Origin of the sequence: Mesonia ostreae, assembly GCF_031845265.1 — a bacterium.
Classification (GTDB): Bacteria; Bacteroidota; Bacteroidia; order Flavobacteriales; family Flavobacteriaceae; genus Mesonia; species Mesonia ostreae.
On the sequence record NZ_JAVRBG010000012.1, the window covers coordinates 1 to 57,671 of the forward strand.

Below are 57,671 nucleotides of genomic sequence, written 5' to 3' on the forward strand. Positions count from 1 at the left end.
TATTGAAAAACCATCCGTTTTTCAAACTTTTCCTGTACTACAACCCGAGGCAAGCCTCGGGGAATTCTTTAGATTAATTTGATTTTAAAAGAAGATTCAAAACAATACAATTGTTTAATTTCGTAAAACATTTGTGTAAGCGATAGCAGCGGTATCCTTTTTATGGTCTTTTCGCCATAAAAAGATTTAGCGAATAGCGCGACCCGCAGGGATACACCCAAAAAAAAGACATAAAAAAACTCCGAAGCTTTCACTTCGGAGTTTTATCTATTTATGCTTGTCCCGTTGGACCAAAATTTAATGGAATGGGAGGCTTATCATAATCTTTTATTTCGCCGTGAGCGCTTTCAAACCGTTGAATATTATCTCCTAAAGCTTTTAATAACCTCTTTGCGTGCTGTGGAGTTAAGATAATTCTAGACTTCACTTTGCTTTTTGGTGCTCCAGGCATAATGTTTACGAAATCAACTACAAACTCAGATGGGGAATGATTGATAATCGCCAAGTTACTATACGTCCCTTGTGCGGTTGCTTCATCCAACTCTATGTTGAGCTTATTCTTTTTATTCTTGGCTTCTTCGCTCATAACTTATTAATTATAGTTTACCTCTTGTTTCTTTTCCATCATTTCATTTAGCTCTTCTTTAGAACCTACGATAATATTATCGTACTCTCTAAGACCTGTTCCCGCTGGGATTCTATGTCCTACAATAACGTTCTCTTTTAATCCTTCTAAGTAATCTACTTTACCGCTTACCGCAGCTTCGTTTAATACCTTAGTCGTTTCTTGGAACGATGCTGCAGAGATAAATGATTTGGTCTGCAATGACGCTCTGGTGATTCCCTGTAATATAGGTGTCGCTGTTGCCGGTTGAATATCTTTAGCTGTTACTAAAGTTTTATCCTCTCTTCTTAAGATAGAATTCTCATCTCTTAATTCTCGAGCCGTAACAATTTGACCTGGTTTAAGGTTAGTACTGTCTCCTGCATCATCCACTACTTTCTTACCAAAAATGTTATCATTTTCTTCAATAAAATCAGATTTATGAATCAATTGATTTTCTAAGAAAATAGTATCACCCGGATCTTGAATTCTAACTTTACGCATCATTTGACGTACTACTACCTCAAAGTGCTTATCGTTAATCTTCACTCCTTGTAATCTATACACTTCTTGTACTTCATTCACTAAATACTGTTGTACAGCACTCGGTCCTTTAATGTTCAAGATGTCTTCTGGAGTAATAGAACCATCAGATAATGGCATTCCCGCTCTTACATAATCGTTTTCTTGTACTAGAATCTGGTTAGAAAGTTTTACTAAATACTTCTTCACCTCTCCTAGTTTAGACTCTACGATAATTTCACGGTTACCACGCTTAATTTTACCAAAAGAAATTACACCATCAATGGCACTTACTACCGCAGGGTTAGAAGGATTACGCGCTTCGAATAATTCGGTTACACGTGGAAGACCTCCTGTAATATCTCCAGCTTTAGATGATTTACGAGGTATTTTTACTAAAATTTTACCAATCTTAATTTTCTCATCATCATCTACCATCAGGTGAGCCCCTAGTGGTAAATTGTAAGAACGTATTACTTCATCTTTCTTACCTAAGATTAATAAAGTAGGTATTTTCTTTTTGTTTCTAGATTCAGAAATTACTTTCTCTTGGAAACCAGTTTGCTCATCGGTCTCTACTTGATACGTAACTCCTTGCTCAATATTTTCGAACTTAACTTTTCCTGCAAATTCAGAAATAATAACTCCGTTATATGGATCCCATTGGAAAGCTACATCTCCTTTTTTGATCTTATCTCCTGACTTAATTAACAATTGTGCCCCATAAGGAATCACGTTATTACTTAAAACAATTTTGGTTTTAGGATCTACAATCTTCAATTCTGAAGTTCTAGAGATAATAATTTCAGCAGGTTGTCCGTCTGTATTCTCGCCTTTCACAGTCTTAAGATCTTCAATCTCTGCAATACCGTCAAACTTGGCGATTATCTTATTTTCTTCTGAAATGTTTCCTGCAATACCTCCTACGTGGAAGGTTCTTAGGGTAAGTTGGGTTCCTGGCTCTCCAATAGATTGGGCAGCAACAACTCCAACAGATTCTCCCTTTTGAACCGTTTTTCCTGTAGCAAGGTTTCTACCGTAACATTTTACACAAATCCCTTTTTTGGCCTCACAAGTTAATGCAGATCTTACCTCTACACTATCTAAAGCTGAAGCTTGTACTTTTGCAGCGATATCTTCATCAATCTCTGTTCCTGCAACTGCATAAACTTCCTGCGTAATTGGATCTATAATGTCATTTAAAGAAGTTCTACCAATGATTCTTCCTGATAAAGTCTCAACAATTTCCTCATTTTTCTTTAATGCACTTACATCAATTCCTCTTAATGTACCACAATCTACTTCCCCAACAATAACATCTTGAGAAACATCTACCAAACGACGAGTTAAATAACCCGCATCGGCAGTTTTTAGTGCGGTATCGGCAAGTCCTTTACGAGCACCGTGAGTAGAGATAAAGTATTCAAGAATTGAAAGACCTTCTTTAAAGTTGGATAAAATAGGGTTTTCAATAATTTCACCACCACCTGAGTTAGATTTTTTAGGCTTAGCCATTAATCCACGCATACCGGTTAACTGGCGAATCTGTTCTTTAGATCCACGTGCTCCAGAATCTAACATCATATATACCGAGTTAAATCCTTGGTTATCTTCACGAATTCGCTTCATCGCTAATTCGGTTAGATTCGCATTGGTCGCAGTCCAGATATCAATTACCTGATTGTAACGTTCGTTATTGGTAATAAGTCCCATATTATAGTTGGACATAATTCCTTCAACTTGCTGGTTCGCATCGTCAATCATTTCTTGCTTTTCTTTAGGAATAATAATATCTCCTAAAGAGAAAGAAAGACCTCCTCTAAATGCAAACCCGTAACCTAAACCTTTAATCTTATCTAAGAATTCTGCCGTTTCAGGAACACTAGTTACCTTAAGAATATTACCAATAATATCTCTTAAAGACTTTTTGGTTAATACCTCGTTGATAAATCCTGCAACCTCTGGTACTTCTTCGTTAAATATAACCCGACCTACTGTGGTTTCAATGATTTGAAAGACAAGTTCTCCGGCTTCATTAAAATCTTTTGCACGTACCTTAATAGGACTGTTTAAGTCTACTTTCTTCTCGTTATAGGCGATAATCACCTCTTCTGCAGAGTAAAAAGTAAGTCCTTCTCCCTTCATCGTACGATCTGGAGCAGAAACTCTCTTCTTGGTCATATAATAAAGACCAAGTACCATATCCTGAGAAGGTACCGTTACCGGAGATCCATTAGCAGGGTTTAAAATGTTATGAGAAGCCAACATTAAAAGTTGAGCTTCTAGTATGGCTTCTGGTCCTAATGGTAAGTGAACCGCCATCTGGTCACCATCAAAATCGGCATTAAATGCCGTACACACTAAGGGGTGTAATTGAATTGCTTTTCCCTCAATTAATTTAGGTTGAAAAGCTTGGATTCCCAAACGGTGAAGCGTAGGAGCACGGTTTAGTAATACTGGATGTCCTTTAAGAACATTCTCCAAAATATCCCAAACTACAGGCTCTTTTTTGTCTATTATTTTCTTAGCAGATTTTACTGTTTTTACAATTCCTCTTTCAATCAGTTTTCTAATTACAAAAGGCTTGTAAAGTTCGGCTGCCATATCTTTTGGAAGACCACACTCAAACAATTTCATTTCTGGTCCTACAACAATTACAGAACGTGCTGAATAATCTACACGTTTCCCTAATAAGTTTTGACGAAAACGACCTTGCTTCCCTTTTAATGAATCTGATAAAGATTTTAAAGGACGGTTAGAATCTGTTTTTACTGCGGAAGACTTTCTGGTATTATCAAATAAAGAATCTACCGACTCTTGAAGCATACGTTTTTCGTTACGTAAAATCACTTCGGGAGCTTTAATCTCCATCAATCTTTTAAGACGGTTGTTACGAATAATCACCCTTCTGTAAAGATCATTTAAATCTGAAGTCGCAAAACGACCTCCGTCAAGCGGAACTAATGGACGCAATTCTGGTGGAATCACCGGAATCGCTTTCATAATCATCCACGCTGGTTTATTTTCTTTTCCTTTGTTAGCGTCACGGAAAGCTTCTACAACCTGTAAACGCTTTAAAGCTTCTGTTTTACGTTGTTTAGAAGTTTCGTTATTTGCCTTATGTCTTAATTCATAAGAAAGTTCATCTAAATCTATACGGTTAAGAATATCAATAAGACATTCTGCTCCCATTTTAGCAATAAACTTATTAGGATCTGAATCATCCAAATAAAGATTTTCCTGCGGAAGTGTATCTAAAATATTTAAATATTCTTCTTCCGTTAAGAAATCCATTTTATTTAACTCTTCCCCTTCTTCACTTTTAGCTATACCTGGCTGAATAACTACGTATCTCTCGTAGTAGATAATCATATCTAATTTCTTAGACGGTATTCCTAATAAGTAACCTATTTTGTTTGGTAAAGAGCGGAAATACCAAATATGAGCAACAGGCACCACCAAATTGATGTGTCCTACTCTATCTCTACGTACTTTCTTCTCTGTAACTTCTACCCCACAACGGTCACAAACGATTCCTTTGTAGCGAATTCTTTTATATTTACCACACGCACATTCGTAATCCTTAACAGGACCAAAAATACGCTCACAAAACAGTCCGTCACGTTCTGGTTTGTGGGTACGGTAATTAATAGTTTCTGGTTTTAGCACCTCACCTCTGGATTCTCCCAAAATCTTTTCTGGAGAAGCTAAACCTATAGAGATTTTATTAAATCTCTTTTGTTCTGTATTCTTATCGTTATGTCTTGCCATAATATATGGTACTAAAGAATTATTATAATTTTAGCCTTATAAGAGATACCCTCGCCGAGGCGAAGGCAATCCTTATTACTCTTCTAACTTAATATCCAATCCTAAACCTTTTAATTCGTGCATTAACACGTTAAAAGATTCTGGTAATCCTGGTTCTGGCATTGGTTCACCTTTTACGATCGCCTCGTAAGTTTTAGCTCTACCAATCACATCATCAGATTTTACGGTTAAGATTTCACGAAGGGTTGCAGAAGCACCGTATGCCTCTAAAGCCCAAACTTCCATCTCTCCAAAACGCTGACCTCCAAATTGCGCTTTACCACCTAATGGTTGTTGTGTAATTAAAGAGTAAGGTCCAATAGAACGTGCATGCATCTTATCCTCAATCATATGCCCTAATTTCAGCATATAAATGATACCTACGGTTGCTGGTTGATCAAAACGATCTCCCGTTCCTCCATCAAACAAGTAGGTATGTCCAAATCTTGGAATCCCTGCTTTATCGGTTAGATCGTTAATTTGATCAATGGTAGCTCCGTCAAAAATTGGGGTAGCATATTTTTGATTCAATTTCTCTCCTGCCCAACCTAATACAGTTTCATAAATCTGTCCAATATTCATACGAGAAGGCACCCCTAATGGGTTCAAAACGATGTCTACTGGTGTACCGTCATCTAAGAAAGGCATATCTTCTTGACGTACAATACGTGCAATAATACCTTTGTTACCGTGACGACCCGCCATTTTATCTCCTACTTTAAGTTTACGCTTCTTAGCGATGTAAACTTTAGCTAGTTTGATTATTCCAGACGGTAACTCATCTCCTACAGAAATCGTAAACTTCTCTCTTCTTAAGTTTCCTTGAAGATCGTTTTCTTTAATTTTGTAGTTGTGAACTAAATCGGCTACCAAAGAATTTACGTGATCATCAACAGTCCAACTTCCTTGAGTTAAGTGCGTATAATCATCTACAGAATTCAACATTTTAAGCGTATACTTTTTACCTTTTGGTAAAACATCTTCCCCTAAATCGTTCTTTACACCCTGTGCGGTTTTTCCGCCTACAATTACAAATAACTTATCGATTAATTCATTTTTAAGCGTTTCAAACTTAACTCTGTATTTATCTTCAAGTCTTGCAATGTCTTCCTTATCTTGAGCTCTCTTACGCTTATCTTTAACGGCTCTAGCAAATAACTTTTTGTTAATTACTACTCCGTTTAAAGAAGGTGAAGCTTTTAGCGAAGCATCCTTTACATCTCCTGCTTTGTCACCAAAAATGGCACGTAAAAGTTTTTCTTCTGGCGTTGGATCTGATTCTCCTTTTGGCGTAATTTTTCCAATAAGAATATCTCCTGGTTTCACCTCTGCCCCAATACGAATCATTCCGTGCTCATCAAGATCTCTTGTAGCGTCTTCTGATACGTTAGGAATATCATTGGTCAATTCTTCATTTCCTAGTTTGGTATCTCTAACTTCTAGAGAATACTCATCAATATGGATAGAAGTAAAGATATCTTCTCTTACTACTTTCTCTGAAATTACAATCGCATCCTCAAAGTTATACCCTTTCCAAGGCATAAAGGCTACTTTCATATTTCTACCTAAAGCTAGTTCTCCAGCTTCTGTAGCATATCCTTGACAAAGCACTTGTCCTCTAGCTACTCTATCACCAATGCGAACAATAGGTTTCAGGTTTACCGAAGTACCTTGGTTTGTTTTTCTAAATTTAATAAGATTGTACGTCTTAGAATCTGAGTCAAAACTCACCATTCTCTCTTCATCTGTACGATCGTATTTAATGGTCACTTTTTCAGCATCTACATACTCCACAGTTCCATCACCTTCCGCGTTAATCAATACACGAGAATCTGAAGCTACCTGACGTTCTAATCCAGTACCAACAATAGGAGAATCAACTCTCAATAAAGGTACAGCCTGGCGCATCATATTGGATCCCATCAAGGCACGGTTGGCATCATCATGTTCCAAGAAAGGAATTAATGAAGCAGATATAGATGAAATTTGGTTTGGAGCAACATCTGTAAAGTGAATTTCTTTAGGATCTACTACAGGGAAATCTCCTTCCATACGAGCAATAACCTTATCGGTATCTATCTCGCCATCCTCTTTTAATGGAATGTTTGCTTGGGCAATTAATTTTCCTTCTTCTTCTTCCGCAGAGAAATAAACCGGTTCTGTTTTAAGATCGATTTTTCCATCTTCTACTTTACGGTAAGGCGTCTCGATGAATCCCATTCCGTTCACTTTTGCATATACAGAAAGTGAAGAAATTAAACCAATGTTTGGTCCCTCTGGAGTTTCAATAGGACAAAGTCTACCATAGTGTGTATAGTGAACATCACGAACCTCAAATCCTGCTCTTTCTCTTGATAATCCACCTGGCCCTAGCGCAGAAAGACGACGCTTATGCGTAATTTCTGCCAATGGGTTGGTTTGATCCATAAATTGAGAAAGCTGGTTGGTCCCAAAGAAAGAATTAATTACAGAAGAAAGTGTCTTCGCATTAATTAAATCTATTGGAGTAAATACTTCGTTGTCACGTACATTCATACGCTCACGAATGGTTCTAGCCATACGAGCCAGACCTACACCAAACTGCTGAGATAATTGTTCTCCCACGGTTCTAACACGACGGTTAGATAAGTGATCAATATCATCAATCTCTGCTTTTGAGTTGATCAACTCAATTAAATATTTAATAATGGTAATGATATCTTCTTTGGTAAGCACTTGCTTATCCATAGCGATATCTAAACCTAATTTTTTATTCATTCGGTAACGTCCAACTTCTCCTAAGTTATAGCGTTGGTCTGAGAAGAATAATTTATCAATTATTCCTCTAGCCGTCTCCTCATCTGGCGGCTCTGCGTTACGTAATTGTCTATATATATGCTCTACTGCTTCTTTTTCTGAATTGGTAGGATCCTTTTGCAAGGTGTTGTGAATAATGGCGTAATCTCCAGTAGAATTGTCTTCTTTGTGTAAAAGAATGGTCTTCGTACCTGTTTCTAGAATCTCTTCGATATGATCTTTGTTCAGCTCAGTATCTCTATCTAAAACAATTTCATTACGCTCAATAGAAACTACTTCCCCTGTATCTTCATCTACAAAATCTTCATACCACGTATTTAATACACGTGCAGCTAGTTTTCTACCTAATACTTTTTTTAATCCAGATTTTGAAACCTTAATTTCTTCGGCAAGATCAAAAATCTCTAAAATATCTTTATCTCTTTCAAACCCGATAGCACGGAAAAGAGTGGTAACCGGTAATTTCTTCTTTCTATCAATATATGCATACATCACACTATTGATATCCGTAGCAAACTCTATCCAAGATCCTTTAAATGGAATTACTCTAGCAGAATATAGTTTAGTTCCGTTAGCGTGAAAAGACTGTCCAAAGAACACTCCTGGAGAACGGTGTAATTGAGATACTACCACACGTTCTGCTCCATTAATACAAAAAGTACCACTCGGAGTCATGTAAGGAATTGTACCTAAATACACATCTTGCACAATAGTTTCGAAATCCTCATGTTCAGGATCGGTACAGTAAAGCTTTAGCCTAGCTTTTAAAGGCACACTATAGGTAAGCCCTCGCTCAATACACTCTTGTATAGAGTAACGTGGAGGATCTACAAAATAGTCTAAAAATTCTAATACGAACTGGTTACGGGTATCCGTAATAGGGAAATTTTCCATGAAGGTATTGTATAATCCTTCATCCCCTCTTTCTTCTGATTTTGTTTCTAGTTGAAAAAAGTCCTGAAATGATTTTATCTGGATATCAAGAAAATCCGGATAATCAGGTCTGTTCTTAACAGAAGAGAAATTCAATCTTTCAGCTTGCGTTTCTAACATCTATGGACGGAATTTGAGGTTTCTAATATTTGAGGCCACATCAAAATATCAAAAGCCTAATTAAATATAAAAATGTTTGCGAATAAACGCTGCGTATACATACGCAAAATGGTTTAGACCTTCAAGCCTATAGCTTGAGGTCTAAACCTAAATAATATTGCTTGTTAAGCTTACTTAAGCTCAACCTCAGCTCCTGCTTCTTCTAATTGAGATTTTAATGCCTCAGCCTCGTCTTTAGAAACACCTTCCTTAATTGGAGCAGGTGCACCATCTACTAAACCTTTAGCATCTTTTAATCCTAAACCAGTTAATTCTTTAACTAATTTTACAACTGCCAATTTAGAACCACCAGCTGCAGTAAGGATTACATCAAACTCAGTTTGCTCTTCAGCAGCTTCTTCACCACCTCCGGCTCCACCACCAGCAACTACAGCTGCTGCAGCAGGTTCGATACCATATTCTTCTTTTAATATATCAGCTAACTCATTTACTTCTTTTACCGTTAAGTTAACTAACTGTTCTGCGAAATCTTTTAATTCTGCCATTTTCTATCGTTTTAAAATGTGTAATTATAATTATTAAAAAGTGCGTACGTTTTTATCCTTCCTTTTCAGAAAGAGTCTTAAGAATTCCTGCAAGTTTACCGCCACCTGATTTAAGTGCAGAAACTACGTTCTTAGCAGGAGATTGAAGCAATCCAATGATGTCTCCAATAACTTCATCTTTAGACTTAATATTAGAAAGAGTCTCTAAATATTCATCTCCAACATAAATTGCCTCGTTGATGAAAGCTCCTTTTAAAAGCGGAGTCTCCTTCTTTTTTCTGAACTCCTTTATTACCTTAGCTGGTGCATTACCAACTTCAGCAATCATAATTGAGGTATTGCCTTTTAAAGTTGATGGCAACTCTCCGAAATCTTTATCGGAAGCTTCCATAGCTTTAGCCAACAATGTATTTTTAACTACTTCTAACGTAACATTAGCTTTAAAACAAGCTCTTCTTAAGTTAGTAGTTGCTCCTGCATTTAAACCAGAAATATCTGCTAAATAGATAATTGAGGTATCAGTCAACTGGGCAGTTAAATCTTTTATTACTTGTGATTTTTCTTCTCTTGTCATAATATCTAATTATTGCTCAGTAAACCTTTTTGTATCAATCTCAACACTTGGGCTCATAGTACTAGACATATATATACTTTTAATATAAATACCTTTAGCTGCCTGAGGTTTCAATTTTACTAGCGTAGTTAATAATTCTCTTGCGTTTCCAGCAATTTTGTCTGCATCAAAAGAAGCTTTACCAATTCCTGCATGTACAATACCAGTTTTATCAACTCTAAAGTCAATTTTACCAGCTTTCACATCAGAAACTGCTTTAGCAACATCCATAGTTACCGTACCCGTTTTTGGGTTAGGCATTAAACCTCTAGGACCTAAAACTCTACCTAAAGGACCTAATTTTCCCATAACGCTTGGCATAGTGATGATCACATCCACATCTGTCCAACCACCTTTGATTTTTTCTAGATACTCATCCAATCCAACGTAATCTGCACCAGCATCTTTGGCTTCTTGCTCCTTATCTGGAGTTACCAAAGCCAATACCTTTACATCTTTACCAGTTCCGTGAGGAAGAGTTACCACCCCTCTAACCATTTGATTAGCTTTACGTGGATCAACACTTAAACGAACCGCTAAGTCTACAGAAGGATCAAAATTTACGTTAGAAACTTCTTTTATTAAAGCAGAAGCTTCAGCAACAGTATAGGTTCTTGTAGAATCTATCTTTGACTGAACTTCCTTTTGCTTTTTTGTTAATTTTGCCATTTTTTACTTTCTTTTTGGATTAAAATGGTGCATCACCTTTTACTGTTACTCCCATTGAACGTGCAGTACCGGCTACCATTTTCATAGCAGACTCGACAGTGAATGCATTTAAATCTTGCATTTTATCCTCAGCAATAGCTTTCACTTGATCCCAAGTTACACTTGCTATTTTCTTTCTGTTAGGTTCTCCTGAACCTTTCTTTGCTTTCGCTGCTTCCATAAGTTGAACAGCTGCTGGAGGAGTTTTAATTACAAAATCAAAAGACTTATCCTTATAAACTGTAATTGCAACTGGTAATACTTTACCAGCTTTATCCTGTGTCCTACCATTGAATTGCTTACAGAACTCCATGATATTAACTCCGGCAGCACCCAAAGCAGGTCCAACTGGTGGCGACGGGTTGGCCGCGCCTCCTCTTACTTGTAGCTTTACAACCTTACTTATTTCTTTTGCCATTTTTAATTAATTTAGTTTGAATCATTCTTAAAGTGGAAGCAATAAAAAATAATTCTAATATGTAATTTGTAACAATTTATATTTTCTCGACTTGCATGTAACTTAACTCTAATGGTGTTTTTCTTCCAAAAATCTTTACCATTACTTCCAGTTTCCGTTTATCTTCATTTACTTTTTCTACCACTCCATTAAATCCGTTAAAAGGACCATCCACAACTTTTATTGTTTCTCCAATAGTATAAGGAATAGCCACAGAATCTGCTTGTACAGATAACTCATCAACTTTCCCTAACATTCTATTGACTTCAGATTTTCTCAGTGGAACAGGATCTCCTCCTTTGGTTTCTCCCAAGAAACCAATGACTCCATTAATACCTTTTATAATATGAGGAATTTCTCCACCAATGTTGGCTTGAACCATTATATAACCAGGAAAATAAACTCTTTCTTTACTGATTTTTTTTCCGTCGCGAATTTGGATTACTTTTTCTGTTGGTACTAAAACTTGCTCTACAAAATCTTCTAAACCTTGATGCGCTATTTCTTTCTCTATATAATCCTTAACTTTATTCTCTTGACCACTTACAGCACGCACAACGTACCATTTTTTTAAACTCTCTTCAGACATATCGTTGATTAATTCTTAAGATTTCACCCATTGAAAATATTGCTCAATTGCAGAACTAAAGACGGTATCTACACCCCATATCGCTAAAGAAAATAATACTGAAAATACAAGCACAATAACCGATAGTCTTTGAGCCTCCGCATAAGAAGGCCAAGTTACGTGGTTTTTTAACTCGTTATAAGACTCTGAAATATAATTTACGATTCCTGCCATGATTATTTTATTTGCACGGGTTGAGAGGCTCGAACTCCCGACACCTGGTTTTGGAGACCAGTGCTCTACCAACTGAGCTAAACCCGTATCTATAAGCCAAGGCGCTTCAAAATAGAAACACCTTTGGACTTATAAAAATATATTAAAAATTAGTCTAATATCTCAGTAACTTGACCAGCACCTACTGTTCTACCCCCTTCACGGATAGCAAAACGAAGACCAACATTCATTGCAATAGTTTGGATCAACTCAACAGTAATAGTTAAGTTATCTCCTGGCATCACCATCTCTACTCCATCAGGTAAGTTAATCGTACCTGTTACGTCTGTAGTTCTTACGTAGAACTGAGGACGGTAATTATTATGGAATGGAGTATGACGTCCACCTTCTTCTTTTTTAAGGATATAAACCTCTGCCTTAAATTTAGCGTGAGGAGTTACAGATCCAGGCTTAGTAATTACCATACCTCTAGAAATCTGAGTTTTCTCAATACCTCTTAACAAAATACCAGCGTTATCTCCAGCTTCACCTCTATCAAGAATCTGACGGAACATTTCAATACCAGTAATCGTAGAAGTTAATTTAGCAGCACCCATACCGATGATTTCAACAGGATCTCCCGTATTCGCAATACCAGTTTCAATACGACCTGTAGCTACAGTTCCACGACCAGTAATAGAAAATACATCTTCAATAGGCATTAAGAAAGGCTTATCTACATCACGTTCTGGCAATTCGATCCAGCTATCAACAGCTTCCATTAATTCTAAAACTGTTTTAGCCCACTTTTCTTCTCCCTGTAATGCTCCTAAAGCAGAACCAGAAACGATAGGCCCGTTATCTCCATCGTACTCATAAAAAGAAAGTAAATCTCTTACTTCCATCTCAACAAGCTCTAATAATTCCTCATCATCAACAAGGTCAACTTTATTCAAGAATACAACAATTCTTGGAATACCAACCTGACGTCCTAAAAGGATGTGCTCACGAGTTTGTGGCATTGGACCATCTGTTGCAGCAACAACTAAAATCGCACCATCCATTTGTGCAGCACCAGTAACCATATTCTTTACGTAATCGGCGTGACCAGGACAGTCAACGTGTGCGTAATGACGATTTTCTGTAGCGTACTCAACGTGTGAAGAGTTAATTGTAATACCTCTCTCCTTTTCTTCTGGAGCATTATCAATCTGATCAAAAGCACTTGCTTCTGAAAATCCAGCATCTGCTAAAACTTTCGTTATCGCTGCTGTTAAAGTTGTTTTTCCGTGATCTACGTGTCCAATTGTACCTATATTCAAGTGCGGTTTGGAACGATCATAAGTTTCCTTTGCCATAATTAATACTTATTTAATCTTAGTTATATATTAGTGTTCAATTTTATACAATACAAAAAAACAACAACCCTAGAGTCTTGTTTAACGAAAAGCAAACGCTTCAGCATTAGAGCCAACGACGAGAATTGAACTCGTGACCTCTTCCTTACCAAGGAAGCGCTCTACCCCTGAGCTACGTCGGCATAAAACTTATTCTGCTTTATGCAAGTTAAGCCCCATCTTCACCAAATAAATTTTAGTGAAAATAGAGCGGGAGACCAGGTTCGAACTGGCGACATTCAGCTTGGAAGGCTGACGCTCTACCAACTGAGCTACTCCCGCATTCCAAAATTTTGCATTTTTAAACCTAACCAAAGTTAGATTTTTGTGGGGAGAGCAGGATTCGAACCTGCGAAGACGTAGTCAGCAGATTTACAGTCTGCCCTCGTTGGCCGCTTGAGTATCTCCCCAATATAGTTTTTTTTTCAAAAACCTTCAAAATTTCAATAGAACAGAGCCGATGGAGGGACTCGAACCCACGACCTGCTGATTACAAATCAGCTGCTCTAGCCAGCTGAGCTACATCGGCATCTTTTATTATTTTCTACTCTTAAAGAACTACCGCTTTTCTAACGGAATGCAAATATAAAGCAGTTTCTGAATTGTGCAAAACATTTTTAACTTTTTTTTCATTTTTTTTATCTGATACAAAATATCTTATTGAAAATCAAAATAGTGCTTGCTGTTATTTTTTCTTATTTCTTGGGTGTGAGTTGGCATATACCTTCTTTAATCCATGAATATCATTGTGCGTATAGGCTTGTGTTGAAGCCAAACTGTCGTGCCCTAATAATTCTTTTACCTCTTGCAAATTTGCCCCTTGAGCCAATAAATGTGTTGCAAAAGAGTGCCTTAAAACGTGTGGACTTTTCTTTGACTTGGTAGAAACCATAGAAAAGAATGCATTCACTTTTCTATACAGTAAATTGGGATAAACCTCATTTCCTTTTTCTGTTAAGAATAAGAGCGGAGTTTGAATTTGTAAATCTTCCAATAGATGCTTTCTGTAGCCTAAATATACTTGAATACTAGCCTCTAAACTTTTTATAATTGGAACCACCCGCTCTTTGTTTCTCTTTCCTATAAACTTTAGCGTTCCATTCTCTAAGTTAAGATGATCTAGCGTTAAAGAAATCACCTCTGCCCTACGCATTCCAGTCACGTATAATAACTCTATCAACAAACGGTCTCTAGAAGATGCAAAGGAAGTGACCTCTATACTTTCTAAAACTTGATGAATTTCGGTCTCAGAAAAGGGTACTTGAATTTTCTTGGAAATTTTTAGAGCCTTATGTTTTACTAAGGGAGAAGCGTCAATTTCTTTTACTTTGAGCAAAAATTTATAAAACACTTGGAGCGATGATATTTTTCTATTGATAGTATTGTTAGAAATACCATCTTCCGATAGGTTAATAATCCAAGATCTAACCATAGAATAATTAGCCTTCTTTAATTCATCCTCTTGAAATTTCGTCGCACAAAATCGCTCAAATTTTAATAAGTCATTCTGGTAAGCAGTAATCGTATGGTCTGAATATTTTTTCTCTAAGCTCAAATAATCTAAAAATTTCTCTATAAGGGTCATAAAAAAGATTTGGCGTTAAAGTTAATCACTTTATACCCAATTCTTAGTTTTAGATAGCATTTAATCTTCCGGTAAAGATATAAATGAAGCTGCTATCCTATTTAAGATTTAGAGAAATAAAAAAGACCCAATCGTGGATTGAGCCTTTTTGTCTTTTTTACTTCCGCGGAAACAAAAAATCAATTTCTATATAATTTTTCATAACCCAATTTAGGTACCTGGCTTATACTCTTTCTTGTCGATTATCATTTTGGCGTAAAAATGGAATTTTCACCAAAATAATTCTCTCCAATTAAATTTAGGTCGCTGGCTTATACTCTTTCTTGTCGATTATCATTTTGGCGTAAAAATGGAATTTTCACCAAAATAATTCTCTCCAATTAAATTTAGGTCGCTGGCTTATACTCTTTCTTGTCGATTATCATTTTGGCGATAATCTCTCTCAAGATTTCAGAGGTTCCTCCGCCAATGGGACCTAGTCGGCTATCACGTAACATTCTTGCTAATGGATAATCTTCCATATAACCATAACCACCTAAAAGCTGTAAACAATCATAAATACCTTGATCGGCTATTTTGGTAGAAAGTAACTTAGACATACTCGCCTCTTTTACTACATAATCCCCTTGATCTAATCTCTTAGCGATGGAGTAATTAAACTCTTTACACATTTCAACTTCACTAGCAATATCTGCTACTTTATGCCTCAATGCCTGAAATTTATCTATAGTTCTTCCAAAAGCTGTTCTTTCACTCATATAACCTAAAGTGTACTCCAAGGCATATTCTGTTCTTGCATGGGCATTAATTCCCATAATCAAACGCTCTAAAGCAAAATGCTGCATAATGTAAGGAAAACCTTGTCCTTCTTCTCCCATTAAATTTTCTGCTGGGATTCTAACATCGGTGAAGGAAATTTCTGCAGTGTCTGAAGCTCTCCATCCTAACTTATTTAATTTTGTAGAAGCAATACCTGGCGTATCTCTATCCATCACAAAAATACTCATTCCTTTATTGCCTAATTCGGGAGCTGTTTTTGCTGCCACTATTAAGTAATCTGAATATACCCCGTTTGTTATAAACGTTTTAGAACCGTTAATGACGTACGAATCGCCATCTTTAACCGCTGTACTTTTCATGCCTGCAACATCAGATCCTCCAAAAGGCTCTGTGATACAAAGACAACCTATCTTTTTACCTTCAATACTTGGCGTAAGATATTCTTGCTTTATTCTTTCGCCACCTTCTTTGTTTAAATGCGTCATCGCCAAGTAAGCGTGTGCCCACATAGCAGCTGCAAATCCTCCAGAATTTATTTTTTGCAATTCTTCTAAAAAGATAACGGTATAGAAAAGATCTAACTCTAATCCACCATATTTTTCTGGGTAATTGATACCAAAGTAACCCATCTCTCCAAACTTCTTCCAGATAAATCTCTCAATTGTCCCGGTTTCCTCCCATTTATCTAAATGCGGTACCACTTCTTTTTGTAAAAAATCCTTAAGACTTTGTCTAAAAAGTTCGTGTTCTTCAGTAAAATACATATTATTCATTTAACTCTATTTTTTGGACTTTTTAAAAATTAAAAAGTGCATTTTATCAATTATTACTCAAGGGTCAAATATAATTGTATTCTATCTATTTTATGACCTGGAAAACCATCTATTTTAATTAATTCTTCAAAAGAGCTTATTTTCTCATTCAATTTCCTATAATTTACAATACTTCTTGCAAGTTCATAATCAAAATAAGGAATTTCAGTTAATTGAAGAACCGTAGCGGTATTCAAATCTATCAAAACTGGTTTTTTTTTGTCTTTCACCGTAAACCTATTTAGTAAATTTTCTTCGGCTTCATATCCCAATCCATACACATCTTTAATCTGACTGTCGTCTATAAAACCACCAATACGAAGTTTGTATCGCATAATTCTTTTGGCAAGCGTTTCTCCTATTCCCTTAACGGAAATTAAATCTTCTTCGCTAGCTTGATTTAGGTCTTTCTTTAAATGATTGGGGAGAGAATGTGTGATTTTTTCTTTTTTGGTTCTATTCTCTTTTACCCAATCTGGAAATTTAAAGTATGGAGATATTTTATGCAGTAAAGAATCTGAAACTTGAGTCACTTTTTTAAAATCCTCGATTGAGTTTATCCATTGTTCTTTCTTCCTGTACGCGTGAAGCTTTTCTATTTCCACTACACTCATTCCCAACGTGTAACCTTTATACTCGGTTATAAAATTAGGGTTAAAAGGATAAATCTTAAAAACTTTTTTAGTCTTCGCTTCTTTTAAAGAATCTATTTGCTGCTGAATCAACTGGGCCTGACCTTGATTTGGAAGCGCAGTTTCCTTGATTGGGAAAACTACATCTTGGTAACAGATTCCTACAAAAACAACAACAATAAGCACCCAAAAACACAAAATCCCATTTCGTTGACTTTTATTCAAACTGAAATGGGATTGTGTTTTCATCGTATTTATATGTTTAAGTAGTAATTTTTTGTTTCTTAAAAAGCTCTCCTGCTTTTAATTTTTTAAAGTATTCGCGTAAGTCTTCACGCACTTCTCCAGAGAGAATATACATTCCTATAATATTAGGGAAAGACATGGCTAAAATCATCATATCTGAAAATACAAGTACTGCACCTAAACTAATAGAAGCACCAACTACTACAAATACTAAAAATAACATTTTATAAATAAATTCTGATTTGTTGCTGCGACCAAACAAGTAAGTCCAAGCTCTCATTCCATAATAAGACCAAGAAATCATCGTAGAGAAAGCAAACAAGAATACCGCTACAGACAATACATAGGGAAACCAAGAAATTACACTTGCAAAAGCTTCCGAAGTCAATTGGACTCCGCCAATTCCTTCTACCTCGTGCATTCCAGTAAAAATTAATACCAAAGCAGTTAATGTACACACCACAACTGTATCAATAAAAGGCTCTAGCAAAGCTACAAAACCTTCAGAGGGGGGATGATTTGTTTTTGCTGCACTGTGGGCAATTGCTGCCGATCCAACTCCCGCTTCATTAGAAAATGCTGCACGTTGAAACCCTACAATTAAAACCCCAATCACACCTCCTTTAAGAGCGGTGGGATTAAATGCGCCATCAAAAATAGCGGTAAATGCTGGGCCTATGTTTTCTATATTTATTCCTATCACTACTAAAGCTCCTAATACGTAAACAGCAGCCATAAATGGAACTACTTTCCCCGTTACTTTAGCGATACTGCTAATTCCTCCAATAATTACAACACCTACCAATACAGAGACGATGAGACCAAACCAAAATCCGTTTCCTACCAAAGCAGGAAATTGACCCGATAAAATCTCAAAAGATTGGTTGGCTTGAAACATGTTTCCTCCTCCAAAAGAGGCTCCTACTCCCAATACAGCAAAAAACCCTGCTAAAAACTTACCTAAACCTGCTAAATTTCTTTTCTCCAATCCGTAGCGGAGGTAATTCATAGGTCCTCCAAATATTTTTCCTTCTTTACTAATAAATCTATATTTTACTCCCAAGGTACATTCTACAAATTTGGAAGACATTCCCAAAAATCCAGCTAAAACCATCCAAAAAGTTGCTCCTGCTCCTCCTAAAGAAATGGCGACTGCGACTCCAGCAATATTCCCTAATCCTACCGTAGCAGAAACTGCTGTAGATAACGCTTGAAAGTGTGTGATACTTCCTGGCGCATTTGGATCATCATATTTCCCTTTTGCCAATTCTAAAGCGTGGCCAAAACCTCTAAAGTTAATAAAGCCCATTCTAATCGTAAAAAATGCTGCTCCTACCACCAACCATACCACAATAAAAGGAATATTATGAGATTGTGGGTCCCCATTAGGATGCGTTAAAATAACCGGCTCATCATACTTTAAACGTGCAAAGTAATGCGCTCCTGTTTCTATTAAATCTTGTGTGTTTGTATAATCAAAAATACTTTGTCCTTCTTCTACTAAATGCTCTAACTTTCCACTAGTAGTCGATTTTACTTCCATATCTCCCATTTTTTCTGAAGAGATTACAGCGATAAGATCTCCTTTGGCTACGTGAGAACCTTCAGCAACATTCCAGGATTTAAGAATAAATTTATCTTCTATTCCGTTTTCCCAACCTGGAATAGATACATTTTTTTGATCGGCATACACAATAGGGTCATACACGCCCATCGCGGTAAATGGATCCCAAAAAAGAATAGCGCCCATATTAGCCACAATTGGGGTAAAGGCACCATTAAAGTTTTCTGTTATTGATTCCGCTGGAATACGGTAGGATTTAGTGACCGTGTTTTGAGCAGCATCGGTAATAATTACCGTATAATCTATTCCTTCGGTTAAATTTGATGCTTTATTTGAAGTTAATGGAGTTTGTTGATTGCTCCATTTATACGTATATGGCGCAACTCCTCCTTGCACTTTTAATCTTATTTCTCCGTCATTAATAAGGTCTGATGGGTTGATTAATTCAGACTTTACTTTTAAAGCCTGACTATCGGTATCTCCTGTATTGTCTTGTGCTTTAACATTAACTTGGGCCTGAATTGCAACTAGTGTAGTACATAAAAATAATGCTGAAAGTAGGTACTTTCTCATAAGATATAATTATTTATTAAATAAATTTCGGAAAGGATTAAGTTTAATCCGCAGCAATATCAAAAAAAAACTTCCTATATCAAAGTATTTGCTCTTAAAATGTAAAGATTATGTTAAGGAGTAATGGTATTTAAAAAAAAGTTTTCCGAAGATAAAAAACTTCTTTTAATAGATCACCATACAGCAATAAGAACTAATTAGTTGAAATTTTGTGTTGGAAAGAAATCCGCTTCAGCTTGGGTTTACAAATCAAAAACAGAAGTTCGCTTGGTATAAACCAGATCTTTTAACCTAAGCCAGAAAGCCAAGGTTAAGTAAACCGCAAAGCCAATTCCTAAGGTTGCAAATGACAAGTAAATGAAAAAGAGGCGCACACTTTTTACCTTCATTCCCAAGCGGTCTGCAAAACGGGAGCTCACATAAAAACCGTTACGTTCAAAATAATACCTTATGGGAGAAACCATACTTCTATCTCTGCTTTTATACAAATATACTACGAAAACAAACTTAACTCAAATCATTAGCTAAAAATCATGTCAAGTTTAAAAACCGTAAGAGTCCGGTTTAAAAATAATCTAAAGTTAATGAGCTTCTCAAATGTATGAAATCTAACTAGATTTTATAATTGCTAGCCTGCTTTGTTGAAAATGATTTTTTCGAGAATGAGAAGATACTTTTATTTTAAATTGCTACTGTTTAAAAGTTAGTTAAAATCAAGTCTTGATTCTTGGTTCTAAAAACCTAGCAATCTTGGTTCTTTATCGAACAACGATGTTTCAAAATATCTGCTTTAGGATTATTTAATAAAACCTGCGAATTAGTGATATAGTTTTGTTAAATATTTTGCAGCAACACTTGTATTAAGTAATTTAGGCTTAATTGTTTAACTAATAAAAACTAAACCTATGTCAATTGTAAAAATTATTGAAATAATCGCAAGTTCTAACAAAAGTTTCGACGATGCTGTAAATAATGCAGTAAGCGAGGCGGCGAAAAGTGTTAAAAATATCAAATCTGTTTACGTAAAAGAAATGAAAGCTAAAGTAGAAAATAATAAGATTGAATCTTACCGAGTGACTACAAAAATTTCTTTCGTAAAAGAATAAATAGTTTCTTTATAAATTATTAAATAGCCTGCAGCCTTAAGCTTGCAGGCTATTTTATTAATAAATTTAAACCTACGGCGCAGTGCAAACATTTATTTTTATCACAATAATTAGGCTTTAAATGCAATAAGGCCTGTGACTCTAATGCCGATGTTGCCATTTTGGGACGCAACTCATTAAACTTTTTAATGGTGGCATTTTTCTCTTTTGGCAACTCATTTAATAGAGAAAAACATTCTTCCGTAGCCGAACCACCTTTTAAACTTGCAAAATGAAATTTTAAAGGTACAATGCTATTAATAATCAATAAATCGATAAAGCCTGTAGACAATACTTTGGCACTGCTTTTACTTTCTTTCCCAAAGTTGAAATGATTTTTCCAATATGCAGAAACCTCAACTTTAAATAACGCGTGAATTTCTTTTCTGCTTTTTAGCTGCATCAATTCCAAAAATATATTTTGAGTAGTAGCATAGATAAAAGCGAGTTGAGCTAATCGAATCGTTGGAAAATTATGTGGTCTTAATCTAAAAAACTCCACTTGCTGCTCTAGCGGCTCCAATTTATATTTTATCTTTTGATAGTCAAAGCTCTCTTTGAGTCGAAGCGCATACACATCGTCACAGGCATCAGGAAACATACCTAACATACCAAAAAACAAAGCTTCTAGCTGTTCTTTATTTCTCGTTTTTCTTACTACGGAAAAAGGGAGTGCAGAAGCCATCTCGTGAAATGCTTTTCCATTAACATTCAAACCAAAGCTTTTTGCTAATAACTGAAAACATACCGCTTCCCAGTCATTTCTGGAAGAAACCAAGGCTGCCTGAATCACTTTCGCTTTTTCTTGCAAACGTTCTATATATAAACGCTCCAACCAATTTTCGACAATAAAAGAAGAAACAGAAGCAAGGTTTTTCTCGCAGTTGATCCAATTGTAATTCGATTTCTCTACTAATTTCAGATAGTTATTTAACGCTTCCGCGGAAGCAAAATCAGATAACTGCAAAGTCGCAATTGGCGTATTATTCTCTCTATAAACCTCTACATCGTGTTTCCAAACCACGTGTAAAATAACATTATCGTACGCAGCATCTTCTTCATGATGATGTGCGTACCAATCGCTAGACTTAATATGAATCTCTACGTTGCCTGCCCAAACTTGACCTCCAATATTCAGTTTTGCATTAAAAAAATCTGGCCCAGACTTTGTTTCATTATGGTTTCCCACTTTAAGGATTTGGATTGTTTCTCCTTGAGTGGTAAGGGCGTGCAAAAAGTCAAACTTTTTAAACTTCCATAAATAATGTAGAAAATCTTCTTTCACTAGCGTAAAACCATTTGCTGAATTTTAGTATATATTTTTTCTACCCACAACGAGTACATCTTACCGCTGGGATGCAATTCATCTTTGGCGACGAGGCTTAAATCTTTAGCTGCTATTTTTGAAATAGGGGTGATATTATAGAACGGGATATCCATCTCTTTAGCAATCTTCCTTGCCGCCTTATTGTATGCCTTAACTTCTCTAGAAATATTTCTTTTATCAGACGCTTTCCCAAAAGGAGTAACTCCGTAATCTGGGATACTGAGTACAAAAACACTTCGTTTTCCTTGGTTTCCGTGGGAAATAGCTTTTTCTAAAATTATTTTAAACTCTTTCTTATAAATGGATAATTCATAGCCTTGATATTGATTGTTTACGCCAATAAGCACAGAAATGATATCGTACTTTTTTTCATCCAACTGCGCTTGCATCGCTTGTAAAAGCTCATCGGAACGCCAACCTGTCTTCGCGATAATTTGGGGCTGTTTTATTGGCATTCCATTTTTCTCCAACCGAAGTGCCAATTGCATAGGCCAACGTTCACTTTCTAAAACACTTTCTCCTATCGTGTAAGAATCACCCAACGCCAAGTAACTTATAGCTGCAGTTTCTCGCTGTGCGTAACTAACATTATTAGAAAATGAGAATAAAAGAAAGCCAATAAAATATAGATTTATTTTCATCGCATTAGGTTTATCTCTTAAAGATAGTATTTTTCTACGGGTTTTTAGTTTTTTCGCTAAAGCGGATTTTTTTACACGCCTAAAAAACGGTATGTTTACTAAAAAATATAGGCATATGGAAGAGCCGGAAAAAACAGAAAAAAACGTTCCCTCAGAAGCTAAGTTTAAGCCTGAAAAAGCCCCTCTCAATCCCATTTTAGGTTTCTTTAAAACCATGGGAGAATATATTTGGATGGGCGTTTTGGGTATAGGTGCATTTCTCGCTTGGCTCATTTCTTTTCTATTGATATGAATGCCTACGCCTACTTTTTTCTTAGTTGCGTAACCGCCGCTGCTCTATTCTTTTTAGGTGATTTTTGGGATTGGAATTACCCTTTTTTTCTTCGGAATTATTTTATGGATGTTTTATGTATGCCCATTGTCTTTGGGATTATTCATTACAGCTTACGCATGCCTGTGCCACACTTTAAGCTCACTCTTTCTATGATGATTGTTTTAACTACGATGTACAGCATTTATTTTGAAGTGATTTTACCTCCATTATCTCCAAGATATACATTTGATTGGTGGGATATTCTCGCTTACACGCTAGGTGCTGGTATTTCTTTTGCAGTTCAACAATACAGTTTTCAAAATCAGAAAATCTCTAAGAAATAAAAACCTCAAGACTGAGTTGAACTACAGCACTTGAGGTTTTTTAAATTATATTTATTCCACTACAGAAAAATCATAACATCTTTAATTTATCAAGATTCACTTTCTCTAAACTTCGGATTGATAAAAATCTCTCCATCTTTAAGTTTCCGAAGGTAAACTTTCATATCGGCACGCACTTCTGAAGATAAGATATAAAGTCCCACAATATTAGGAAAAGACATCGCTAGAATCATCATATCAGAGAAGCTTAATACCGCTCCTAAACTTACAGATGCTCCCAATACCACAAAGAGCAAGAACATTATTTTATAGATAATTTCAGACTTTTTACTTCTTCCAAAAAGGTACGTCCAAGAACGCATTCCGTAGTAAGACCAAGACACCATCGTAGAGAATGCAAATAAAAATACTGCAAAAGCCAATACTGCTGGAAACCAAGAAATGACACTTCCAAAAGCATCTGAGGTTAATTCTACTCCGCCTAAGCCATCTACCTCGTGCATTCCTGTAAAGATAAGAACCAACGCCGTCATGGTACAAACCACCATGGTATCTATAAAAGGTTCTACAAGCGAGGTAAAACCATCTGCAATAGGATTGTTTGTCTTAGTAGCACTGTGTGCAATTGCTGCAGATCCCACTCCGGCTTCACTAGAAAAAGCTGCACGTTGTAGACCAATAATCAGTACACCTATAAAGCCTCCTTTCATGGCAGTGGCAGAAAAAGCTCCATTGTAAATTGCTGCAAAAGCGCTTCCTATATTCTCAATATTAAATACTATGACAGTTAAACATCCCAAAATATAAACTACCGCCATAAAAGGGACTACTCTTCCAGTTACGCGGGCAATACTATTAATTCCGCCAAGGATTACAGCACCAACCAATAAAGCAAAGACAACCCCAAACCAAAAACCCTGACCTTGTAAAAAAGGAAGTTGCTCAGAAACGATTTTAAACGCTTGGTTGGATTGTAACATATTTCCTCCTCCAAAAGAGGCTCCTACTCCTAGTACAGCAAATAAACCTGCTAAGAATTTACCTAAGCCTTTCATGTTTTTCTTCTCTAAGCCATAACGCAGGTAATTCATAGGTCCTCCAAAAATTCTACCCTCTTCATTAATAAATCGGTATTTAACCCCTAAGGTACACTCCACAAATTTTAAAGACATGGCAAAGAAACCTGCCATAAACATCCAAAAAGTTGCTCCAGCACCACCCAAAGAAACCGCAACCGCAACCCCTGCAATATTTCCTAAGCCAACGGTTGCCGAAACTGCTGTAGCCATCGCTTGGAAGTGAGTTATACTCCCAGGGGCATCAGGATCATCGTATTTTCCTTTGGCTAAATCTATAGAATGTTTAAACCCGCTAAGGTTTACAAAGCCTAGTCTAAAGGTAAAAAAGATACTTCCTAAAATAAGCCAAATTACAATGAACGGAATGGCATTGGTTTTTACATCTCCATTAGGATGTTTTAAAGGCTGTGGTGAATCATAATTAATCTGAGCTAAAAAGTGAGCGCCTTGCTCTACTACATCACTCGTGCTATTAGGATCAAAAATTACGTTTCCTTCTTTTACCAAATAATCTAACTTTCCAGAAACCGAAGAGATTACGTCTATTTTCTTACCTTTATCACTGCTAACAATAGCAATGACATCTCCTTCGTTCACGCGCTCATTTTCAGGAAAATTCCATTTTTTAAGCGTATAAGCTTCATTACTTGTAGCATCCCAATTAGGAATAGGAATTTGAATATAATCTGTATAAACTACGGGGTCGTAAATTCCTAAACTCGCAAAGGGGTCCCAAAATAAAACACTACCTAAAAAATTTACTGCGGGTTGCACTCCGCTATTAAAAAACTCTGTAATGGATTCTGTAGGAATTTTAAAATCTTGAGTCGTGGTGTTTCCATTAGCATCTGTCACGGTAACCGAATATGGCATACCTTCAATTAAACCTTTAGATTTTACAGATTCTAAACTGGTTGCTTGGTTAGACCATTTATAGGTGTAGGGAGCTTCCCCACCATTTACCTTAGCTCTGGCCTTTCCATCGTTTATTTCTGAAGAAGGATTATTGAGTTCTACCCTTAATTGTAATTCTTTAGAAGTAGATAACTCGCCACTTTGTGCTTGCATCTGCAAGCTTATCCCTATAAAACAGCAAAAAATCAGTAAAATATTTCTCATGTAATCCTTGTTATTTTCTAAAATAAGTCAAAAAAAATCCTGCATTAAAAGCAGGATTTTGGTATTTTTTAATCTATAAAACCTTGAGATCTCATCCAATCATCATTATACATTTTACCCACATAACGACTCCCGTGATCGTGAAAAAGCACCACCACTACATCGTCTTTGGTAAAGTGTTCTTTTAACTGTAAAAGTCCTTTCATCGCTGCTCCCGCAGAGTTACCTAAAAACATACCTTCTTCTTTAGATAGGCGCTGCGTATAGACTGCGGCGTCTTTATCGGTTACTTTAGTAAACCCATCAATCACATCAAAATTTACATTTTTAGGAAGAATATCTTCTCCAATCCCCTCAGTAATGTACGGATAAATTTCATTCTCATCAAATTCTCCCGTTTCATGGTATTTTTTAAATACAGAACCGTAGGTGTCTATTCCCCAAACTTTCACATTAGGATTTTGTTCTTTTAAGTATTTTCCAACTCCAGAAATAGTTCCTCCAGTACCTACACCAACCACAAAGTGGGTTACTTTCCCGTCGGTTTGTTTCCAAATTTCTGGACCTGTACTCTCATAGTGGGCTTTAGTATTAGACGGATTGTCATATTGATTGACATACCAAGAATTGGGGGTTTCTTCAGCCAATCGCTTTGAGGTTGAGTAATAAGAGCGAGGGTCATCTGGTTCTACATCGGTAGGGCAAACCACTACTTCACTTCCTACCGCTCTAAGAATATCTATTTTTTCTTTACTTTGCTTGTCTGCAATTACGCAAACCATTTTATAACCTTTTACAATAGCCGCTAAAGCAAGACCCATTCCTGTATTTCCTGAAGTTCCTTCTATAATAGTTCCTCCTGGCTTTATGAGTCCTTGTTTTTCAGCATCTTCCAACATGGTAACTGCCATACGATCTTTAACAGAGTTCCCCGGATTAAAAGTTTCGTATTTAGCTAAAACCAAAGCCGGAATTTCTTCTGCCAACTTATTTATCTTCACTAATGGTGTATTCCCAATAGTGCCTAATATATTTTCTTTATAATCCATTTTCTGTTTTTTAAGATCGCAAAGGTAAGAAAGAATTTTACAGTAGTAAAATGGAGTATAAAAAGAGAGTATTTTAGAAATTATACCCAGAATTGGGTATTAAAGATCAACAAGTTAACTTTTATCTTCAAACTCTTAATCTTTAAAAATTAATCTCATGAACAAGTTTTTACTTTTATTACTAGTGCTTAGTTTAGGAATACATAACAACTACGCTCAGCCACAAATTGAAAGAGATGCTCTTACTGCTCTTTACAACGGCACCAACGGAGATGACTGGATCGACAACAGTAATTGGTTAGATTTTTTGGTTCCTATTGAAGAGTGGCATGGAGTTTTTGTGAACAATGGTCATGTAACTGCTATTGTTTTGGTAGACAATAATCTTACCGGAACTTTACCTACAGAAATAGGGAATTTTCCTTATTTGGTTGAATTGCATTTACCTTTAAACAACTTAACAGGTATTGTTCCTACCGAAATAGGAAACCTTAGTAATCTCGAGATTTTAGATTTAGCACCTAACGGATTCTCTGGTACTATTCCTACTGAAATAGGAAATCTAACCAACCTACAAATCTTATGGTTGAATCAATGTGGTCTTAGCGGAAACATTCCGCTAAGTTTCCAAAATTTAACCCAGTTAAAAGAATTGTATTTACAAGGCTCAATTTTTGGAACTTATGAAGGATACCCTGCTTGGAAAAGTAGTGAATATTCAGGGGATCTTCCAGATTTAACGGCATTACCTTTAGATACTTTAATGATTCAGAACAATTTATTTACTTACGATAATATTGATGATCATCTACTCACCTACATCGATAATGTTACAGGCTTTCATTTTTCTCCACAGCTAACAGAAGATGAAGAGGAATTCATTACGTTTAGTGTAGGAGACGACCTTACCTTTACCATGAGTGATACTCCTATTTATTTTGGAAATAATAAAAATACTTCCGCAGCTAATACTTATCAATGGTATAAAGACGGAGAAAAAATAACAGGAGCCACTTCTTTAATGTATGAAATCACCAATGTTCAAGAAACAGATGAAGGAGTTTATATAGGAAGAATCACCAATGAAGATGCTCCTGACTACGCTCACATCACTCCACCTATTACCTTATCACAAAGTCTTAGAGTAACAACAAAAGAACAAAATGAAATCTCCCTGTATCCCAACCCAGTTATAAACGAGCTTCATTTTGATTTCAAACATGTCTCTCAACCACTTATAATCTCAATTTATGATATAAATGGAAAAAAAATCATTACCAAAAAACTCCGTTCCGACAAAGCTTTAGATCTCAATTTTTTATCTAAAGGAATGTATGTGGTGAAAATAAAAACCAGTCGGTTTTTACTTACTAAGAAGATTATTAAACGCTAAATAGCCAACTAGTTGTTCTTTTAAGAGTTGCACCAAAAGGCAACTCCTTTTTTGTCTAGATACATGATTTACTTTTACATATAGAAACTTAAAATCACAAAATTTGAGTCGGCTTTTTATTCTCATCCATCGCAACAAAAGTAAATTCTCCAGAGACCGCTTTCTCTCTGTGCTCCTCATACATTTGCTCCACATAAATATCTACTCTAACTTTAAGACTTGTATTTCCTACATAGGTTACTCGTCCGCAAAGCTCTACAATAGTACCTGCCGCAATTGGCTTTTTAAAATCGATGCGATCACTACTCACCGTGACCATAGGTTGTCTACTAAAACGCGTAGCGGTGATAAAAGCCGTTTCATCCATCAATTGCATGGCAGTTCCCCCAAATAGCGTATCATAATGATTGGTGGTATTAGGAAATACAGCTTTGAAAATGGTTGTTTTAGACTGATTTATTTTCTCTTTTAAAGTCATACAATTTTGAATTATTTATTCGAATTTAATCGCCCTACTTGGGTTGATTCTAGTGATTAAATACGAAGGCAATAGCAACATCAACAAGCATAAAAGCAACGTTCCTAAATTAATAAGCAGGACGTATTCCCAAGAAAGGTAGACGGGAGCTTCCGTGACATAATAGGTTTCGGGGTTAAGCTTTATAAGTTTCGCATATTTCTGTAGAAATAAAAGGCCGAGACCAATGAGATTTCCCCAAAAAAGCCCTTTTAAAATTAAATAAGCTCCGTTATATAGAAAGATTTTTCTTACGCTCCAATCGTTACTTCCCAAAGCTTTCAGCATCCCAATCATAGGCGTTCTTTCCAAAATAAGCACCAATAAAGCCGTAATCATATTGATTCCCGAAACAATAATCATAATACCAATAATGAGCGCTACATTAAAATCGAACAAAGACAACCATTCAAAAATAGAAGGGTAGGATTGTTGAATTGTTTTGGCCTCTAAAAAAGTATTGATATGCTGATTCACCTCACCGCCTTTTTCCACAATCTGATCAAAATCATCTATAAAAATCTCGAAATTCCCAATCTGATTATCCTCCCATTTATTAAGACGTTGTATCTGAGAAATATCTGCAATTAAAAAAGTTTCATCAAATTCCTGAAATCCCGAATTATAAATTCCAACAATTCTAAAAGCCGTGAGTCTAGGTTTCTTTTGGTTGGTATCGTTTAAAAAATAAACCACCAATTGATCTCCCAATTCAAACCCAAGTCGGTTCGCCATATAGGAAGACAACAAAATCTCCTCGCTGTATTTTTTCTCTTTGGAATACGAAGGTAATTTTCCTTCTACCAAATATTCTTTAAGATAATCCCAGCGGTAATCTTCGCCAGCACCTTTTACCACAATCCCTTCAAAATCAGTTTCGGTGCGAATCACTCCGTATTTGGTGGCAACCACTTGGATGTGATCTATGCCGTCTACCTCATCAAAATTTGGATAAAAATCTTGTTCCGAAGAAATAGGCTTAATCGAAATTTGAGAATTGTTATTATTTAAGTTACCTACCGTAATATGGCCGTTAAAAGCCGCAATTTTATCTCTAATTTTTTGTTGTAAACCCACACTTGTAGCGACTGAAACCAACATCATAATCACGCCAATAGCAATTGCCGCCACCGCAATTTTTATAATTGGTGCCGATATGCTACTTTTATAGTCTTTTGCGCTTATTAAACGCTTAGAAATAAAGAATTCAAAATTCAAACTTCCTATGGTTTTACATTTTTTCAAAAATACATTTTTTATCGTTGCCATAACTATTGTTTCATGCATTAGTCCGTCAACTCAAAAATCTCCTTCTCACGCTTCCGCGGAAGCAAAAACAACTCCTCTTCCTACAAAAAAGGGGAAATTGATTCTAGGCGCCAACCAAACGGAAGCTTACTTGCCGCTTTTAAAAGGTAAAAAAGTAGGTGTAATAGGCAATCAAACCTCGGTCATATTTAGAGAAAATGGAAGCTACACACACTTAATAGATTCTTTAATTTCTTTAGACGTCAACGTGACCAAAGCCTTTTCTCCAGAACACGGATTTAGAGGAAAAGCCGATGCCGGAGAAAAAGTAGTAGATGGTGTAGATCCCAAAACAGGTATTCCCATTGTTTCCCTTTACGGAAGTAATAAAAAACCAACCCAACAACAGCTAGACGGCATTGATATCTTAATTTTTGATATTCAGGATGTAGGCGTTCGGTTTTACACCTATATTTCTACGCTGCATTATGTGATGGAAGCTGCCGCAGAAAAAAATTTGACGGTGTTAATTTTAGACCGACCTAATCCTAACGGCCATTATATAGACGGACCTATTTTAGAAAAGAAGCACCAAAGTTTTGTGGGAATGCACCCCATTCCCATCGTTCACGGAATGACGATTGGAGAATATGCTCAAATGATTAATGGTGAAAATTGGCTCGCCAACAACCTAATTTGCGATTTGATGGTCATTAAAATGAAAAAATATACCAAGCAAACTTCCTATTCTTTGCCTATAAAACCATCGCCTAATTTACCCAACGATCAAGCGATTAACCTCTACCCTAGTTTGTGTTTTTTTGAAGGTTCTCCTGTAAATGCGGGTAGAGGAACGCCTCATCAATTTCAGGTATTTGGTTCGCCAGGTTTGGATTCAAAATATTTTGATTATCAATATACGCCGCAACCTAACGAAGGCGCAAAACACCCAAAAAATGAAGGTGAGCTTTGTTATGGCAAAGATTTAACTCAAGAACCGCTTCTTTCTAAAATAGAATTAAAATGGCTCTTAGAAGCCTATCAACATTCTAGTAAGAAAGAAAGCTTTTTCACTTCCTTCTTCAGTAAACTAGCGGGAACCCAACAGCTGCAACAGCAAATAGAAAAAGGATGGACTGCCCAAGAAATTAGAGACAGCTGGCAAGAAGGTTTAAAATCTTATGATGCGATGAGACAAAACTACGTACTTTACCCTTAAGGCAAGCGCTTTTTCATTTCCTCTACAATATTGAATGCAGCGGGACAAATGGCTACGTTTTTTAAGGTTAAATGTGAAATCTGCTGAAACTTTCTGCGGTCGGTGTGCGGAAATTCTGCACAAGCTTTTGGTCTCACGTCATAAATAGAACACTTATTATCATCCCCTAGAAAGGTACACGGCACCTGTTGCAACACATAATCTTGTTCTTCATCGACACGCAAATAGGTTTCAACGAAGGCTTGTGGTTTCATTTTAAAGAACTTAGAAATACGCTTTACATCTTTATCGGTAAATAAAGGACCAGTGGTTTTGCAGCAATTGGCACAAGTAAGGCAGTCTGTGCGCTCAAATTCATCATCGTGCAATTCTTGCATCAACACGTCTAAATGCTTTGGCGGCTTTTTTTTAAGCTTAGAAAAAAACTTTTTGTTCTCCTTATGTTTATCTTTGGCTTGCTTTGGCAAGTTTTTTAAAACCTCATCCATAGCCGCAAATATAAATAATCTAAAATCCTAAATTTGATTGTACCCGATATTTTTGGTCAAGCTGTAATTGATCACTTTAATAAACAAGATGCAGAAAACATCCAAGTGATCGCAGACGATTTTGATGATGATGAAATCCCGACCCATTACCTGTTTAGAACCTACAAAGAGATGCCTCAATTAGAGCAGAAGGCTTTACAGCTTGCCAACGGAAAAATCTTAGATGTGGGTTGTTGCGTGGGAAGTCATGCGTTGATCTTGCAAGAAAAGGGAATGGATGTTAAAGCCATAGATGTTTCACAAGGAGCCATAAAAGTAGCTCGCTTACGCGGAATAAAAAATGCAATGGTTCAAGATTTCTTTGATGAAAAAGAAAAATTTGATACCATTCTTATGTTGATGAATGGGATTGGAATTGTGGGAAAACTAAAAAATCTCACTCATTTTTTTGAACACCTTAAAAACATTCTCAATACTAACGGAAAGGTTTTATTAGATTCTTCAGACTTGCATTATTTGTTCGATAAGGAAGAAGATGGCTCCATTTGGGTAGACTCTTCTCAGTATTATGGGGAACTCAGGTATCAAATTCAGTATAAAAACGAGATTTCTGCTCCCTTTGATTGGTTGTATCTCGATTTTAACTCGCTTCAACTCGCCGCAGAAAGCAATGGTTTCTCCTACCGACTTATCCAAGAAGGAGAACATTACGATTATCTAGCCGAGCTGCGACTAAACTAATACAAAATTCTGGTCGTAATCTAGAAGCGGTGTTTTAAAGTCCTTCCCTCGGGGGAGGATTTAGGAGAGGATGAAATCATAACTATTCTACCTCATCCTAGCCCTTTCCAGAAGAAAAAGTGTATAAATTTTTTCAAAAATTTTGTATCGAGAACAACGATTTTCATTAATAAATCTATTTTTAATGTACTTTTTCTCCGCCCACAAAAGTAGCAATCACTTTAGTTTTAGGAATAAGCTTCGCTTCTACCTTCATCAAATCTTGATCTAAAACTATAAAATCGGCTAGCTTGCCTTTTTCTATACTTCCCTTTTCTTGTTCTTCAAAATTAGCATAGGCTGCCCAAATGGTCATTCCGCGAAGCGTTTCTTCTCTAGAGAGCGCATTTTCTTTTTGAAATCCGTCTTTTGGAAACTGATGCACATCTTGTCGCGCTACCGCAGCATAAAAAGTTAAAAACGGACTTACTTTTTCAATAGGAAAATCGGTTCCTAACGCAATTTTTCCACTTTGGTCTAATAGCTTTTTATAGGCATACGCATTTTTTAAACGTTTCTTTCCAAGTCGGTCTTTTGCCCAATACATATCACTCGTTGCGTGCGTAGGTTGCACCGAAGGAATAATATTTCCGCTAAAGTATTTAAAATCATCTTTTCCAATAATTTGCGCATGTTCAACACGCCAGCGCATATCCGTTTTACCTTTTAATACAGAATCATAGGTTTTTAAAACCACCACATTTGCAGAATCTCCGATGGCATGCGTATTCATTTGATATTCGGTATTACTTATTTTAGCCGCCAGTTTTTTAAACTCATCTATACCAATCACCATAGCTCCAAAATGTTTTTTCTTATCGGAATATGGTTTTTTCAAGGCTGCTCCTCGTGATCCTAAGGCTCCATCGGCATAAACTTTGACAGATCTAACGTGAAGCCTATCTGTTTTCATAATTCCTTTATTCAGAAAATAATCTACGTCCTCTTCTTCATTTTCTACCATCGCATACATACGCATTTTCAAATCTCCAGATTTTTGTAAACTATCTATAAGCATAATAGCATCTTTTCTTAAGCCTGCATCATCAATCGTGGTAAGTCCTAAATTAAAGGCTATCTTTTGAGCTTCCAGTAAGCCATTGATGGCTTCCTCTTTGCTTGGCTCAGGAATAATAGTATGCACCAAGCTCATGGGATTATCTATTAAAATACCCGTAAGCTTTCCGTCTTTCAATTCTATTTCTCCGCCTTCCACTTTTGTATTTGGCGTGATTCCTGCTAAATCTAAGGCTTTTTGATTCACTAATAAGGCATGTCCATCTATTCGGGTAACTGCAATAGGAGTGTTAGGAAATAATTTATCTAAAGTATCTTTAGTTGGAAAATTTTTATCCTCCCAATCGTTTTGATCCCATCCTCTTCCTGTAATAAAACTAACTTGATTCTTTTCTTGAAATTTTACAATACGTTCTACAACCTCATCATAACTTTTGGTATTGGTTAAATCTACTTTTTGAAGTTGTAAACCTAGACCGTAAAAATGTGCATGGGCATCTATAAACCCAGGATAAACCGTACGTCCTTTAGCATCATAAACCTCTTTCCCTTTATATTTTAACTGTAATTCTTCTGCATCGGCTACTTCTATAATTCTCCCATTATTTACGGCAAAACCTTTAGCTATATTAAATTTACCGTCTACGGTGTAGACTTTTGCATTTCTAACAATTAAATCTACCTGTTGCTTCTTTTGACAAGCTTGTAGACTTATTAATATAAAGAGGAATAATATTTTCTTCATGGAGTTATTTTTTACAAAAATAAAAAGCGTTTGCCAATGACAAACGCTTTTTAAATCAATATATTCTATTTAACTATTTTTTAATGATTTTATAGGTATCTTCTAAACCATTACCAATTACCCTTACAAAATAGACCCCCGAAGAAAGACTTGAAACATTTAAACTGACCTTTCTTTTTTTATTCCCCTCAACATTGGAAGAAATTAGAGTTTTCCCTTGAAGATTATATACATTTACTTGATTTAAGGGAAGATTAGAATCAATATATAGCTTAGCATCTGTAGGGTTAGGATAAATATTCAATTGAACAATTGTAACATCTTCCTCAACAATCATCTCACAATCATTGTGGAAGCTGTCTCCCATAATTGTCCAGCCTAAATTGTTGGTAAGTTCGTTATGCGCAATTTCATCACAATAAAACAGTTCGTGAGCCCCTAAAACTTTATTGGTAATCCCCAATTGAACAAAGCGCTGCAATACTGCATCGTAATTTTGGATATCTAAACCGCTATTACTAAAGGTTTCACCAAAGTGATCTATATTACTGTTAAAATTCCATGAAGAAATATCTTGGTTAAAAGAAACTGCTCCCCCAAACATTACCCCCATATCTAAAACATTTGAAACATCCCAGTTATCAAGGGGTTGGTTAAAGCTAATTGCTCCTTCAAACATCCCATCCATATTGGTAACATTAGAAACGTTCCAAGTATTAAGTGGCTGGTTAAATGCAGTTGTTCCAATAAACATACCCGACATGTTGGTAACGTTGGATACATCCCAATTGTCTAAGGGTTGATTAAAAGTCTCGGTGAAGCCAAACATCCCTTGCATGTTTGTTACATTAGAAACATCCCACATAGTTAAGGGTTGGTTGAATGAGTCTGCTCTCAAAAATAATCCTGTCATATTCGTTACACTTGAAACATCCCAATTATTCAGCAGCTGATTAAATGCTTCTGCTAAACCAAACATATGACTCATATCGCTAACATTCGATACATCCCAATTACTTAAACCCTGATTAAAAATAGTTGCACCATTAAACAGGGAGGACATATTGGTAACGTTGGAAACATCCCAGTGGTTAAGCGGTGTATTAAGGTTTTCACACTGCGAAAACATTTGGCTCATATCGGTTACTTGACTTAAATCTGGGGCATCAGTTGCATTAATGGTAAGTTGTGTACATCCATTAAATGCCTTTTCCATCGATTGCCATTCAATAGTTCCCCATTGCTCAATCGTTTTTAGTTTGTCTTCCATCCCCGAATTGTAAAAATGTATTCTGGGGAAATCTCCTGTAATACGGACGGTATAAACCCCAGGATTGTCGTAGGTATGGCTGGCATCACCAGTTTGGTTACCTAAAGCTGTCCCGTCACCAAAGTCTATATTGTATTGATAGCCCGTTCCTGTTGTCGGAATGCTGATATTAAGACCGTTAGTAGCATCAACTTCCCAGGTGGTGATAAAAGCATCAGGACTAAACAAATTACAATCTACAAATAATGAATCATCTTCAATTGTCCAGTTTAAATTGGTAATCAATTCATTTCTAGTGTTGATATCACAATAGTTCAATCCATTTGCCCCTAAACTTTTACTGGTTAGGTTTAACGAAGCGAATTGTGCTAATAAAGCATCATAATGATGAACATCTAACCCACAGTTATCGAGAAAACCGAGACTAAGATAGTTGAAAAGAACATTTTGATTAAAGTTCCATGCAGACAGGTCTTGGTTAAAAGCGGTTGCATTCCTAAACATAGCTCGCATCAGTTCAACATTAGATACGTCCCAATTGGCTATAGTTTGATTAAAAGAAGAAGTTCCATAAAACATATAATTCATATGAGTTACATTAGAAACATTCCAGTTGTTCAGCGGTTGATTAAAGGTAAAAGCTCCGTAAAACATATCGCTCATGTCAGTAACATTATCAACATTCCAATTATCAATTGGTTGGTTAAATGAGTTTGCATTCTTAAACATAGTTGACATGTCAGTCACATTGGAAACATCCCAATTGAATATCGGTTGATTAAAAGAATAGGCTTCTTCAAACATAGCATGTATATCAGTTACGTTGGAAATATCCCAATTGTTCAAAGGCTGATTAAATAAATATGCTTCTTTAAAAAGTTGACTCATATTGGTAATCGTAGAAACATCCCAGCTGTTAAGGTTGCCACTATTAAAGCCCGATGCCTCAGCAAACATTCCGGTCATATCAGTAACCAGGGCTAAATCTGGAGTGTCGGTAGCATTTAGAACCAGGTAGTCACAACCTTTAAATGCCCAAGCCATGGAATGCCATTGAATATCGCCCCATTGTTCTACACTTCTAAGTTTTGCTTGCATCCCGAAATTACTGGAAAAATGGATTCGTGGAAAATCACCGGTAATGCTTACGGTGTACGTACCGGGACTGGTGTAAGTATGGCTGGCATCGCCGGTTTGGTTGGTTAGTACGGTGCTATCTCCAAAATCAACTTTATAGCTATAATAACCACTGCTGTTGTTTGTAGGAATAGTGATGCTTAAGTCTCCTGTGGTAACTTCCCAGGTAGTAATAAAGGGATCTATTGGAGTGGTGCAGCCTGCGGATGGTGTATCTCCATTAATAACCCAACCTAAATTGGTAATCAATTGATTTCTTGAAGTAGTATCGCAATATTCCAAGCCATCTGCTCCTAATACTTTATCATTTAGGTTTAAGGATGCAAATTGTGCCAAGAGCAAATCGTAGTTTTGCACGTCTAAACCAGCATTTTCAAGAAAACCGACATCATTGTAAACATCAAATGAGAGGTTTGTATGAAATACCCATGTAGAAATATCTTGATTAAATGCGGAAGCATCGGCAAACATTCCGCCCATAAATTCCACATTGGCCACATCCCAACTAGAAATATCCTGGTTAAACGCCGTAGCTTCAAAAAACATTCTGGTCATGTCGGTAACGCTGGAAACATCCCAATTGGATAAAGATTGATTAAAAACAGGATTTCTGCCAAACATATTGCTCATGTTAGTAACGTTAGAAACGTTCCAGGTATTTAAAGGTTGATTAAAACTTATGGCTAAATTGAACATTCTGGCCATGGTTGTAGCGCTGGAAACATCCCAACTGGACAAGTCTTGATTAAACGCATCAGCTGAAGAAAACATGCCTGCAAAGTTTTCGACATTGGAAACATTCCAATTGGATAGATCTTGATTAAAAGTATTAGCCCCTTCAAACATTCCTCCATAACCAACTATAACCCCTAACTCATCTCCCATTGAAGTTACGTTGGCAACATTCCAATTGCTAAGCGGTTGATTAAAAGCATATGCTCCAGCAAACATTCCGGTCATATCAGTAACGTTTGAGACGTCCCAAACATTGATATTTTGATTAAAACTATTAGCAAAACTAAACATGTTCTTCATATTAGTTGTATTAGAAACATCCCAATTATATAAAGGTTGGTTAAAGTTATCTGCTTCACTAAACATAAACTGCATATCAGTTACATTACTCACATCCCAGCTGTTCAAATTCTGATTAAAATCACTGGCTCCATTAAACGTGGAAGACACGTCTGTCACAGTTGAAACATCCCAGTTATCAAGTGGTTGGTTAAAGCTATTGGACAAGTGAAACATTTCTTTCATGTTATTAACATTGGAAACATCCCAATTATTTAAAGGTTGATTAAAAACCAAATTAAAATAAAACATACGTTCCATATTGGTTACATTAGAGACATTCCAATTATCCAAAGCTTGGTTAAAAGAAACGGTTTGAGCAAATATGGAATTCATATCAGTTACATTAGCCACATTCCAATTATTTAAAGGCTGATTAAAGTTCATTCCCAGAGCAGTAGTTGAACTAAACAATTTAGACATATCGGTTACATTAGAAACATCCCAATTGCTTATATTGCTATTGAAGTCATAGGCGTTCTTAAACATTTCACTCATATCCGTAACTTGACTCAAATCAGGTGTATCAATTGCATTAATACTAAGGTATCTGCAAAAAGAAAATGCTCCAGCCATGGATTGCCATTGAATAGCTCCCCACTGCTCTACACTTTTTATTTTTCGAGCCATAACAACTGTACTTCCGTCAAAATAAATTCGCGGGAAATCGCCCGTAATACTAACGGTATAGGCGCCAGGACTGGCGTAAGTATGACTAGTATCTCCCGTTTGATTGGTTAATATGGAACCATCACCAAAATCTATTGTATAATCATAACCCACTCCTGTTGTTGGAATGCTAATATTGAGACCATTGGTGTTATCGACCTCCCAAGTGGTAATGAAGGGTGCGTTTTGTGCAGTTCCAGTAAATGATATAAGAACGAAAATGAGTAAAAAGTAAGTTTTTTTCATCTTTAGGTTAATTTTGGTGAGTTGTTTTTTTATTCTTTGATTACTTTAAAAGTTTGTTGATGACCTGAAGTGAAAATCCTTATAAAATATATCCCAGCAGGTAAAGCGTTTAAATTCAATACAGTGGAGTTCGTCCCCTTTTCAACGGATTGATTGGATAAGGATATCCGTCCTGTAACATCATATACTTTTATATCATTTATAACTCCATCAATCTCTATGTGCAGTTTTCCTTTTGTGGGATTGGGCCACAGCCTTATCTCTGTGTCTGCTGCCTTTTTAACTGCCATCCATTCATCGTCACAGCTCACCCCGTCCTTGCCCAACTTCGCGATAAAAAAATCACTGGGGTTGGGGCTCCTTTTGTCCATTTGGGGCACTACGGGATGACCATCGAACAACCAAGGGCTTGTCATATAGCCCCCGGCAACAACGTTACCTAGCTTATCCACGGCAACCGCCGTAATTTCATCGTCATCACCATACCCGGGCCCCATAATATCGTAAATCTGTAAGGCTTCGCCTGTTGTCTTGTCCAAGTGGATTACCGCGGGATCAGCTCCATGTCCCGAAGGGCGATCAAAATAAACATCGTCCCAATAATGTCCCCCGCCTCCAAAAGTACCATAGCCCTGCCCTAGAAAAACCTCATCTTCTCCTACGGCAATGCTTTCCCCTGCCCGGTTAGCCTCAGCAGGGTAACTTACCCAAAGTATTTGCCCATTGTTATCCAATTTCATGCAAAAAGGGCCTCCTGTACCTATTTCAAAAGCATGTCCTGCAAATTCGCAGTAATCATCAATTACATCCCCTCCTAAATAAGAACCCACCACATAAACACTTCCGGCATCATCTACCGTTACATCCCTTAACCGAGGCCAGTTATTGTATATTCAATTATGTTCATGCCGCCAGGACACGTTCCCGGTGTCCCTGTCAAAAGTGGCCAAATAATAGAGTCCGGTTACTTCTTGTCCATCTATAATGGTCTTATGTCCATCCCCACCAAAGGTATTGACCGTTATATAATAGTGTTGAGATAAGGGGGCATAGGTAAAGCCTATATTGTGTATAGTATGGCTCGTATACCCAAACATGTCCATATCCAAACGGGTATAGCCCAAAAAGTTTCCGTTTTTGTCATAGCGTATCACCCCGACATCCCCAACTTGAGTTCCCGTGGGAGGAAAGTAATTATCTTGGGCCATTATTGCACTGTTCTCCAAATTGGCATTGGGGGCAAGCACCACCATCCAATGTATCGTTCCGTCCGGTTCTACATAAATTTCTCCGCTCGTTGCTAGTTCGGGATCGGTAACACTCGTCTGGGGCTCCCTTAACCATCTAAAGTTCCCCAAGGTGTCGTATTTAATCAAATAAATATTCTTTTCACTTATCGTACTTTTAATACTGTCTTGGTCATAATGCAGGGGCACTCCTGTACCTGATTGAAATACGTTTCCAGCCATATAAACCCCTCCATCAGCATCAACTTTCAAGCCTTTGGCATAGGTTCTGCCAGCTCCTCCAATACTTTTGTGCCAACGGACGTCCCCATCACAGGTCGTGGAAACTAGATAGGTTTTTCTACTATATCCGTAGGGATAAGTATCATAAGTTGGTATAACGATTGAATCATTGGGGACATTTCCAAAAGTAGGTTCCGTACCAGGAGAGGTTTCCCTACCTATCTGAGCCACAAAATAATAGTTGTTATGATCATCAATCGCAATGTTATAAACCTTTTGAACATCGCTATGACCAATGAAGCCATTGGAAAGTGCCCTGCTCCCCCCGCCCCGAGTCGCCCAGGACCATTCGAAATCATCTTGTTGGGCAGAAAGGGTGCTAGGGATGAGTAATGTTAACAATAAAGTTGAAATCAAATAGAGATTTTCCATGTTATTTTAACAATTAATAGATCTAAACTAACTATTTCATAACAATTTTAAACCATTGCACATCAAAATTATTAATTTCATAGAACAAATTTCTATTTTGCGGTGATATAGAAAAATCCCAAATTATAACCTAAAGTTTAGAAATTGACCCTTGAATGATTTAGAATATGAACGTCTGATCTCCCATCAAGCCCGGAATGATAAGGAACAAAAAATCCCAAGTTAAACTTGGGATTAGAAATCGATTTTGAATACAAGTATAAGATCCCAGGTCAAGGCCAGGATGACAGGGTGTGAGATTCTGGGTCAAGCCTGAAGTGGTTACCAATCAAATTGATAACTTGCTCCCCCCATTACCTGTATGCCTTGCGTAGGATATCCAAACCACGGTCTGTAGTTTTCTGTTAATAGATTATTTCCGCGAAGGAATAATGATAAACGCTCGTTAATTTTATAGCCTACACGAAGATTTGCATCTACATAGCCATCTAATTTCCCTTTGGTTTGATAGGTACTAAACGCATCTTGGTAATCTAAGAATACATTACGCTCTCCTACCGCAAAGACACTGGCTCCAGCAAACCATTTTTCTGTTATTTGGTAATCTAAAGCAAAAGAACCTTCCATTTCTGGTAAGTTCCACACCTCGTCTTGTGCATCTGCACTGTAATTATTATAAGTTCCGTTAATTCTCAAACTCAGATCTTCATTTAACGCAAATTGTAATTCTGCAAAAACAGACAGTGTAGTTACATCATCGTAAACTACCCCAAAAGAGTTGAAATTTTCATAACCTTCTTTAGGCGTACTTCCTACGATGTAAGGATTATGAAGAAACATAGTCTTATTGGCTTCAGAAGTATAGCTTCCACGGATATTATAACTCGCGTGATCACTAAATTTTCCCTTTCCGCCAAGGTAAATATCATACTGCTTATCTGTTGGCGCCACACTTAAAGTAGGAGAAACATACGGATTTTGTTGTGCAAACTCATAATAAGTGTTTTGTTTTAACTCTCCTTCTGCCCCTGCATAGGCAATTAAATAATCTCCAGATACTCGATAACTACCGCTAATCCTAGGATATAAATATAGATTATTATCTTCGTTTTCAATATCCATAGAATATACTAATTGTGCTCCTAAATTCACAGATAAATCTCCTTGCTGAATTTTAATACTCGGCGCGACACCCATATTAAAGAAACCATACTGATTGCTTACTGGAATATTTTCATAGCTTTCGTCAAAATTTCCGTTAACAAAATCAAATGAAAGTTCTGTTCCTATCATTTGATCCACTACAGGAAATTCAAACTTAGGTATCCATTTTACGTGGTTTTCTGCGCTTCCAAAGTTATCGCCAAATCTTCTATACTTTAATTTAGATTCATCAAAAACTCCTTGTTCCATATCTACGTGTGCCCCAACTGTAGCCGCATAATAAGAATGCTGAGGATCTATCTGTGCCAATTCAGTTTTGGTAGGTTGAAAATAATCGGGGATTCCATACCAATTGTACAATTGATGCTGAAACCCAGCCTCTACACCCCAAGTAAAGCCTCTTCCTTGGGCATTATAGCCTATTTCTACACCTGTGTCATAATACTTATCATCTAGCCGAGCTTCATCTATTTCGCCTTGAGAAGAATTATGTACCAAACCAATAAAAACTTCTTTTCCGCGATCTAAGTTGATGTTACTGTAAAATTCTGCCGCCACATTAGCATAATTTCCGAAGCCTAAAGACGCATAATTATCGTACAATCTAGGAGCAGATTTTCTAGTTACTCCTGCTGCAGTTCCTTTGGCTGGTGTAAATGTAGAGGCTACAGGAAACGAAAAAATATCATAAGCTACCGCTTTCTTCTTTCGCTCTGTAGAGTCATTAATTACAGGAACTTGTTTCACTTTAAAGGCATCACTTACCGTGGGCGAATAAGGCTTTACAATAATGAGTCGTTCAGTATCAATTTCTCCTTCTTCTTCTTGAGCAAAAATGACTCCTGTTACTAAAAATGCGATACTGTATATAAATACTTTACTTAATGAAATGCGTTGCATATAAGAAAGATTAGTTTGTGTTTAAAATTAGTTTTGTTGTGTTTCTACAGAAGAATTGGTCTTGGCTTCTTCGGTTTTTATACGAATCAATTCCGCTTCAGCTTCTTTTACAGCATCTGGATAAGCTTCAAAATTATTGATGACGTTTTCTAAAATATAAGTTGCTTGATAGGCATCATTTAAATCATAAAAATTCTTTGCCATAACTACCAATCCTTTAGCTCCATACTTTTTATAACCTGAAAAGTCTTTTGCTAATACTTGTACCGAAGCATTAGATTCTTTAAACTTAGTTTCTTTTCTTAAAAAATAAGCTTCATAATATTGAGCTTCTGCCGCTAATTCTCCCTTGGCAATTTTTTGAACTTCTTGGTAAGCACTTTTAGCTCGGTTTTCATCGCCCGTTTTAATCGCAGATCTTGCAATAAACACCTGGGCGTCACTTTTAACATTGTTCTCAATCTTTCCATTTTGAAGCACGCGCTCTGCATATACAATGGTTTGCGCATAATCCTCTTGCTGAAAATACGATTTCATCAAATTAGATTGTGCAAAAATGATATTTTGAGGAAAATCTGCTTCCGTTTCTAATCGTTTCAGAACCGGAATCGCCTTTTGGTTGTCTTTCTGCTCTAAATAAATCTGCGATAAACGCGCTAAAGCTTGCTCTGTAAATTCACTACGGGATTGCTGAGTCACATATTCATAATGCGGAGCTGCTTCTGCCTTCTTATCGGTTTTGTATTGCAATTGTGCTAAATAAAAGTGCGCCGAATTAGCGTGCAATCCATTAGGAAACTGCTGTAAATATTTCTCAAATCCTTTAATTGCAGGATTGGTATTGTTTTCTATAAACTGTTGCTCGGCCGCTTCGTAAGTCGCATTATCAATATCAGAATCGGCTACCTCAACAAAATCCAAGTTTTTTACCCAAGCCGCATATTCATCGGTTCTACCCAAGTCGACATAAATAACTCGTGCCGTTTTCACCGCTTGAACTGATTCATCGGTATTAGGGAAATCACTTACTACTTTTTTAAATTTGGATAAAGCTTTATCGCCTTGGTTATCATTGTAATAAATAAGTCCTTGTTTTAATAAAGACCTAGACACAAACGAGCTCGAAGCTTCTTCATTTTGTAATCTAGCATACGCTTTTAACGCTGCCGCGGAATTTTCTTCGGCCACATACGTATTTCCTAACTCATATAATGCATCATCTTTATAGATACTCTTGGGATATTTAGAAATAAAACTTTCTAAATCTTTAATTTTACTTTCATTTCTATTTACAAAACCATAACTGATGGCTTTTTGGAAGTACGCATAATCTGAATCAATTCCTTTTAAACCAATCGATTTGTTATAAGCTTCCATCGCAGGCCAGTAATCGCTAGTCACAAAATAACTATCTCCCAATCGCAAGTAAGCATCGTTCTTTTGAGTTAACGGAATATCGCCTTTTTCTGCATAAGCTTTAAAATGACTCACAGCATTGGCATATTCTTTCTTCTTAAAATAAGCGTAAGCAATATTGTATTCTATAGATTTAAATTCGTTGGTTTGCTTGGCTGCTGCCATTCCCATAAATTCTTTGTAACCAATTAACGCCGACTGGTAATTCTCTAGGTTATAATCGCTTTCTGCTTTCCAATACGTAGCTTTTGCCGTAAACACAGCATCGTTTCGCTCTTTTAATGATTTATTGAAATGCACCAAAGCTGCCGAATAATTTCCTTCATTGTACAGTTCAGTTCCTCTATAATAAGCCACTTTTTGGTACACCAACTTATCATTGTACTTATTGCTACCTTCTAAAATGCTTAAGGCTTTTTGGTAGTTTTTTGAAGTGATATAAGAATCGATGAGTAATTTTTCAATTTCCGTCGTAGCGGAATTGTTAGGGTACTTTTCTAGAAAGTCATTCAATACCTCGGGAATACTCTTGTAATTGTTTCCAATTTCGTAACTCAGCTTCGCATAGTTTAAAGCTGCATCCTCCTGAATTTTTTTATCAAAATCCATTTCCGAAGCATTTTTAAACGCATTTAATGCCTGTTGCTTTTGATCTAATTCTACATAAGATTCTGCTAAATGATAATACGCATTCTGAGCCACATGATTCTGACCGTCTATAATTTTATTGAATTCGTTAATCGCATTTTGAAATTCCCCTTGTTGGTAATACGCGTATCCCAATTGGTAATAATCTGTATTGTTCCATTTTCCACGATCTCCTTGGTATTCCTTTAAGTAAGGGATGGCTTGATCGTATTGCTCTAAATTGAAATAACTTTCCCCAATAATCTTATTTAATTGGGAACGCTCCATTCGATTAGAACGGTTCAGTTGCGCTTTTCCTAATTCAATGGCTTTTTCAAACTTCCCCAACTTAAAATTCATATCACTTTGAAAGTAAGAGAGCGATTTATCCAATCTTCCGTCTCCTTTTACCTCATCAAACATATCGTTTGCTTCTTGGTAATCGTCTCCTTCATAAGCGATAAAACCTAAATAATATTTTGCCTGAGAACCGTATTCTTTGCTATCGCGTACACGATTAAAATAGGTTTTTGCTTCGTCCTTTCTTCCCGCTTTAAAATAAGCGTATCCATTATTAAAATTAAATTCTTGCGCTTCTGCTCTAGATAAGCTGGAGGCATCCACTTTTTCATACCAAAGTCTGGCTCTATTGTAATCTCCGTTAGTAAAATAATAATTGGCAACATTAATGTAAGCCGAATTTCGCTTCGTACTTGTAGGATATTCACTTACAAAATCTTCCATAAGCGAATCTGCGTTAGACTGATTTAAACGCACTGCACAAATTGCAATGTAATAAGCACAATCTGCTTTTAACTCTTGGCTGCTTACTTCCTCTTGCACTTTTTGAAAAAGTGTTTGGGCCGCTTTGTATTGGTTGTTTTCAAACAATACCATGGCTCTATTATATTCTGCAAAATCGTTGGTATAAATAGCGGTTTGCTGACTAAATACTGGGACCGAAACACTTGCCGTTAAGGCCAAACAAAGACTAATTTTCTTTAACATGCAGCTAGAATTTAATTTTAAGGATCAAAGATACTTGAATTGCTATTTTGATAACGAAACTTTGATGTGATAATTATGTTAATGTTAAACATTTTCAGCTTTACTGATTTTCGCCACCACAGAAATAAGCGAAAACCCTGAAAAAGCAGTAAATCCCAGTATCTTTCCGCAGAGATTTTTAAACTGTATTTTTTGTTTACAAATATTCAATTACCTTTAAGGCTTAAAACTTTTGAGTATGTCAAATCCTATTTTAGAACTTAAAAATGCTGCGGTTTACCAACGTGAAAACCTCATCCTTTCTGATGTGAATGTAGAAATCAATAAAGGGGATTTTGTTTACCTTATCGGAAAAACGGGAACTGGGAAAAGTAGCTTTATGAAGACGCTTTACGGAGACATTCCTTTAAAGGAAGGGGAAGGCAGTATTGTAGGCCACGACTTAAGACAACTAAAAGAGAAAAACATTCCTTTTTTAAGAAGAAAATTAGGCGTTGTCTTTCAGGATTTTAAACTCTTAAATGACCGTACTATTAAAGACAATTTGATGTTTGTTTTGAAGGCTACCGGTTGGAAAGAAACCAAGGCCATGGAAAACAAAATTGATCAGGTTTTGGATAAGGTAGATATGAAAACTAAAAACTTTAAATATCCTTATCAGCTTTCGGGAGGAGAGCAACAGCGTATTGCGATTGCGCGTGCTTTATTAAACGACCCCGAATTAATCCTAGCAGATGAGCCTACGGGAAATTTAGATCCGCAAACCTCTGTAGAAGTGATGGAAGTTTTGCAAGAAATTAACCGCAACGGAAACACCATTCTTATGGCTACCCACGATTATGCGCTCTTATTAAAATACCCGTCGAAGACTTTAAAATGTGACGGACAAAAAGTGTTCGAAGTAGTTCAAAAAACGGCTTAAGGCTTTAAAAAAATCTTATGATTTCTGTACTAATTCCCACCTATAATTATGATATTTTTCCTTTAGTACAGAAAGTACACCAACTTCTTTCTGCTGAAAAAATTGATTTTGAAATCCTTTGTCTAGATGACTGCTCTCCACTGATTTCTATAAGAGAAAAAAACGAAGAAATAAATTCTTTAGAAAACGCATCTTACCAAATTCTAAAAGTAAATATTGGACGAAGTAGAATTAGAAATCTCCTAGCAGATACAGCAAAATTTGATTGGCTGCTTTTCCTAGACGCCGATGTAATGCCTATTAAAGATGATTTCATAAAAAATTATCTGAAATTTATTTCTGAAGATCACGATATCATCTACGGCGGAATTAAATATACTCCCAAAAAACCAGATTCTTCACAACTTTTACGTTGGCATTATGGCAATTTAAGGGAAGCCCGAAATACCGAAAAACGAAGTAGAAAACCTTACGTCTCTTTTCTTACGCTTAATTTCTTAATACGTAAATCGGTTTTTGAAAAAGTTAAGTTTAATGAAGATATTCCAAATTTAAGACACGAAGACACACTTTTTTCGTACCAACTACGGGAAGCAAAAGTGCCTATTTTGCATATTGAAAACCCCGTCTATCATTTAGGAATAGAAAGCAGTAAAGAGTTTTTAAAAAAGTCTATAGATTCGTTGGAAGCTGCTCTATATTTTAAAAAGCATGAACTTATTGACCCTAGTTATATCAAAATTTTATCCTTTCATAAAAAGTTAAAAAAGGCAAAATTAGACCGTGGGATTGCTTACTTTTCTAAAAGCACTTTACGTCGCATCGAAAGAAATTTATTGGGATCAAAACCCTCGTTACGCCTTTTTGATCTTTACCGACTTTATCATCTAATTCAACTCGAAAAAGATGCCTAGATTTTCGGTGATCATACCTATGTTTAACAAAGCTGATTATATTCAGCGAAGTATAAACTCTGTATTGCAACAAAACCTAGAAAATTTTGAGCTACTCATTGTTAATGATTGCTCCACAGACGAGAGTTTAACTTTAGCAAAAGAAATAAAAGATGCACGCATCACAATTCTTCAACACGATGTAAATAAAGGTCTTTCCGCAGCAAGAAATACAGGAATTGCTTGTGCAAAGGGAGAAATAATTACTTTTTTAGATGCAGATGATGAGTGGAAACCTTTCTTTTTATCTAGTATCGAAACCTTATCTAAAAAATTTCCCGAATGTGATATTTATGGAACCGATTACGATGAGAAAATTAATAACCATATCGTTAATCCCGTAAAAAACCTTCCAGCATCTACCCTACCCAACCATTATGTGAAAATTGATGATTTCTTTACCGCGAGTTTATTTAATCCTATTTATTGCTATAGCTGTGTTGCTTTTTCTAGAAAAGCCTTGGAGAAAATTGGAGATTTCAATACACAAGTAGATATAGGAGAAGATTTAGATTTTAATATAAGAGCCAATACCCAATTTCAATTAGCCTATTATTACAAAGCTTGTGCAATGTACTATGTAGACATTCCTCATCAAATGACAACTAGTACAATTCAACAAAAAAGATTAATTGATTTTAAGAAATTTGACCGTCAAGCGGAAAGTCATTCAGGATTGAAAAAATATCTTAATGCGAGCAGGTATTATTACGCTTCCCAATTCAAAAATCAGCAAAATAAAAAATTGTTTAAAAAATTTATGCGAGAAATCGACTTTTCACAGCTTAGTTTCAAACAAGAACTCTTACTTAAAAGTCCGTATTGGTTGTATAAGAAGTTTAAAAAAGCTAAATCCTATTTGATAAAAAGAGGGGTTAAAATTACTCCCTATTAAGCTTAAATAAGTACTGTTTCCATAACTCTTTTACATTCTCCATCGAAAAACAATCTACACTGGGTCGCGCAAAGACTTTACATCGCTCATATAAATCTTGATTATCTATCATTCGATTCATCGCTTCCGTTAAGGCTTTAAAATTTTGATTTTCTACAAGAAGACCGTTTTTTTCATGTTGAATAATTTCACTTGGTCCCGAAGAGCAATTAAAAGAAACCACGGGCGTCTCGCAGGCTAAAGCTTCTACCAACACATTAGGAAAACCTTCATTTTCACTGCTTAAAACCAATAATTTAGCATTTGCCATCCACGCGAAAGGATTCTCATGAAAAGGAATTAACCTTACCCATTCTTCTAAACCTAAATGTTTTATTTGCTGAGATAGATTCTCTTTTTCTGGGCCATCTCCTAATAAAACAAGTTGTATATTTTTTTCTAAAAGTTGACTGCTTTTATACGCATCTATAAGCTGATCCAATTGCTTTACGGAAGCAAAACGTCCCACCGCAATCACATATTCTTTTGAATGATGAATCTCTACCTTAGCTTTAAGTTGAATGTTTTTTAAATCAATCGCATTAGGAATAGCGTTTACATGATTAAAACCGTACTCCTTTTGCACTTTCTTCTTTATTTCTTCTGCTACAGTGATGATTCCCGTATAATCCGCATAGAGCTTTTGAGAAATCTTTTTAGGCTGAGGAAAATACCAATCTAATCTATAACTGCGCACCATATTTATCATGGCATAGTTAAATACGAATCTATTTAATAACTTTTCTCTTAGCGGAAAATCTTTCATTCTAAAATCTAAAATCAAATTAGGATTTTCCTCTTTTAGCACTTTTTGCAATTTTTTATACCTCCCTAATTTCGAAAATGCAGATCGAGAACCTGCTTTAAACGTTCCTAAATTGATTAATTTCCCTTCGTAAGAATACGCTACATCATCAAACAAGACCACCAAAAAAACTTTGTGCCCTAAATCTGACAAAAGTTGGGATATAATTCCTGCGGCACGCTCGGCCCCTCCTCCATTTAATCGTTCTACTAAAATACCAATGTGATAGCTCATTTTTTCTCGCTCTTTTTAAACTCTTCAAAATCAGTTCCATCTTGAATCATCCGTTTTCTAGGCTGGAAGGAATCACTAAAAATACTGCGTGAAGTTTCCAAATCTTCCGCCGAAATTCCCATCAAATGCGTAAGCGTATGTGGAAAGTCGTCTAACATATAAGGCCTGCTCGTATCTAGGGTAAAACCTGAAGGCGTTTCGAAACTCGGAGATTTCCAAAATATAAAAGGAATTTCATACATGGTAGAAGTTGGTTTATCTTCAAAATGCCCAAAATAATCAGAAACATCATACATTTCTTCGCCGTGATCTGAAAAATATAAAAAAGCGCTCTTCTCGTTTTGCTGCTGAATCAAGTCCAATACTTCCGAAAGTACATAATCATTATAGCGAATGGCGTTATCGTACGTATTAGTGTTGGTTGTTTTTTCGCTATCGTCATCCGAAGTAAAATAATTGAAACTGGTAGGATAGCGTTTGTTGTACGCATAATGATTTCCCGCAAGGTGAAGAAATATTACTTTTTTGCCTTCTTTTTGCATGGTTTCGTCAAGCAAAGGCAATAAAACCTCATCGAAAGTTCCATTCTCGTTAAATTCAGAATAGTTAAAAAAAGTGGTCTCATTAGATACCGAAGCTAATTTGGAAATTAAATTATCATGAAAGCCTACAGGACGCTGGTTAGAAAGCCAATAGGTTTTATAATTTGCACTTTTTAAATAATGCATAAGAAGTTTTGACGCTTTAGGATTTTCGTAATTTGCAAGCGTAAAAACATCATAAATAGAACCCATAGTATATACGTGAGAGCTTATGACATCGTTAAATAAATGCAAAGAATCTTGTTTCATCAAGACGGGGTTGGTAGGTCTTTGGTAACCGTAAAGTTGCATATGTTTTCTACTGGCAGATTCTCCTACAGCAATCACAATCAGCTCATTTTGGGTACTTGTTTCTAATTCGAGTTGTGGATTCTCTGTCTTAAATTTTTCTATTTCTTCAATTTGCTCCTTGTATTGCACGTAAGATTTTACCGTAATGTAGGGCAGATTATAGATGATTAATTTGGAGAATTTGAGTGCCCCCGCTAAGATGAGGATGAATCCAAGACTAATTAATAATTTAGTTTTAGATAGCGCTTTCGCGGAAGCCTTCCTCTTCGGAAAAAAAGAAAAAAGAGGAACTAAAAACAGAAGCAACCAAAGCAAGTAATAGGTAGAAAAAGTCTGACTGAATTCGCTCATCTCTGTTGCATTGGTATTGAGAATCACATAAATATAACTCGCATTGAATCGGGTTTCAAAAAGAATATACAATCCAGTTTCAATGAGAAGAATCAGGTAAAAGCCAACTAAGAGCATGTTTCCAAGCCACTTACTCCATGTAAAAGTATTTAAAATGAGAATTGAAAAGTAGATTATACTTCCGAAAAGTATATTCTCCAACACATTTAAGAAAGTAGAATGTCCTAGCTGATGAATGGATATTTCTAATAGAAAAGCCAAAATTATAGTATAGATCAACAGTAAAATTACTCTCCACCTAAAAAAATCTGACTGTAAATTGTTACGCATTCGTTGCGGGTTTTACATGTGAATAAGCAAACCTATAATTTCTTTGCAAAAAAATGTGTTCATAATTTGCCTAGATTTTACAGCTTTATCGAAACTATGGCTAAAATAGGGATAAATTTAGCACTATGTAAAGAAAAGTAAAGCGATAACTTGAATCTGCTTTTGTGGGATTCTTAGTATTAAATCTATGGAGTGGTTCCGTATTACGAAGCTTCAAGATACAGCCAGAAAATTTTAAAAAAGAAAAACCCTAAACTTTCGTTTAGGGTTTTGTATTCTATTCCGTAAAGAATTAAACTATTTTGTTACGTTTACGCTCATTTTCTGTTAAGTAAATTTTTCTTAACCTTAAATGATTGGGTGTAACCTCAACATATTCATCTTTCTGTATGTACTCTAAAGCTTCTTCTAAGCTAAATTTGATTGCAGGAACAATTTTTGCTTTGTCATCTGCTCCAGAAGAACGTACGTTAGATAATTTTTTAGTTTTGGTGATGTTCACCGCCATATCATCTTGACGAGAATTTTCTCCAATTACCTGACCTTCGTAAATATCCTCTCCTGGGTCTACAAAGAATTTTCCTCTATCTTGTAATTTATCGATAGAATATGGGATGGCAGAACCTTTTTCCATAGAAACCAAAGAACCATTTAAACGTTCTGGGATTCCTCCTTTTAAAGGTTGGTATTCTTTATAACGGTGTGCCATAATTGCTTCTCCAGCAGTAGCCGTTAACAATTGGTTACGCAAACCTATAATTCCTCTTGATGGAATCATAAACTCGCATACCATACGATCTCCTTTAGCTTCCATGCTTAACATTTCTCCCTTTCTCATGGTCACCATCTCTACCGCTTTACCTGAAACTGCTTCTGGTAAATCTATAGTTAACTCTTCTACTGGCTCACATTTTACACCATCAATTTCTTTGATGATTACCTGCGGCTGACCAATTTGAAGCTCATAACCTTCTCTTCTCATGGTCTCAATTAAAACAGATAAGTGAAGAACTCCACGGCCAAAAACCATAAATTTATCGGCACTATCGGTTTCATTCACACGAAGGGCTAAATTTTTCTCTAACTCTTTGGTTAAACGGTCTTTAATATGACGAGAAGTTACAAATTTACCATCTTTCCCAAAGAAAGGAGAATCGTTAATGGTAAATAACATACTCATGGTTGGCTCATCAATTGCGATAGATTTAAGTCCTTCAGGATTTTCAAAATCGGCTACCGTATCTCCAATTTCAAAACCTTCTAAACCTACAATCGCACAAATATCACCAGCTTCTATCTCTTCTACTTTTCTACGGCCTAAACCTTCAAACGTGTGTAATTCTTTGATTTTACTTTTTACAATCTTACCGTCTCTTTTTACCAAAGAAATTTGCATTCCTTCTTTAAGCGTTCCTCTTTGTAAACGTCCAATAGCAATTCTTCCTGTAAATGAAGAAAAGTCTAAAGAGGTAATTAACATTTGTGTATTTCCTTCAGGAATTTTTGGAGAAGGAATATGTTCCATCACCATATCTAATAAAGGTTCAATGTTTTCGGTTTCATTTCTCCAATCGTCACTCATCCAGTTGTTCTTAGCTGAACCGTAAACGGAAGGAAAATCTAACTGCCACTCTTCTGCTCCCAACTCAAACATTAAGTCAAAAACTTTTTCGTGAACCTCATCTGGCGTACAGTTTTCTTTATCTACTTTATTGATCACCACACAAGGTTTTAAACCTAAATCGATCGCTTTTTGTAAAACGAAACGCGTTTGTGGCATAGGACCTTCAAAAGCATCTACTAAAAGTAGAACTCCATCGGCCATATTTAAGACACGCTCTACCTCTCCGCCAAAATCGGCGTGACCAGGAGTATCAATAATATTAATTTTTGTATCCTTATAAACAACAGATACGTTTTTTGAAGTAATGGTAATCCCACGCTCCCTTTCAATATCGTTGTTATCTAGAATAAGATCGCCAGTATTCTCGTTTTCACGGAATAAACGGCAATGGTACATAATTTTGTCTACCAAGGTAGTTTTACCGTGGTCAACGTGTGCAATAATTGCAATATTTTTGATTGCTGTCATAAAAAGCCTTTTTTAAAGGCTGCAAATGTAGAGTTATTTTTTTTTATATACGGATTTATTTTTACTTTTCTGAAACTATAAAAGTTAAATCTTAGCATGCTGATATTCAAACCTTAGTCATTTTAATTTGAAGAAATACTTTTCAGGAAAATCCTAGCTTTAATTTCCGTTAAGGCTATTTTTTTATAATAAATTAAAGCGTTTTAATAGGCGCGCTATAACTGTACTCTATTGCAATAGCTGCTAAAATAATTGCAAAAAGTTTCTGAATCTTTTTGCTTATTTTAAAGATTAAATAGAATAGCGCAAGATGGATCAGGTTTTCACTGTATTGAATTTGAATGCTAATCTCGATAAAATGCTTGAAGCTTCAAAAATCACTACCTTTATCCCGGTTTTTAAAATTTGCCGATTATAGGATGAATTATTTTATAGAAAGTATAAGAATTTAAGAAAAGCTAGTGTTTAAAAAACTTAAAGACATTTTTAAAGGTAAGGATGCTAAAGTTCTCTTGGAAAATTTCATTTCGCTATCTGCATTGGAGTTGGTAGGAATGCTTCTTCCATTAATCACCTTACCTTATATTCTTCGTGTGTTAGGTTTTCAAAATTACGGTATCATTGTTTTCGCTGCATCTTTAATAGCCTACTTCTCGTCTCTAACAGATTTTAGTTTTAACTATACTGCTACACGAGATGTAGCTCTTTTTAAAGATAGTCAAAAGAAGTTGAATCTTATTTATAGTAAGGTAATCACCATTAAAGCGATATTTCTACTCTTATCTTTTTTAATTATTACACTCATAGTGTATAGCTATGAACCTTTTTACCAAAATAGATTAGTTTATTTTCTAACCATTCCACTGCTATTAGGAGAAGCTTTACTTCCCAATTGGTTTTTTCAAGGGATTGAGAAAATGAAATACATCACCTTTTTAAGTATTGGTATCAAATTATTTTTTACCGTTTGCGTATTTATATTTATTAAAGAAGAAACTGATTATTGGATCTATCCTTTGTTACAAAGTTCTGGTTTTATTGGAGCTGGAATTGTGGGACAATTTATTTTACTGAAAAAATATAAGCTTAAATTCTTATGGCTGAAACCAAAAATCATCCTACAAACTATTAAATCGAATACTCCCATATTTGTTAATCAATTTGTGCCCACGCTTTACAACAATACCAGTACCTTTCTCTTAGGGATATTAACCAATACTACCCTAGTTGGAATATACAATGCCTTAAGAACGGTTGTTCGGTTATCTATTGTATTAATAGAAGTACTATCTAGAGTATTCTTTCCTTTTCTTAATAGAAGAAAAGATGCTTTTATAAAATATAAAAAGTTAATGCTAATGATATCCATAGGATTAACGCTTTTATGTTTAGCATCCTACAAATTAATATTTTGGTATTTAAACATTGAAGAAGATAATGCTTTTGTCATATTAGCCATATTAGCCTTTGGTATAATTGGGTATACAATTTACAATGTATTCGGAGTAAATTATTTTATCATTAGGCGTCAAGATAAATTGGTAATGAAAAATACAATTATATCTTCTTTAATCGGGTTTGTACTGGCTTTTCCATTAATTTATTATTTTGGAATCATAGGTGCTGCTATAAATTTAAGCTTTGCAAGATGGCTTATGGGCGGAGGATTATATTTTAAATATAAAATGTTTACAAAAGGAAAATTGTAGTGAAATATGAAAATTGCACATCATCAAATGAATTAGTAACCTTGGTTTATAGTTTTATTGCATTTCTTGTTTTGGTAAAGCGACCACAATACAATTCGTTATATATGGATTGCTTTCTTTTACCCTGGACATATAAATTAAATTTATAGAGGTAATTTTACCAGGTTGTAAGATGTTAATGCAAGAGAGAATTTTTAAAAAAAAATTAGAATGAAAATAGCCATTCACGAAAGAAAAGGAAGCTTCTCCGACCGATGGATAGAATATTGCCGTAATCATAAGATTAATTATAAGATAGTTAATTGTTATGACTCAAATATCATAGCGCAGTTAAAGGAATGTGATGCACTCATGTGGCATCATAATCCGGGAATTTTTGAAGATTCTTTATTTGCAAAGCAGTTGCTTTATAGTTTAGAGAAAAGAAAAATTAAAGTTTTTCCAAATTTTGATACAGGCTGGTATTTTGATGATAAGGTGGGACAAAAATATCTTTTAGAAGCTATCGATGCCCCAATGATACCTTCCTTCGTTTTTTATGACAAAGAAAAGGCGTTAGACTGGGCAAAAGAGACTTCTTATCCAAAAGTATTTAAACTTAGAAGAGGCTCTGGCTCCTCTAATGTGCAACTCATTAAATCCTACAATCAGAATAAAAAAATAGTACATAAAGCATTCAAGGGAGGATTCTCCCCATTTAATAGGACTAATCACTTTAAGGAAAGGCTTAGAGATTTTAAAAGTGGGAAAGCAAATTTTTATGACGTTCTACTTGGCGTTAGAAGACTTTTTATTGGATCCTCTTACGCAAAGATGCTTGGCAATGAAAAGGGATATGTCTATTACCAAGAGTTTATACCCCATAATGATTTTGATATTCGGGTAGTAGTGATAGGAGATAAAGCATTTGCCATCAAAAGAATGGTTCGGGAAAATGACTTTCGCGCTTCTGGGAGCGGAGACACACTTTACCACCCTAAAGAAATAGACATTCGATGTATAAAAATTGGCTTTGAGGTTAATAAAGAGCTAAAATCTGACTCGATTGCCTATGATTTTATTTTTGATAAAAATGATACTCCTTTAATCATCGAATTAAGTTGCGGATTTCCTGTAGAACTTTTTGATAAGTGTCCTGGATACTGGGACGAGAATTTAAAATGGCATGAAGGCAGTTTTAATCCGCAAGAATGGATGATTCAAAACCTTATTAATTCTATTTAATCTGTTAAGAAAAGAGTATTAGAAAACTTTTTAGGTGCTTAGTTTATCTACTTTTTCTAAAGGTATATCTATCCGAAGTCTTCATCGTTTCAATTTTCACATTTAAAAACTTTTAGTTATAAATTTGGTACCTTTGCACTCTTAAATACAACCTATGAAACTTGATTTAATTCCGCAGATAAAACATTTAGATTCAGACAACTTTTTCTTGCTTGCCGGGCCTTGTGCTATAGAAAGTGAAGATATGGCACTTAGAATTGCCGAAAAAGTAATAAAAATCACCGATAAGCTTGAAATTCCTTATGTTTTTAAAGGAAGCTTTAAAAAAGCAAATCGGAGTCGAATCGATAGTTTTACAGGAATTGGAGACGAGAAAGCCTTAAAAATTCTTCGTAAAGTTTCGGAAACTTTTGAGGTCCCTACAGTGACCGATATTCACGAAGTAAGCGACGCTGCGATGGCTGCAGAATATGTAGATATACTCCAAATTCCTGCTTTTCTAGTGCGTCAAACCGATTTGGTTGTCGCTGCCGCGGAAACAGGAAAAGTAATCAACCTTAAGAAAGGACAGTTTATGAGTCCAGAAAGTATGAAACATGCGGTAACAAAAGTGACCGATTGTAACAACTCACAAGTGATGGTTACAGATCGCGGAACTATGTTTGGCTACCAAGATATGATTGTAGATTTTAGAGGAATTCCTACGATGCGTGAGTTTGCGCCTACCGTTTTAGATGTGACGCATTCTCTACAACAACCCAATCAAAGTAGCGGAGTTACAGGAGGAAGACCAGATATGATTGAAACTATAGCACGCGCTGGCGTAGTAAATCACGTAGATGGCTTATTTATAGAAACCCATTTTGATCCTGCAAATGCAAAAAGTGATGGCGCCAATATGCTAGATGTACAGTATTTAGAAAAATTACTTACCAATTTGGTCAGTATTAGAAAAACGATTAATACATTCTAAGTTTCCCACACATAAGTTATTAAAAAACAAGTCCGTAAATCATTTATGGACTTTTTTATGTGCTCATTTAAAATAAAAAAAAGTACCTTTAACGGTATAAAAATTTATTATTATGAAAATAAAATACCTTTCGATACTCGCTAGTTCCGCTTTAATTCTAGCAAGTTGTCAAGAAGAAAAGAAAGAAGATAAAGACCAAGGAAAAGATATGGGGCAGCTTCATTTAGCTACCGAATATCCTCAAGCTGGTAAAGATCTCCAAATCAGTTATAATAATACTTCCGAAGCGGTTGATGGGCATTATTACTATATGGTGAATGGTAAAATGTATCCGCAAGATCTTGACTTAGAAGAATCTTCAGATCTTTGGAAAACGACTATAAAAGTGCCAGATTCCGCGCAAGCTTTAGCTTTTAATTTTAAGAGCGAAGACGAATACGACAACAACAGTAAAAAGGGTTATATCTTGCCTCTATACACTAAAGATAAAAAGTTGGTTGCTGGAAGTAATGCCAATATGGGAATTTATTACGTCAATTTAGCACCAGAATTTGGAGCAGAAATACCTGCAGATTCTTCTATGGCGTTAATTGACAAAGACCTTAAAGAGAATAAGAATATTCAAAGGAATTTGGATAGAATGTATGTTTCGATGCTCGCTAACTCCAATGAAGATAAGGCTAAAGCGTATGCAAAAAAGCGATTGGCCTCTTACCAAAATAAAGAACTAAATGAGGAGGAGCAAACAACCTTACTAATCTTTCATCAAATTATAGGAAACAAAGCAAAAGTAGACTCTATAACAAAGCTTATGGCCAGCAAATATCCCAAAGGAAGTGCTGCAAAAAGAACGTATGCGATGCGTGTTTACCAAGCTTCTTCTCTAGAAGACAAATTAAACGCCTTAGCAGATTACAACGAAAACGTAGGCAAAGAT

General features: G+C 35.9%; 44 protein-coding genes and 5 tRNA genes (1 of these 49 running past the window's edge). 13 read left to right on the forward strand and 36 right to left on the reverse strand.

What is annotated here, in order from left to right:
* Positions 1–271: 271 nt before the first annotated feature.
* From RLT85_RS11735 to RLT85_RS11830, 20 genes are all read right to left on the reverse strand, one after another.
* On the reverse strand, positions 272–586 hold the full coding sequence (locus RLT85_RS11735) for a DUF3467 domain-containing protein (protein WP_308862737.1): 315 nt from the start codon (positions 584–586) through the stop codon (positions 272–274).
* A gap of 6 nt (positions 587–592) precedes the next feature.
* Positions 593–4,897: a DNA-directed RNA polymerase subunit beta' gene (rpoC, locus tag RLT85_RS11740; protein ID WP_311402245.1), complete on the reverse strand. Its 4,305-nt coding sequence runs from the start codon at positions 4,895–4,897 to the stop codon at positions 593–595.
* Between the two features lie 75 nt (positions 4,898–4,972).
* Positions 4,973–8,785, reverse strand: a complete 3,813-nt coding sequence (rpoB, locus tag RLT85_RS11745) for a DNA-directed RNA polymerase subunit beta (protein ID WP_311402246.1) — start codon at positions 8,783–8,785, stop codon at positions 4,973–4,975.
* A 170-nt stretch (positions 8,786–8,955) separates the two neighbouring features.
* Positions 8,956–9,330 (reverse strand): 50S ribosomal protein L7/L12, encoded by a 375-nt coding sequence (gene rplL / locus RLT85_RS11750; protein WP_311402247.1) that lies wholly within the window; start codon positions 9,328–9,330, stop codon positions 8,956–8,958.
* A gap of 52 nt (positions 9,331–9,382) precedes the next feature.
* Positions 9,383–9,904 (reverse strand): 50S ribosomal protein L10, encoded by a 522-nt coding sequence (gene rplJ / locus RLT85_RS11755; protein WP_311402248.1) that lies wholly within the window; start codon positions 9,902–9,904, stop codon positions 9,383–9,385.
* Positions 9,905–9,913: 9 nt separating this feature from the next.
* The gene (rplA, locus tag RLT85_RS11760; RefSeq protein ID WP_311402249.1) at positions 9,914–10,612 is read right to left on the reverse strand and encodes a 50S ribosomal protein L1; all 699 of its coding nucleotides are present in this window, start codon (positions 10,610–10,612) and stop codon (positions 9,914–9,916) included.
* Between the two features lie 19 nt (positions 10,613–10,631).
* Complete coding sequence (gene rplK, locus RLT85_RS11765) at positions 10,632–11,069, reverse strand: 50S ribosomal protein L11 (protein ID WP_311402250.1); 438 nt, start codon at positions 11,067–11,069, stop codon at positions 10,632–10,634.
* A 76-nt stretch (positions 11,070–11,145) separates the two neighbouring features.
* Entirely contained in the window at positions 11,146–11,697 is a 552-nt protein-coding gene (nusG, locus tag RLT85_RS11770) for a transcription termination/antitermination protein NusG (protein ID WP_311402251.1), read from the reverse strand.
* 15 nt (positions 11,698–11,712) lie between these two features.
* A complete protein-coding gene (secE, locus tag RLT85_RS11775; protein WP_311402252.1) occupies positions 11,713–11,910 on the reverse strand; it encodes a preprotein translocase subunit SecE in 198 nt (65 codons plus the stop codon).
* A 14-nt stretch (positions 11,911–11,924) separates the two neighbouring features.
* A tRNA-Trp gene (locus RLT85_RS11780) sits at positions 11,925–11,997 on the reverse strand.
* 62 nt (positions 11,998–12,059) lie between these two features.
* Positions 12,060–13,247, reverse strand: coding sequence for an elongation factor Tu (tuf, locus tag RLT85_RS11785; protein ID WP_311402253.1), 1,188 nt, complete (start codon positions 13,245–13,247; stop codon positions 12,060–12,062).
* A gap of 110 nt (positions 13,248–13,357) precedes the next feature.
* Positions 13,358–13,429 (reverse strand) — tRNA-Thr (locus RLT85_RS11790).
* Positions 13,430–13,495: 66 nt separating this feature from the next.
* Positions 13,496–13,568 (reverse strand) — tRNA-Gly (locus RLT85_RS11795).
* A 46-nt stretch (positions 13,569–13,614) separates the two neighbouring features.
* Positions 13,615–13,696, reverse strand: a tRNA-Tyr gene (locus RLT85_RS11800).
* Positions 13,697–13,741: 45 nt separating this feature from the next.
* Positions 13,742–13,815, reverse strand: a tRNA-Thr gene (locus RLT85_RS11805).
* 156 nt (positions 13,816–13,971) lie between these two features.
* A complete protein-coding gene (locus RLT85_RS11810) occupies positions 13,972–14,871 on the reverse strand; it encodes a tyrosine-type recombinase/integrase (protein WP_311402254.1) in 900 nt (299 codons plus the stop codon).
* Positions 14,872–15,257: 386 nt separating this feature from the next.
* Positions 15,258–16,424 (reverse strand): acyl-CoA dehydrogenase family protein, encoded by a 1,167-nt coding sequence (locus tag RLT85_RS11815; RefSeq protein ID WP_311402255.1) that lies wholly within the window; start codon positions 16,422–16,424, stop codon positions 15,258–15,260.
* Positions 16,425–16,477: 53 nt separating this feature from the next.
* The gene (locus tag RLT85_RS11820) at positions 16,478–17,344 is read right to left on the reverse strand and encodes a ComEA family DNA-binding protein (protein WP_311402256.1); all 867 of its coding nucleotides are present in this window, start codon (positions 17,342–17,344) and stop codon (positions 16,478–16,480) included.
* A gap of 13 nt (positions 17,345–17,357) precedes the next feature.
* Entirely contained in the window at positions 17,358–19,478 is a 2,121-nt protein-coding gene (locus RLT85_RS11825) for an amino acid carrier protein (RefSeq protein ID WP_311402257.1), read from the reverse strand.
* Between the two features lie 242 nt (positions 19,479–19,720).
* Positions 19,721–19,942 carry a PspC domain-containing protein gene (locus RLT85_RS11830; RefSeq protein ID WP_311402258.1) on the reverse strand — a complete coding sequence of 74 codons (222 nt, stop codon included), beginning with the start codon at positions 19,940–19,942 and terminating at the stop codon, positions 19,721–19,723.
* Positions 19,943–20,383: 441 nt separating this feature from the next.
* Between RLT85_RS11830 and RLT85_RS11835 the strand changes: the two genes are divergently transcribed.
* Positions 20,384–20,584, forward strand: coding sequence for a dodecin family protein (locus RLT85_RS11835; protein ID WP_311402259.1), 201 nt, complete (start codon positions 20,384–20,386; stop codon positions 20,582–20,584).
* A 49-nt stretch (positions 20,585–20,633) separates the two neighbouring features.
* Here RLT85_RS11835 and RLT85_RS11840 read toward each other — a convergent pair whose 3' ends face one another.
* Together RLT85_RS11840 and RLT85_RS11845 are read right to left on the reverse strand one after the other, a co-directional pair.
* Positions 20,634–21,908, reverse strand: a complete 1,275-nt coding sequence (locus tag RLT85_RS11840) for a DUF2851 family protein (RefSeq protein WP_311402260.1) — start codon at positions 21,906–21,908, stop codon at positions 20,634–20,636.
* Positions 21,908–22,591 carry an SGNH/GDSL hydrolase family protein gene (locus RLT85_RS11845; RefSeq protein WP_311402261.1) on the reverse strand — a complete coding sequence of 228 codons (684 nt, stop codon included), beginning with the start codon at positions 22,589–22,591 and terminating at the stop codon, positions 21,908–21,910. Before RLT85_RS11845 ends, RLT85_RS11840 begins: the two co-directional genes overlap by 1 nt.
* A gap of 115 nt (positions 22,592–22,706) precedes the next feature.
* On the opposite strand from RLT85_RS11845, the gene RLT85_RS11850 reads away from it, so the two are divergent.
* Both RLT85_RS11850 and RLT85_RS11855 read left to right on the forward strand, forming a co-directional pair.
* On the forward strand, positions 22,707–22,883 hold the full coding sequence (locus RLT85_RS11850; RefSeq protein ID WP_311402262.1) for a hypothetical protein: 177 nt from the start codon (positions 22,707–22,709) through the stop codon (positions 22,881–22,883).
* On the forward strand, positions 22,880–23,248 hold the full coding sequence (locus RLT85_RS11855; protein ID WP_311402263.1) for a hypothetical protein: 369 nt from the start codon (positions 22,880–22,882) through the stop codon (positions 23,246–23,248). Before RLT85_RS11850 ends, RLT85_RS11855 begins: the two co-directional genes overlap by 4 nt.
* An 89-nt stretch (positions 23,249–23,337) precedes the next feature.
* Here the strand turns inward: RLT85_RS11855 and RLT85_RS11860 are convergent, their stop codons facing one another.
* Both RLT85_RS11860 and RLT85_RS11865 read right to left on the reverse strand, forming a co-directional pair.
* Complete coding sequence (locus tag RLT85_RS11860) at positions 23,338–25,395, reverse strand: amino acid carrier protein (protein ID WP_311402310.1); 2,058 nt, start codon at positions 25,393–25,395, stop codon at positions 23,338–23,340.
* Positions 25,396–25,514: 119 nt separating this feature from the next.
* Positions 25,515–26,495, reverse strand: coding sequence for a PLP-dependent cysteine synthase family protein (locus tag RLT85_RS11865; RefSeq protein ID WP_311402264.1), 981 nt, complete (start codon positions 26,493–26,495; stop codon positions 25,515–25,517).
* Positions 26,496–26,652: 157 nt separating this feature from the next.
* On the opposite strand from RLT85_RS11865, the gene RLT85_RS11870 reads away from it, so the two are divergent.
* The gene (locus tag RLT85_RS11870) at positions 26,653–27,888 is read left to right on the forward strand and encodes a T9SS type A sorting domain-containing protein (RefSeq protein ID WP_311402265.1); all 1,236 of its coding nucleotides are present in this window, start codon (positions 26,653–26,655) and stop codon (positions 27,886–27,888) included.
* 94 nt (positions 27,889–27,982) lie between these two features.
* Here RLT85_RS11870 and RLT85_RS11875 read toward each other — a convergent pair whose 3' ends face one another.
* Positions 27,983–28,366 carry an acyl-CoA thioesterase gene (locus tag RLT85_RS11875; RefSeq protein WP_311402266.1) on the reverse strand — a complete coding sequence of 128 codons (384 nt, stop codon included), beginning with the start codon at positions 28,364–28,366 and terminating at the stop codon, positions 27,983–27,985.
* Positions 28,367–28,381: 15 nt separating this feature from the next.
* Complete coding sequence (locus RLT85_RS11880) at positions 28,382–29,623, reverse strand: ABC transporter permease (RefSeq protein WP_311402311.1); 1,242 nt, start codon at positions 29,621–29,623, stop codon at positions 28,382–28,384.
* A gap of 7 nt (positions 29,624–29,630) precedes the next feature.
* Between RLT85_RS11880 and RLT85_RS11885 the strand changes: the two genes are divergently transcribed.
* On the forward strand, positions 29,631–30,872 hold the full coding sequence (locus RLT85_RS11885) for an exo-beta-N-acetylmuramidase NamZ family protein (protein ID WP_311402267.1): 1,242 nt from the start codon (positions 29,631–29,633) through the stop codon (positions 30,870–30,872).
* Here RLT85_RS11885 and RLT85_RS11890 read toward each other — a convergent pair.
* Positions 30,869–31,360 carry a YkgJ family cysteine cluster protein gene (locus tag RLT85_RS11890; protein WP_311402268.1) on the reverse strand — a complete coding sequence of 164 codons (492 nt, stop codon included), beginning with the start codon at positions 31,358–31,360 and terminating at the stop codon, positions 30,869–30,871. The two genes, RLT85_RS11885 and RLT85_RS11890, sit on opposite strands and share 4 nt — an antisense overlap.
* 36 nt (positions 31,361–31,396) lie before the next feature.
* Here RLT85_RS11890 and RLT85_RS11895 point away from each other — a divergent pair, with 36 nt between their 5' ends.
* Entirely contained in the window at positions 31,397–32,101 is a 705-nt protein-coding gene (locus tag RLT85_RS11895; protein WP_375712354.1) for a class I SAM-dependent methyltransferase, read from the forward strand.
* A 181-nt stretch (positions 32,102–32,282) separates the two neighbouring features.
* Here RLT85_RS11895 and RLT85_RS11900 read toward each other — a convergent pair whose 3' ends face one another.
* The 6 genes from RLT85_RS11900 to RLT85_RS11925 all read right to left on the reverse strand — a co-directional run bounded on the left by RLT85_RS11900 (position 32,283) and on the right by RLT85_RS11925 (position 45,314).
* A complete protein-coding gene (locus tag RLT85_RS11900; RefSeq protein WP_311402270.1) occupies positions 32,283–33,902 on the reverse strand; it encodes an amidohydrolase in 1,620 nt (539 codons plus the stop codon).
* Positions 33,903–33,975: 73 nt separating this feature from the next.
* On the reverse strand, positions 33,976–38,298 hold the full coding sequence (locus RLT85_RS11905; RefSeq protein ID WP_311402271.1) for a BspA family leucine-rich repeat surface protein: 4,323 nt from the start codon (positions 38,296–38,298) through the stop codon (positions 33,976–33,978).
* A gap of 29 nt (positions 38,299–38,327) precedes the next feature.
* Entirely contained in the window at positions 38,328–39,128 is an 801-nt protein-coding gene (locus RLT85_RS11910) for a T9SS type A sorting domain-containing protein (RefSeq protein ID WP_311402272.1), read from the reverse strand.
* Positions 39,129–39,191: 63 nt separating this feature from the next.
* Complete coding sequence (locus RLT85_RS11915) at positions 39,192–39,998, reverse strand: hypothetical protein (RefSeq protein ID WP_311402273.1); 807 nt, start codon at positions 39,996–39,998, stop codon at positions 39,192–39,194.
* A 522-nt stretch (positions 39,999–40,520) separates the two neighbouring features.
* A complete protein-coding gene (locus tag RLT85_RS11920) occupies positions 40,521–42,263 on the reverse strand; it encodes a TonB-dependent receptor (RefSeq protein ID WP_311402274.1) in 1,743 nt (580 codons plus the stop codon).
* Positions 42,264–42,290: 27 nt separating this feature from the next.
* The gene (locus tag RLT85_RS11925) at positions 42,291–45,314 is read right to left on the reverse strand and encodes a tetratricopeptide repeat protein (RefSeq protein WP_311402275.1); all 3,024 of its coding nucleotides are present in this window, start codon (positions 45,312–45,314) and stop codon (positions 42,291–42,293) included.
* Positions 45,315–45,552: 238 nt separating this feature from the next.
* On the opposite strand from RLT85_RS11925, the gene RLT85_RS11930 reads away from it, so the two are divergent.
* Genes RLT85_RS11930 through RLT85_RS11940 form a run of 3 tightly spaced genes read left to right on the forward strand, consistent with a single transcriptional unit; the run spans position 45,553 to position 48,084 of the window.
* On the forward strand, positions 45,553–46,236 hold the full coding sequence (locus RLT85_RS11930) for a cell division ATP-binding protein FtsE (protein ID WP_308862707.1): 684 nt from the start codon (positions 45,553–45,555) through the stop codon (positions 46,234–46,236).
* A gap of 17 nt (positions 46,237–46,253) precedes the next feature.
* Complete coding sequence (locus RLT85_RS11935) at positions 46,254–47,150, forward strand: glycosyltransferase family 2 protein (RefSeq protein WP_311402276.1); 897 nt, start codon at positions 46,254–46,256, stop codon at positions 47,148–47,150.
* Entirely contained in the window at positions 47,143–48,084 is a 942-nt protein-coding gene (locus tag RLT85_RS11940) for a glycosyltransferase family 2 protein (RefSeq protein ID WP_311402277.1), read from the forward strand. Before RLT85_RS11935 ends, RLT85_RS11940 begins: the two co-directional genes overlap by 8 nt.
* On the opposite strand, the gene RLT85_RS11945 is transcribed toward RLT85_RS11940, so the two are convergent.
* The 3 genes from RLT85_RS11945 to typA all read right to left on the reverse strand — a co-directional run bounded on the left by RLT85_RS11945 (position 48,071) and on the right by typA (position 52,828).
* Positions 48,071–49,162 (reverse strand): glycosyltransferase, encoded by a 1,092-nt coding sequence (locus RLT85_RS11945; protein WP_311402278.1) that lies wholly within the window; start codon positions 49,160–49,162, stop codon positions 48,071–48,073. The genes RLT85_RS11940 and RLT85_RS11945 overlap by 14 nt on opposite strands.
* Entirely contained in the window at positions 49,159–50,736 is a 1,578-nt protein-coding gene (locus RLT85_RS11950; protein WP_311402279.1) for a phosphoethanolamine transferase, read from the reverse strand. Before RLT85_RS11950 ends, RLT85_RS11945 begins: the two co-directional genes overlap by 4 nt.
* 292 nt (positions 50,737–51,028) lie before the next feature.
* On the reverse strand, positions 51,029–52,828 hold the full coding sequence (typA, locus tag RLT85_RS11955) for a translational GTPase TypA (protein ID WP_311402280.1): 1,800 nt from the start codon (positions 52,826–52,828) through the stop codon (positions 51,029–51,031).
* Positions 52,829–53,289: 461 nt separating this feature from the next.
* On the opposite strand from typA, the gene RLT85_RS11960 reads away from it, so the two are divergent.
* The 4 genes from RLT85_RS11960 to RLT85_RS11975 all read left to right on the forward strand — a co-directional run.
* Complete coding sequence (locus RLT85_RS11960) at positions 53,290–54,537, forward strand: oligosaccharide flippase family protein (protein WP_311402281.1); 1,248 nt, start codon at positions 53,290–53,292, stop codon at positions 54,535–54,537.
* Between the two features lie 210 nt (positions 54,538–54,747).
* Positions 54,748–55,761, forward strand: coding sequence for an ATP-grasp domain-containing protein (locus RLT85_RS11965; protein ID WP_311402282.1), 1,014 nt, complete (start codon positions 54,748–54,750; stop codon positions 55,759–55,761).
* 154 nt (positions 55,762–55,915) lie between these two features.
* The gene (gene kdsA, locus RLT85_RS11970; protein ID WP_311402283.1) at positions 55,916–56,734 is read left to right on the forward strand and encodes a 3-deoxy-8-phosphooctulonate synthase; all 819 of its coding nucleotides are present in this window, start codon (positions 55,916–55,918) and stop codon (positions 56,732–56,734) included.
* Between the two features lie 112 nt (positions 56,735–56,846).
* Positions 56,847–57,671, forward strand: partial view of a TlpA family protein disulfide reductase gene (locus tag RLT85_RS11975; protein ID WP_311402284.1) — the start only. It continues 1,092 nt past the right edge of the window; the window shows 825 of its 1,917 coding nt (coding positions 1–825); its start codon is at positions 56,847–56,849; its stop codon lies beyond the right edge, outside the window.

Coding starts and splice junctions, on each gene's coding strand:
- RLT85_RS11825 (WP_311402257.1), bottom strand. CDS start 19,478: ATGAGAAAGTACCTACTTTCAGCATTATTTTTATGTACTACACTAGTT.
- RLT85_RS11820 (WP_311402256.1), bottom strand. CDS start 17,344: ATGAAAACACAATCCCATTTCAGTTTGAATAAAAGTCAACGAAATGGG.
- typA (WP_311402280.1), bottom strand. CDS start 52,828: ATGACAGCAATCAAAAATATTGCAATTATTGCACACGTTGACCACGGT.
- RLT85_RS11850 (WP_311402262.1), top strand. CDS start 22,707: ATGGAAGAGCCGGAAAAAACAGAAAAAAACGTTCCCTCAGAAGCTAAG.
- RLT85_RS11885 (WP_311402267.1), top strand. CDS start 29,631: ATGGTTTTACATTTTTTCAAAAATACATTTTTTATCGTTGCCATAACT.
- secE (WP_311402252.1), bottom strand. CDS start 11,910: ATGGCAGGAATCGTAAATTATATTTCAGAGTCTTATAACGAGTTAAAA.
- RLT85_RS11810 (WP_311402254.1), bottom strand. CDS start 14,871: ATGACCCTTATAGAGAAATTTTTAGATTATTTGAGCTTAGAGAAAAAA.
- RLT85_RS11965 (WP_311402282.1), top strand. CDS start 54,748: ATGAAAATAGCCATTCACGAAAGAAAAGGAAGCTTCTCCGACCGATGG.
- RLT85_RS11935 (WP_311402276.1), top strand. CDS start 46,254: ATGATTTCTGTACTAATTCCCACCTATAATTATGATATTTTTCCTTTA.
- RLT85_RS11865 (WP_311402264.1), bottom strand. CDS start 26,495: ATGGATTATAAAGAAAATATATTAGGCACTATTGGGAATACACCATTA.
- rplL (WP_311402247.1), bottom strand. CDS start 9,330: ATGGCAGAATTAAAAGATTTCGCAGAACAGTTAGTTAACTTAACGGTA.
- RLT85_RS11890 (WP_311402268.1), bottom strand. CDS start 31,360: ATGGATGAGGTTTTAAAAAACTTGCCAAAGCAAGCCAAAGATAAACAT.
- RLT85_RS11945 (WP_311402278.1), bottom strand. CDS start 49,162: ATGAGCTATCACATTGGTATTTTAGTAGAACGATTAAATGGAGGAGGG.
- RLT85_RS11930 (WP_308862707.1), top strand. CDS start 45,553: ATGTCAAATCCTATTTTAGAACTTAAAAATGCTGCGGTTTACCAACGT.
- nusG (WP_311402251.1), bottom strand. CDS start 11,697: ATGTCTGAAGAGAGTTTAAAAAAATGGTACGTTGTGCGTGCTGTAAGT.
- RLT85_RS11815 (WP_311402255.1), bottom strand. CDS start 16,424: ATGAATAATATGTATTTTACTGAAGAACACGAACTTTTTAGACAAAGT.
- RLT85_RS11950 (WP_311402279.1), bottom strand. CDS start 50,736: ATGCGTAACAATTTACAGTCAGATTTTTTTAGGTGGAGAGTAATTTTA.
- RLT85_RS11835 (WP_311402259.1), top strand. CDS start 20,384: ATGTCAATTGTAAAAATTATTGAAATAATCGCAAGTTCTAACAAAAGT.
- rplK (WP_311402250.1), bottom strand. CDS start 11,069: ATGGCAAAAGAAATAAGTAAGGTTGTAAAGCTACAAGTAAGAGGAGGC.
- rpoC (WP_311402245.1), bottom strand. CDS start 4,897: ATGGCAAGACATAACGATAAGAATACAGAACAAAAGAGATTTAATAAA.
- RLT85_RS11925 (WP_311402275.1), bottom strand. CDS start 45,314: ATGTTAAAGAAAATTAGTCTTTGTTTGGCCTTAACGGCAAGTGTTTCG.
- kdsA (WP_311402283.1), top strand. CDS start 55,916: ATGAAACTTGATTTAATTCCGCAGATAAAACATTTAGATTCAGACAAC.
- rplJ (WP_311402248.1), bottom strand. CDS start 9,904: ATGACAAGAGAAGAAAAATCACAAGTAATAAAAGATTTAACTGCCCAG.
- RLT85_RS11830 (WP_311402258.1), bottom strand. CDS start 19,942: ATGGTTTCTCCCATAAGGTATTATTTTGAACGTAACGGTTTTTATGTG.
- RLT85_RS11855 (WP_311402263.1), top strand. CDS start 22,880: ATGAATGCCTACGCCTACTTTTTTCTTAGTTGCGTAACCGCCGCTGCT.
- tuf (WP_311402253.1), bottom strand. CDS start 13,247: ATGGCAAAGGAAACTTATGATCGTTCCAAACCGCACTTGAATATAGGT.
- RLT85_RS11870 (WP_311402265.1), top strand. CDS start 26,653: ATGAACAAGTTTTTACTTTTATTACTAGTGCTTAGTTTAGGAATACAT.
- RLT85_RS11875 (WP_311402266.1), bottom strand. CDS start 28,366: ATGACTTTAAAAGAGAAAATAAATCAGTCTAAAACAACCATTTTCAAA.
- RLT85_RS11735 (WP_308862737.1), bottom strand. CDS start 586: ATGAGCGAAGAAGCCAAGAATAAAAAGAATAAGCTCAACATAGAGTTG.
- RLT85_RS11920 (WP_311402274.1), bottom strand. CDS start 42,263: ATGCAACGCATTTCATTAAGTAAAGTATTTATATACAGTATCGCATTT.
- rpoB (WP_311402246.1), bottom strand. CDS start 8,785: ATGTTAGAAACGCAAGCTGAAAGATTGAATTTCTCTTCTGTTAAGAAC.
- rplA (WP_311402249.1), bottom strand. CDS start 10,612: ATGGCAAAATTAACAAAAAAGCAAAAGGAAGTTCAGTCAAAGATAGAT.
- RLT85_RS11940 (WP_311402277.1), top strand. CDS start 47,143: ATGCCTAGATTTTCGGTGATCATACCTATGTTTAACAAAGCTGATTAT.
- RLT85_RS11900 (WP_311402270.1), bottom strand. CDS start 33,902: ATGAAGAAAATATTATTCCTCTTTATATTAATAAGTCTACAAGCTTGT.
- RLT85_RS11905 (WP_311402271.1), bottom strand. CDS start 38,298: ATGAAAAAAACTTACTTTTTACTCATTTTCGTTCTTATATCATTTACT.
- RLT85_RS11860 (WP_311402310.1), bottom strand. CDS start 25,395: ATGCAAGCACAAAGTGGCGAGTTATCTACTTCTAAAGAATTACAATTA.
- RLT85_RS11845 (WP_311402261.1), bottom strand. CDS start 22,591: ATGAAAATAAATCTATATTTTATTGGCTTTCTTTTATTCTCATTTTCT.